This window comes from Actinoplanes sp. ATCC 53533 (assembly GCF_003947245.1).
This window is the reverse complement of the sequence record NZ_QHHV01000008.1, coordinates 1-56900: the sequence shown is the minus strand read 5'-3', so window position 1 is coordinate 56900 and position 56900 is coordinate 1. Positions and strand designations below refer to the sequence as shown.

General features: G+C 71.5%; 54 protein-coding genes, 1 tRNA gene and 3 pseudogenes (1 of these 58 running past the window's edge). 25 read left to right on the top strand and 33 right to left on the bottom strand.

Going from position 1 to position 56900, the window contains the following annotated elements:
* Positions 1-1477, bottom strand: partial view of a recombinase family protein gene (locus DMB66_RS02960; protein WP_233624258.1) — the 5' portion only. 587 nt of this gene lie to the left of the window's left edge; only the first 1477 of its 2064 coding nucleotides appear in the window; it begins with the start codon at positions 1475-1477; its stop codon lies beyond the left edge, outside the window.
* Positions 1478-1829: 352 nt separating this feature from the next.
* On the opposite strand from DMB66_RS02960, the pseudogene DMB66_RS65520 reads away from it, so the two are divergent.
* Positions 1830-2237: pseudogene (locus DMB66_RS65520) on the top strand (transposase); the annotation flags it as partial.
* Positions 2238-2245: 8 nt separating this feature from the next.
* On the opposite strand, the gene DMB66_RS02950 reads toward DMB66_RS65520, so the two are convergent.
* From DMB66_RS02950 to DMB66_RS02940, 3 genes are read right to left on the bottom strand one after another with little or no spacing between them, the layout of a single operon-like run.
* Entirely contained in the window at positions 2246-3346 is a 1101-nt protein-coding gene (locus tag DMB66_RS02950) for an XdhC family protein (RefSeq protein WP_125802429.1), read from the bottom strand.
* A complete protein-coding gene (locus tag DMB66_RS02945) occupies positions 3339-3911 on the bottom strand; it encodes an NTP transferase domain-containing protein (protein WP_125802428.1) in 573 nt (190 codons plus the stop codon). The genes DMB66_RS02950 and DMB66_RS02945 overlap by 8 nt, the downstream gene beginning before the upstream one ends.
* A 9-nt stretch (positions 3912-3920) precedes the next feature.
* Positions 3921-5336: a hypothetical protein gene (locus DMB66_RS02940; RefSeq protein WP_233624257.1), complete on the bottom strand. Its 1416-nt coding sequence runs from the start codon at positions 5334-5336 to the stop codon at positions 3921-3923.
* Positions 5337-5447: 111 nt separating this feature from the next.
* Here DMB66_RS02940 and DMB66_RS02935 point away from each other — a divergent pair, with 111 nt between their 5' ends.
* From DMB66_RS02935 to DMB66_RS02915, 5 genes are all read left to right on the top strand, one after another.
* Positions 5448-6332, top strand: a complete 885-nt coding sequence (locus DMB66_RS02935) for a hypothetical protein (protein ID WP_125802427.1) — start codon at positions 5448-5450, stop codon at positions 6330-6332.
* A gap of 31 nt (positions 6333-6363) precedes the next feature.
* Positions 6364-6792 (top strand): ABA4-like family protein, encoded by a 429-nt coding sequence (locus DMB66_RS02930; protein ID WP_125802426.1) that lies wholly within the window; start codon positions 6364-6366, stop codon positions 6790-6792.
* Positions 6793-6802: 10 nt separating this feature from the next.
* Positions 6803-7966, top strand: a complete 1164-nt coding sequence (locus DMB66_RS02925) for a sensor histidine kinase (RefSeq protein WP_125802425.1) — start codon at positions 6803-6805, stop codon at positions 7964-7966.
* Positions 7963-8589, top strand: a complete 627-nt coding sequence (locus tag DMB66_RS02920) for a response regulator transcription factor (RefSeq protein WP_125802424.1) — start codon at positions 7963-7965, stop codon at positions 8587-8589. The genes DMB66_RS02925 and DMB66_RS02920 overlap by 4 nt, the downstream gene beginning before the upstream one ends.
* Positions 8590-8683: 94 nt before the next feature.
* Complete coding sequence (locus tag DMB66_RS02915; RefSeq protein ID WP_158647128.1) at positions 8684-9886, top strand: Ig-like domain-containing protein; 1203 nt, start codon at positions 8684-8686, stop codon at positions 9884-9886.
* Positions 9887-9935: 49 nt separating this feature from the next.
* On the opposite strand, the gene DMB66_RS02910 is transcribed toward DMB66_RS02915, so the two are convergent.
* The 10 genes from DMB66_RS02910 to DMB66_RS02865 form a co-directional block, all read right to left on the bottom strand.
* Positions 9936-10772: an alpha/beta fold hydrolase gene (locus DMB66_RS02910; RefSeq protein WP_125802422.1), complete on the bottom strand. Its 837-nt coding sequence runs from the start codon at positions 10770-10772 to the stop codon at positions 9936-9938.
* 183 nt (positions 10773-10955) lie between these two features.
* Positions 10956-11594 (bottom strand): LysE family translocator, encoded by a 639-nt coding sequence (locus DMB66_RS02905; RefSeq protein WP_125802421.1) that lies wholly within the window; start codon positions 11592-11594, stop codon positions 10956-10958.
* Between the two features lie 57 nt (positions 11595-11651).
* Positions 11652-12278 (bottom strand): DUF2238 domain-containing protein, encoded by a 627-nt coding sequence (locus DMB66_RS02900; protein ID WP_233624256.1) that lies wholly within the window; start codon positions 12276-12278, stop codon positions 11652-11654.
* 45 nt (positions 12279-12323) lie between these two features.
* Positions 12324-12875: a DinB family protein gene (locus DMB66_RS02895; protein WP_199751839.1), complete on the bottom strand. Its 552-nt coding sequence runs from the start codon at positions 12873-12875 to the stop codon at positions 12324-12326.
* A gap of 66 nt (positions 12876-12941) precedes the next feature.
* The gene (locus DMB66_RS02890; protein WP_125802419.1) at positions 12942-13256 is read right to left on the bottom strand and encodes a hypothetical protein; all 315 of its coding nucleotides are present in this window, start codon (positions 13254-13256) and stop codon (positions 12942-12944) included.
* A gap of 28 nt (positions 13257-13284) precedes the next feature.
* Positions 13285-13749 carry an NADPH-dependent FMN reductase gene (locus DMB66_RS02885; RefSeq protein ID WP_125802418.1) on the bottom strand — a complete coding sequence of 155 codons (465 nt, stop codon included), beginning with the start codon at positions 13747-13749 and terminating at the stop codon, positions 13285-13287.
* Positions 13746-14807: an LLM class flavin-dependent oxidoreductase gene (locus DMB66_RS02880; RefSeq protein ID WP_125802417.1), complete on the bottom strand. Its 1062-nt coding sequence runs from the start codon at positions 14805-14807 to the stop codon at positions 13746-13748. Before DMB66_RS02880 ends, DMB66_RS02885 begins: the two co-directional genes overlap by 4 nt.
* A complete protein-coding gene (locus DMB66_RS02875) occupies positions 14808-15323 on the bottom strand; it encodes a flavin reductase family protein (protein ID WP_125802416.1) in 516 nt (171 codons plus the stop codon).
* A gap of 11 nt (positions 15324-15334) precedes the next feature.
* Positions 15335-16435, bottom strand: coding sequence for an LLM class flavin-dependent oxidoreductase (locus DMB66_RS02870; RefSeq protein WP_125802415.1), 1101 nt, complete (start codon positions 16433-16435; stop codon positions 15335-15337).
* Positions 16435-17598, bottom strand: coding sequence for an acyl-CoA dehydrogenase family protein (locus DMB66_RS02865; protein WP_125802414.1), 1164 nt, complete (start codon positions 17596-17598; stop codon positions 16435-16437). Before DMB66_RS02865 ends, DMB66_RS02870 begins: the two co-directional genes overlap by 1 nt.
* A gap of 91 nt (positions 17599-17689) precedes the next feature.
* On the opposite strand from DMB66_RS02865, the pseudogene DMB66_RS02860 reads away from it, so the two are divergent.
* The 8 genes and pseudogenes from DMB66_RS02860 (at position 17690) to DMB66_RS02825 (ending at position 25442) form a co-directional block, all read left to right on the top strand.
* Positions 17690-18559: pseudogene (locus DMB66_RS02860) on the top strand (ABC transporter permease subunit).
* Positions 18556-19515, top strand: coding sequence for an aliphatic sulfonate ABC transporter substrate-binding protein (locus DMB66_RS02855; RefSeq protein WP_125802413.1), 960 nt, complete (start codon positions 18556-18558; stop codon positions 19513-19515). The pseudogene DMB66_RS02860 and the gene DMB66_RS02855 overlap by 4 nt, the downstream one beginning before the upstream one ends.
* Positions 19512-20225, top strand: a complete 714-nt coding sequence (locus DMB66_RS02850) for an ABC transporter ATP-binding protein (protein ID WP_125802412.1) — start codon at positions 19512-19514, stop codon at positions 20223-20225. The genes DMB66_RS02855 and DMB66_RS02850 overlap by 4 nt, the downstream gene beginning before the upstream one ends.
* Positions 20222-20668, top strand: coding sequence for a cupin domain-containing protein (locus tag DMB66_RS02845; protein WP_233624255.1), 447 nt, complete (start codon positions 20222-20224; stop codon positions 20666-20668). The genes DMB66_RS02850 and DMB66_RS02845 overlap by 4 nt, the downstream gene beginning before the upstream one ends.
* 11 nt (positions 20669-20679) lie before the next feature.
* Positions 20680-21762 carry an LLM class flavin-dependent oxidoreductase gene (locus tag DMB66_RS02840; protein WP_125802411.1) on the top strand — a complete coding sequence of 361 codons (1083 nt, stop codon included), beginning with the start codon at positions 20680-20682 and terminating at the stop codon, positions 21760-21762.
* Between the two features lie 402 nt (positions 21763-22164).
* Complete coding sequence (locus DMB66_RS02835) at positions 22165-22725, top strand: winged helix-turn-helix domain-containing protein (protein ID WP_125802410.1); 561 nt, start codon at positions 22165-22167, stop codon at positions 22723-22725.
* A gap of 203 nt (positions 22726-22928) precedes the next feature.
* Positions 22929-24197 (top strand): FAD/NAD(P)-binding protein, encoded by a 1269-nt coding sequence (locus DMB66_RS02830; RefSeq protein WP_125802409.1) that lies wholly within the window; start codon positions 22929-22931, stop codon positions 24195-24197.
* Positions 24198-24404: 207 nt separating this feature from the next.
* On the top strand, positions 24405-25442 hold the full coding sequence (locus tag DMB66_RS02825; protein WP_125802408.1) for a S1 family peptidase: 1038 nt from the start codon (positions 24405-24407) through the stop codon (positions 25440-25442).
* A 448-nt stretch (positions 25443-25890) separates the two neighbouring features.
* On the opposite strand, the gene DMB66_RS02815 is transcribed toward DMB66_RS02825, so the two are convergent.
* Together DMB66_RS02815 and DMB66_RS02810 are read right to left on the bottom strand one after the other, a co-directional pair.
* Positions 25891-28689 (bottom strand): glycosyl hydrolase, encoded by a 2799-nt coding sequence (locus DMB66_RS02815; protein ID WP_158647127.1) that lies wholly within the window; start codon positions 28687-28689, stop codon positions 25891-25893.
* A 296-nt stretch (positions 28690-28985) separates the two neighbouring features.
* A complete protein-coding gene (locus DMB66_RS02810) occupies positions 28986-29870 on the bottom strand; it encodes a hypothetical protein (protein ID WP_125802407.1) in 885 nt (294 codons plus the stop codon).
* 101 nt (positions 29871-29971) lie between these two features.
* On the opposite strand from DMB66_RS02810, the gene DMB66_RS02805 reads away from it, so the two are divergent.
* A complete protein-coding gene (locus DMB66_RS02805) occupies positions 29972-30892 on the top strand; it encodes a serine hydrolase (protein ID WP_233624254.1) in 921 nt (306 codons plus the stop codon).
* 72 nt (positions 30893-30964) lie between these two features.
* Positions 30965-31333 carry a nuclear transport factor 2 family protein gene (locus DMB66_RS02800; RefSeq protein ID WP_125802406.1) on the top strand — a complete coding sequence of 123 codons (369 nt, stop codon included), beginning with the start codon at positions 30965-30967 and terminating at the stop codon, positions 31331-31333.
* Here the strand turns inward: DMB66_RS02800 and DMB66_RS02795 are convergent.
* The 5 genes from DMB66_RS02795 to DMB66_RS02775 form a co-directional block, all read right to left on the bottom strand.
* On the bottom strand, positions 31330-31863 hold the full coding sequence (locus tag DMB66_RS02795; RefSeq protein WP_125802405.1) for a pyridoxamine 5'-phosphate oxidase family protein: 534 nt from the start codon (positions 31861-31863) through the stop codon (positions 31330-31332). The genes DMB66_RS02800 and DMB66_RS02795 overlap by 4 nt on opposite strands.
* 77 nt (positions 31864-31940) lie before the next feature.
* On the bottom strand, positions 31941-32522 hold the full coding sequence (locus tag DMB66_RS02790; protein WP_233624253.1) for a DedA family protein: 582 nt from the start codon (positions 32520-32522) through the stop codon (positions 31941-31943).
* Positions 32519-33295 (bottom strand): MBL fold metallo-hydrolase, encoded by a 777-nt coding sequence (locus tag DMB66_RS02785; protein ID WP_125802404.1) that lies wholly within the window; start codon positions 33293-33295, stop codon positions 32519-32521. Before DMB66_RS02785 ends, DMB66_RS02790 begins: the two co-directional genes overlap by 4 nt.
* Positions 33296-33368: 73 nt before the next feature.
* Positions 33369-33875, bottom strand: coding sequence for a DUF1990 family protein (locus DMB66_RS02780; protein ID WP_125802403.1), 507 nt, complete (start codon positions 33873-33875; stop codon positions 33369-33371).
* Positions 33875-34708, bottom strand: a complete 834-nt coding sequence (locus DMB66_RS02775) for a YndJ family protein (RefSeq protein WP_125802430.1) — start codon at positions 34706-34708, stop codon at positions 33875-33877. The genes DMB66_RS02780 and DMB66_RS02775 overlap by 1 nt, the downstream gene beginning before the upstream one ends.
* A 109-nt stretch (positions 34709-34817) precedes the next feature.
* Between DMB66_RS02775 and DMB66_RS02770 the strand changes: the two genes are divergently transcribed.
* Genes DMB66_RS02770 through DMB66_RS02755 form a run of 4 tightly spaced genes read left to right on the top strand, consistent with a single transcriptional unit; the run spans position 34818 to position 39406 of the window.
* Positions 34818-35789 carry a diacylglycerol kinase family protein gene (locus tag DMB66_RS02770; protein ID WP_125802402.1) on the top strand — a complete coding sequence of 324 codons (972 nt, stop codon included), beginning with the start codon at positions 34818-34820 and terminating at the stop codon, positions 35787-35789.
* Positions 35786-36838: a YihY/virulence factor BrkB family protein gene (locus DMB66_RS02765; RefSeq protein ID WP_125802401.1), complete on the top strand. Its 1053-nt coding sequence runs from the start codon at positions 35786-35788 to the stop codon at positions 36836-36838. The genes DMB66_RS02770 and DMB66_RS02765 overlap by 4 nt, the downstream gene beginning before the upstream one ends.
* 52 nt (positions 36839-36890) lie before the next feature.
* Positions 36891-38399 carry a phosphatase PAP2 family protein gene (locus DMB66_RS02760; protein ID WP_125802400.1) on the top strand — a complete coding sequence of 503 codons (1509 nt, stop codon included), beginning with the start codon at positions 36891-36893 and terminating at the stop codon, positions 38397-38399.
* Entirely contained in the window at positions 38396-39406 is a 1011-nt protein-coding gene (locus DMB66_RS02755) for an endonuclease/exonuclease/phosphatase family protein (RefSeq protein WP_125802399.1), read from the top strand. Before DMB66_RS02760 ends, DMB66_RS02755 begins: the two co-directional genes overlap by 4 nt.
* A gap of 44 nt (positions 39407-39450) precedes the next feature.
* Here the strand turns inward: DMB66_RS02755 and DMB66_RS60985 are convergent, their stop codons facing one another.
* From DMB66_RS60985 to DMB66_RS62395, 3 genes are all read right to left on the bottom strand, one after another.
* On the bottom strand, positions 39451-39933 hold the full coding sequence (locus tag DMB66_RS60985) for a hypothetical protein (RefSeq protein ID WP_158647126.1): 483 nt from the start codon (positions 39931-39933) through the stop codon (positions 39451-39453).
* Between the two features lie 133 nt (positions 39934-40066).
* Positions 40067-41614, bottom strand: a complete 1548-nt coding sequence (locus DMB66_RS02740; RefSeq protein ID WP_233624252.1) for a diguanylate cyclase — start codon at positions 41612-41614, stop codon at positions 40067-40069.
* Between the two features lie 142 nt (positions 41615-41756).
* On the bottom strand, positions 41757-43616 hold the full coding sequence (locus DMB66_RS62395; RefSeq protein ID WP_199751828.1) for a fibronectin type III domain-containing protein: 1860 nt from the start codon (positions 43614-43616) through the stop codon (positions 41757-41759).
* Positions 43617-43712: 96 nt separating this feature from the next.
* Here DMB66_RS62395 and DMB66_RS02730 point away from each other — a divergent pair, with 96 nt between their 5' ends.
* The gene (locus DMB66_RS02730) at positions 43713-44636 is read left to right on the top strand and encodes a hypothetical protein (RefSeq protein WP_125802395.1); all 924 of its coding nucleotides are present in this window, start codon (positions 43713-43715) and stop codon (positions 44634-44636) included.
* Between the two features lie 15 nt (positions 44637-44651).
* Here DMB66_RS02730 and DMB66_RS02725 read toward each other — a convergent pair whose 3' ends face one another.
* The 4 genes from DMB66_RS02725 to DMB66_RS02710 all read right to left on the bottom strand — a co-directional run bounded on the left by DMB66_RS02725 (position 44652) and on the right by DMB66_RS02710 (position 47029).
* Positions 44652-44825, bottom strand: a complete 174-nt coding sequence (locus tag DMB66_RS02725) for a hypothetical protein (protein ID WP_023561122.1) — start codon at positions 44823-44825, stop codon at positions 44652-44654.
* Between the two features lie 65 nt (positions 44826-44890).
* Positions 44891-45346: an Rrf2 family transcriptional regulator gene (locus DMB66_RS02720; protein WP_125802394.1), complete on the bottom strand. Its 456-nt coding sequence runs from the start codon at positions 45344-45346 to the stop codon at positions 44891-44893.
* A gap of 72 nt (positions 45347-45418) precedes the next feature.
* Positions 45419-46351, bottom strand: a complete 933-nt coding sequence (locus DMB66_RS02715; RefSeq protein WP_125802393.1) for an AraC family transcriptional regulator — start codon at positions 46349-46351, stop codon at positions 45419-45421.
* A 246-nt stretch (positions 46352-46597) separates the two neighbouring features.
* Positions 46598-47029, bottom strand: a complete 432-nt coding sequence (locus DMB66_RS02710) for an SsgA family sporulation/cell division regulator (protein ID WP_020514863.1) — start codon at positions 47027-47029, stop codon at positions 46598-46600.
* A 317-nt stretch (positions 47030-47346) separates the two neighbouring features.
* Here DMB66_RS02710 and DMB66_RS02705 point away from each other — a divergent pair, with 317 nt between their 5' ends.
* Both DMB66_RS02705 and DMB66_RS02700 read left to right on the top strand, forming a co-directional pair.
* Positions 47347-47772, top strand: coding sequence for a TIGR02611 family protein (locus DMB66_RS02705; RefSeq protein WP_125802392.1), 426 nt, complete (start codon positions 47347-47349; stop codon positions 47770-47772).
* A 60-nt stretch (positions 47773-47832) separates the two neighbouring features.
* A tRNA-Val gene (locus DMB66_RS02700) sits at positions 47833-47904 on the top strand.
* Between the two features lie 236 nt (positions 47905-48140).
* Here the strand turns inward: DMB66_RS02700 and DMB66_RS63440 are convergent.
* The 5 genes from DMB66_RS63440 to DMB66_RS63435 form a co-directional block, all read right to left on the bottom strand.
* The gene (locus DMB66_RS63440; protein WP_233624251.1) at positions 48141-48815 is read right to left on the bottom strand and encodes an integrase core domain-containing protein; all 675 of its coding nucleotides are present in this window, start codon (positions 48813-48815) and stop codon (positions 48141-48143) included.
* On the bottom strand, positions 48812-49237 hold the full coding sequence (locus DMB66_RS62385; protein ID WP_199751825.1) for a hypothetical protein: 426 nt from the start codon (positions 49235-49237) through the stop codon (positions 48812-48814). Before DMB66_RS62385 ends, DMB66_RS63440 begins: the two co-directional genes overlap by 4 nt.
* 1491 nt (positions 49238-50728) lie before the next feature.
* Positions 50729-51001: a transposase gene (locus tag DMB66_RS02690; RefSeq protein WP_158647125.1), complete on the bottom strand. Its 273-nt coding sequence runs from the start codon at positions 50999-51001 to the stop codon at positions 50729-50731.
* 88 nt (positions 51002-51089) lie between these two features.
* A complete protein-coding gene (locus DMB66_RS02685) occupies positions 51090-51410 on the bottom strand; it encodes a hypothetical protein (protein ID WP_125802390.1) in 321 nt (106 codons plus the stop codon).
* A gap of 315 nt (positions 51411-51725) precedes the next feature.
* On the bottom strand, positions 51726-51926 hold the full coding sequence (locus DMB66_RS63435) for a hypothetical protein (protein WP_233624250.1): 201 nt from the start codon (positions 51924-51926) through the stop codon (positions 51726-51728).
* A gap of 880 nt (positions 51927-52806) precedes the next feature.
* Here DMB66_RS63435 and DMB66_RS02680 point away from each other — a divergent pair.
* Positions 52807-55368, top strand: coding sequence for a LamG domain-containing protein (locus DMB66_RS02680; RefSeq protein WP_233624249.1), 2562 nt, complete (start codon positions 52807-52809; stop codon positions 55366-55368).
* 60 nt (positions 55369-55428) lie between these two features.
* Positions 55429-56900: pseudogene (locus DMB66_RS02675) on the top strand (hypothetical protein); the annotation flags it as partial.

Sequence of the window (56900 nt, the reverse complement as noted above, 5' to 3'; positions counted from 1 at the left end):
GCAACTCCTTGCGGTCGGCGTCGGTGGTGGTCTCGGCGGCCCATAAGGCGGGCAGGTCATTGGCCAGTGCGGTGATCGCGTCGCGGTCGGCGGCGCTCAGGGTGACTGGGTGGGTGTCGCGGAAGCGTTGGTAGTCGCGGTCGAGGCGGTCGGCGTCGGCCAGGGCGGTCTCCCAGTCGCGTTCCAGTTGCCGGACCACGAGCCGGTTCTCCGGTTCGGCGAGCTGGTACTGGCGTCGGGCACGGTCGACGCCGTAACGGGCCCGTTCACAGCGTTGCCGCCAGAGCAGGTCCAGTTGGGCGCGGTCGGCCTCGGCCTGGGCGGCGGCGTGCAGCGACACCTGCAGGGCGGCCGGGGTGATCGCGGCGAGGACCTGCTCGGTGACGTAGCGATCCAGCGCCGGGGCGGAGATGTGCTGGCATGTGGTGCCCGCGCCGTAGTTCGTCTTCTCGTATGAGCACACATAGGCGGGGCCCCAGGCGTGGTATTGCACGTTCACCCGGTGTCCGCCGCAGCGTCCGCAGCGCAGCAGCCCTGCCAGCAACGCTGTTCCATTATGGACAGCGCCGGGGGTGGCCGCGGTGTTGCGGTTGGCCGCCAGTCGGGCCAGGTTCGCCTCGTAACGCTCCACGCTCAGATAGGCCGGCATCCGGCCGGGCAAGGCGACCAGCCATTCATCAGGGCTTGCAACGATACGCCCGGTGCTGGGCCGGGCCGGGATCTGACGGGTCGGATCGATCCGGGTGCGGCCGTAGGCGTAATAGCCGGCATAGATCGGGTTGTGCAGCATCACCTGCAGGGTCTCCCGCGACGCTCGCCGCCACTGCAACTCTCCCTTGTCGAGGCCACCGCGTGAGCGCACCGGCAGACGCACGTCATGCTCGGCGAGATAGCGCAGCACGGCGTTCAGGGTGCCCAGCCGGGTGAACATGTCGAAGATCAGCCGGACCACGTGTTGGGCCTGCTCGTCCGGGTCGATGATCACTTGGCCGTCACCGCGGCGGGCATAACCGATCGGCAGCGGCAGGGCCAACTCGCCGCGCTGCGCCTTGGCCAGGCGCCCGGACGCCATCCGCTGCTTGATCAGATACAGCTCAGCCTCGGACATCGTTCCTTTCAGCCCCAGCAACAGCCGATCGTTGTAGTAGCCAGGGTCGTAGACCCCGTCCGGATCGGCCAGCAACGCCCCGGACAACGAGCACAGTTCCAGCAACTGGTGCCAATCCCGGCCGGTGCGCGCCAGCCGGGACATCTCGATGCCCACCACGATGCCGACACGTCCCATGGTGACCTCCGTGACCAGCCGGGCGAAACCCGGACGCGTGCCAGCCACCGCCGCCGACCGCCCCAAATCCTCGTCGATCACCACGATCCGTGACCGCGCCCAGCCCAGCCCGGCGGCCCGCTCGACCAACGCGTACTGCAACCGGGTCGACTCACGATGTTCCAGTACCTGCTGGCGGCTCGACTGACGCACATACACCACCGCCATCCGATCCCGATGCCGCGAGGTGATCTTCGACTCCGACGCTCCCCACGGCTGCCACGCCCGCGCATTCACGACGGCCGTCCTGGCTCGTCACTGCCCGGGTCGCCCACGTCCCCAACAGCCGTATCACTATCGCCCGCCGGTCGCTGTCCAACGACTCCCACACCAGGCATCGGGGGGCTCGCCGTCACTTCGTGACATCTGCTCTGATCACCGACCTGACCCACCCGGCGCCGCAGCCGGTCAACCAAATCGACCAGCCGCAACAACGCGACTACCGTAAGTATTGGCTCAGTATGCGACGAACCGTCATCTTCAGGTGTCCCACGAGTGGGTGACTGAGCACACCTTCCGGATGCTCAAACAAACACTGGGCTGGACCAGCCCGAAACTGCGCGACCCGGCTGCCGCCGACCGCTGGACCTGGCTCCTGCTCGCCGCCTATACCCAGCTACGCCTCGCCCGGACGCTGGTCGCTGATCTACGCCGGCCCTGGGAACGCCCGGCCCCGCCACAGCGACTCACCCCAGCCCGAGTCCGGCGAGGGTTTCGGCACCTACACGCTCAAACAGGCACTCCCACCAGCGCACCGAAACCCTCCCGGCCAGGACCCGGCCGACCCACCGGCCGGCGAAACCAGCACCCTGCCACCCGCCACGACGTCCACATCGTCACCAAGGCCAAACCTCAAAACGGCACGAAATCCAAGAAGACCTCGACCACCCCACGGCCACGCCGAACGGGTTAAAACTCAAGCTAGGCGTGGATCGGCCCCGAGGTGCCGGTGAGCCGCTCCCCGGTGCCGTTCCAGCGCATGGCGACGATCTCGGCCGCGATGCTCACCGCGGTCTCCTCCGGGGTGCGCGCGCCCAGGTCGAGCCCGATCGGGGAGGCCAGCCGGGCGAGCGCGGCCGGGTCGAGGCCGGTCTCGCGCAGCCGCTTGAGGCGGTCGTCGTGGGTGCGCCGGGAGCCCATCGCGCCGACGTACGCGACCGGCAGCTCGAGCGCCACCTCCAGCACCGGCACGTCGAACTTCGGATCGTGGGTCAGCACGCACAGCACCGTGCGCGGGTCGATCCGCCCGGCCTCGGCCTCCGCGGCGAGATAGCGGTGCGGCCAGTCGACGACGACCTCGTCGGCGTCGGGGAAGCGCCGGGCGGTGGCGAAGACCGGCCGGGCGTCGCAGACCGTCACCCGGTAGCCGAGGAACGCGCCGATCCGGGCGACCGCCGCGGCATGGTCGGTCGCCCCGAACACGATCATCCGGGCGGCCGGCGCGAACGAGCTGACCAGCACGGTCAGCCCGGCGCCGCGGCGCTCGCCGGCCGGGCCGTAGTGCAGCAGCCCGGTGCGCCCGGCGGCGAGCATCCCGCGGCCGTCGTCCGTGGCCGCGTCGTCCAGCCGGTCGCCGCCGAGCGAACCGTGCCGGGTGTCGCCGGTGATGACCAAATGCCCGCCGAGCCGCTCCGGCGGGCCCTCCACGCACGTCAGCAGCGCCACCGGCCGGTCCGCGGCGACGGCCTCGGCGAGCACGGGCAGCTCGGGGAAGCCGGCCCGCTCCACGAAGAGCTCGATCGTGCCGCCACAGGGCAGCCCGACCTCGAAAGCGTCGTCGTCGCTGATGCCGTACCGAACTGTCCGCGGCTGGCCGGTGCCGGCGACCTCGCGGCACAGCTCGTAGACCGCTCCCTCGACGCAGCCGCCGGAGACGCTGCCGACCGCGGTGCCCTCGGCGCTCACCAGCATCGCCGCGCCCGGCTGCCGGGGCGCGCTCGACCAGGTGGCGGTGACGGTCGCCAGCCCGGCCGCTTCGCCGTCGCGCCACCAGCGGAGAAGATCGTCCAGGACGTCACGCATGATCGGTCACCTGCTCCGGAACGTCGAGGTCGGTGTCGTCCGCGAGATGGCCGACCGGGACGACCCGGACCCGGTCGGCATGCGCGCGCAGATATTCGCGGGCGCCGCGGTCGCCGGTGGCGCTGCGCGCGACTCCGGCCCAGTGCTCGCGGCCGAGCAGCACCGGATGCGACCGGCGCCCGTCGTAGCCGCCCATCACCAGGGCGTCCGGGGTGGCGTCGGCGGCGATGGCGCGCACCGCAGCGGGGGTGACGCCGGGCATGTCGACCAGCAGGACCACCGCCGCGCCGGCCGGGCCGGCGGCCAGTGCCGCCAGGCCGGCGCGCAGCGACGAGGCCATCCCGGTCGCCCAGTCCGGATTTTCGACAAAGGTCAATTCGGGCGCGATCGCGCGGACCCGCGCGGCCTCGGCGCCGACCACGACCACGGGCTCGGTCACGCCGGCCTCCCGCAGCGCGCCGGCCGCGCGGCGCACGAGCAGGTCGCCGCGGTGCGCCACCAGCGCCTTCGGCATCCCGTACCGGCGGCCGGCGCCCGCGGCGAGGACCAGCCCGGCGATCTCCATTGCTGGAGCCTAGCTCCGGCGCAGCGCCGCCGGCAGACCGCGGACGGCGGCCAGCCCGAGCGCGGTCCGCGACTGGTACGCGATCCGCCACAGCCCGCCGTGCGCCGCGCCGACCGCCTCGTCCGTCCACGTGCTCGGCGCCGCCGGTCGTGGCTTGCGGAGCTGGTGCACCAGCAGCACCGCCATCAGCCGGTTGCTGGTGGCCGGTTCGAAGATCTCCGCGCCGAACACGTGCGCGCCCGCGTAGGCCGCGGCGAGCAGCCGGTTGCTGGTCACCGAGCGGGTCCGGGTGGGCGGCGCGACCGAGAAGCTCACCGTCGTGCCCTCCTGCCGGGCCACCGACGCCCGCCAGCGCTGGATCCGCTTGGCCAGCGCGTAGTTCGGGCCCTGCTGCGGCACCAGGCTGTCGGCGATGCCCGGGTCGGCGCCGGGCGGGTAGTTGGGCTGCAGCAGCCGGCCGCCGGACAGGGCGGCGAGCGCCTTCGCGGCCGCCGGCCGCTCCCGGTACCGGGCCGTGGCCTGCGCGACCGCGCCGGCCGGCACCGCGAAGGCGTCCGTCGGCGTGGCGAGAAAGGCCAGGGCGGTGCCGGGTCGCTGCCGCCGCACATGCTCGGCCAGCGCGTCGACGGCGGCCGAGAGCCGGGGGTACGCCGCGCCGGGCGCGTACACGTAGTTGCCGAGCACCAGCCGGCCCTCGATGCCGAGCAGCCAGCGCGCCGCCGCCGGCAGCCCGGTCAGCAGATCCACGCCCGCACCCTCGATCGTGGCACCGGGCGCGATCAGCGTGCCCCCGCTCTGCCGGGCGGTGGCCGCCACCCGGGCCCAGACCGACGGCCGGGGCAGGTCGACGCCGACGACCGTGCCGCCCCAGGCCAGCACGGCGGGCAGCGGTCCCATCTCGGCGCCCGCGCCCAGCACCACCAGCCGCTGATCGGCGAGGTCCAGCCAGTCCGGCTCGGCGGCCACCTCGCGGACCGCCTCGGCGCACGAGGGCTCGATCGTGCCCTGCTCCACCCAGCGGTCGAGTTGCCGCAGCAGCGTGTCACCGCGCAGGAGCTCACCCCGGTACGGCACGCTGAGCTCCTGCTCGGGCTTGCCCTCGCCGTGGATCGTGACGGTCTCCAGCGGCCGGGCCCCGGCCGTGAAGACCTCGTCGAGCGCGATGTCGTCGTCGCCCCGGGTCACCCGCATCCGGCTGTGCACGGACGCGAGCCCGGCCCGCGCGATGTCGTAGCCGCCGTCCAACCCGGCCTCGACCAGGGCCCGGAAGTGCCGCAGGTAGCCCGTACGCCAGTCGCTCTCCCGCTCCGCCGCGGCGGCCGCCGCCGGATCCGCGACCCGCAACGCGTCCGCGACCACCGCCCGGCCCAGCGCCGAACCGCTGCGCCGACCGTCCTCGGACCGGGGGAACACGACCTCATTCACGCGGACAGTATGGCGACCTCCTACCCAGGGAGGAGGACGGCTCCGACCACCGGCCGCGAGACGGGCCCGCGGGCGGGCGAAACCGCCGGCCGGCGCCGAAAGCATGAGGTCATGACAAACGTGCTGCGCTGGCACCGCCCGCTGATGATCTTCGCCGCCGCGATGGCCGCCGTCGCCGTCGTCGCGGCGGTCGGGGTCTTCGCCGACCCGCGCGTCCTGACCGGCGCCCCGATCTGGCTCAAGCCGTTCAAGTTCGCGGTCTCCTTCACCCTCTACACCGCCACCCTCGCGTGGATGCTCTCCCTGCTGCCGCGGCGCAGCCGCGTCGCCGAGTGGTCCGCCACGGTCCTGGTGGCCATGTCGGTCGCCGAGATGGTCGTCATCGTGACCCAGGTCGTGCGCGGCCAGACCAGCCACTACAACGAGACCAGCCCGCTCAACGCCGCCCTCTGGCAGGTCATGAGCATCTCGATCATGGTGCTGTTCATCGCGCACTTCGTGATCGGCATCGCGGTGCTCCGGCAGCGGTTCGCCGACCGGGCGTCCTCGCACGCCGTCCGCTGGGGCCTCGGGTTGTCGCTGCTCGGGCTGGTCGCGGCCATCCCGATGGTGCAGCCGAACCAGTTCGGGCACAGCGTCGGCGTGCCCGACGGCGGCCCGGGGCTGCCGGTGGTCGGCTGGAGCACCACCGGCGGAGACCTGCGGATCGGGCACTTCATCGGCCTGCACGCGCTGCAGGCGCTGCCGCTGCTCGCCCTGCTGCTCGGCAACCGGCTCGACGAGCTGACCCGGGTCCGGCTGCTGCTGATCGGCGGCCTCGCCTATGGCACCCTCACGCTGCTGCTGACCTGGCAGGCGCTGCGTGGCCAGCCGCTGCTGCGACCCGACGCCCTGACGCTGGCAGCCTGGGCCGGCCTGGCCGCCGCGACGGCGGTCGCCACGATCGTGGTGGTCACCCGCCGCCGGCCGGCGCTTGAGCTTGAGCTTGCGGCATGATCGACCGTGTCGAGCGAACGGGGAGCAGGGCATGACCGGGGTGCTGTTCGGGCTCACGTTCGCGGTCGCCGCGCCGTTCTGGGTGCTGATGATCCTGGTGCCCGGCTGGTCCTGGACCCGGCGGATCGTCGCCTCGCCGCTGATCGTGCTGCCGGTCGTGCTGATCTACGCGCTGCTGGTCATCCCCGCCCTCGGCGAGGTGCTGCCGGCGGTCGCCTCGCCCACCCTCGGCGGCGTACGGGAACTGCTCGGCACGGCCGACGGCGCGGCAGCGGCCTGGGCCCACATGATCGCGTTCGATCTCTTCGTGGGCCGCTGGTCCTGGCTGGACAGCCGGGAGCGGGCCGTGCCCGCGCTGATCATGTCGCCGGTGCTGGTGCTGACGATCCTGCTCGGTCCCCTGGGGCTGCTGGTCTATCTGCTGGTCCGGACCCGCTACACCGCCGACCGGAGCGCCTAGGGTGGTCCTCGTGGGATGGGTGGGCCGGCTCTTCGACGCGCGTGACACGCTCGTGCGGCTGCTGCTGCTCGACCTGAGCGGCGTGAGCTATCTGTTCCTCAACCACGACGGCGTCCCACCGACCCCGATGCAGTTGCTGCTCGCCGCGGCGGCCTTCGCCTGCGCGCTGATCTTCCATCGCCGGCGCGTGCTCGGCCTGCTCGCCCAGGTCGCCCTGCTGGTGCCGGCGTTCATCCTGCTCGACGACCCGACGATCAACCAGGTGGGCACCAGCTGGCTTCTGTTCGAACTGGCCATGTGGGCGAGCCGGCCGCGCGTCCTGTGGTCCGGCGTGGCCCTGGTGGTGGCGGTCTATCTGGCCTTCACCCTGGGCCGGCCGCCGTCACCGATCGTGGCGCCGATCTCCGGGCTGCTGGTCGTGGTCGGCCTGCCGGTGCTGCTCGGCCTGGTCATCCGCACCACGCGCGAGCTGGGCGTGCAGGCGCAGCGCCGGGCGGAATCGGAGAGCCGGGCGGCCCGGGCGGACGAGCGTTCGGCGATCGCCCGCGAGCTGCACGACGTGGTCGCGCACCACGTGGCGTCGATGGTCCTGCGGGTCGGCGTGGCCCGGCACGTGCTGCCGCAGGTGGATCCGCGGGTGACCGAGGTCTTCGACGACGTGCACGGCACGGGCACGGCCGCGCTGGCGGACCTGCGCCGGCTGGTCGAGGTGCTGCGTGATCCGTCGCGGCGTACCGACGCGGCGCTCACGGCGATCGAGCCCGGCGCCCTGCCGGCGGCTCTCGAAGCGGCGGTGGAGACGGCCCAGCGGGCGGGGCTGACGGTGGCGGCGACGATCGCGCCGGAGGCCGGCACGCTGGACGTGGTCCGGAGCCTGGCGGTCCTGCGGCTGACCCAGGAGGCGCTGACCAATGTGGCCAAGCACGCCGGCCCGGCGGCCCACGCCAGCCTGCGCGTGGAGGTCCGCGACGGGGACGTCGTCTGGTCGGTGGCGGACGACGGCGGCGGGGTCGTGCCCGGGCTGCCGTCCGGCGGCGGCCACGGTCTGATCGGGATGCGCGAGCGGGTCGAGGTGCTGGGCGGCCGGCTCACGGCCGGCCCGGTGGCAGCCGGCTGGCGCGTCGAGACCGTGCTGCCGGCGACCCGGCCGCTGCCGGCGGCGGGGGCCGCGTGATCCGGCTGCTGCTGGTCGACGACCAGCCGCTGATCCGCGCCGGGCTGCGGATGCTCTGCGACGCCGAGGCCGACCTGACGGTGGTCGGCGAGGCGGAGAACGGGCGCGACGCGATCTCGCTCGCCGCCCGGCTCGTCCCCGACGTCATCGTCATGGACCTGCGCATGCCCGGGGTCGACGGCATCACGGCGACCGGGCGCATCCTCGCCGAACGCCCGGCCGCCCGGGTCGTCGTGCTGACCACCTTCGGCGACGACGACCACCTCTACCCGGCGCTCACCGCCGGGGCCTGCGGCTTCCTGCTCAAGGACGCGCCGCCGGTCGAGCTGCTGGACGGGATCCGGCGGGCCGCGGCGGGGGAGAGCCCGTTCAGCCAGGAGGTGTTGCGGCGGCTGGTCACCCGGGCGGTCGCGGCCCGGGCGGGGCAACCGCGGCAGGCGACCGGGCTGACCGCGCGCGAACGGGACGTGCTGGAGTTGGTGGCGGACGGGCTGTCCAACACCGAGATCGCCGACCGCCTGCACATCGGCGTGACGACGGTGAAGACCCACATCACCAGCCTGATGACCAAGACCGACAGCCCGAACCGGGTCCGCCTGGCGCTCTTCGCCCGCGGCGGCTGACCTCGGCACCGGCCGAACAGGACAGCGGGTGCCTCCGGTGACCTCTAGGATGCGACGTGCCTCGATATTCGCCGAGGGTCACGGGAGGACCTCGATGAATCACCCTTCGGTCCGGCGCGCGTTCGCCGGGCTAGCCGTTGTCACCGCCTCGTTCGCGCTGGCCGCACCGGCCCACGCCGTCGACCGGCCGCTGGTCGCCGGCCTGCCGGCGCTGACCGCCGCGGGCAGCACCGACACCAGTCCGCCGGCCGTCTCCGCCACCGGCCTGGTCGACGGCCAGTTGCTGCCGCTGTTCCAGCTGGTCACGCCGGTCTGGTCCGACGATGTCGGGGTCACCAAGGTGCAGGTGCTGGTGAACGGAACGGTCTACGAGACGTACGAGGGCGAGGTGCCGCAGCAGGTCTGGGTGATGCCGCCGTCCAGGCTGGACAGGCAGGAGGCACTGGTCACCATCCGAGCCTTCGACGCCGCCGGCAACAGCGGCGAGCGGAGCACCCTGGTCCGGGTCGACGGGCGCGAGCCCGAGGTGACCATCACCCCGGCGCTCGGGTCGACGGTCAGCGGCGTGGTCACGTTCCAAGCCACCAACGTGGCCGAGGACGTCGAGCGCATGGAGATCCGTGACTTCGAGGGCAGGGTCCTGGCCCGAAGCGCCGCCGCGCCGTGGACCATGACCTGGGACACCGATGGTTTCGACGGCGACCAGTCCGTGGGGATCCGGATCTCCGACCGGGCCGGCAACATCCAGTTGGCGTACGGCGGATACCGCGTGGACAACGCGGGCCCGGCCGTCCGCTCGATCACTCCCGGACACCGGGCACTGGTCCGGGGCAGCGTGCGGACCACCGTCCAGGCTTCCGACCCGAGCGGCATCCGGTCGGCGCGGGTCACCGGCGGCCGGGCCACCAGTTCGCCGATGACCTGGACCAAGGCGCTGAAGGCGCAGGGTCCGCACACCATCGAGTGGGTCGTGACAGACAAGCTGGGCCACACCACCGTCGCCCGCCGGGTCGTGGTCAACGACACCGTCGCACCCACGCTGAAGCTGACCAAGGCGCCGAAGAACGGCGCCAAGCTGAAGAAGGCCGTCAAGCTGGCCGCCTCGGCCTCCGATCGCAACGGCGTCGCGCGGGTGCAACTACTGGTCAACGGCAAGGTGGTGGCGACCGACACCAAGGCCGGCTACGCCTTCACGCTCAACCCGAAGAGGTACGGCAAGAAGTTCAGCGTGCAGCTGCGCGGCTATGACAAGGCCGGCAACGTCACGGCCACTTCCAAGCGGACCTACCGCCGCTGACCGCGGCCTCCGCGCCGGCCGGAGGCTGCACCGTCTCGTCTGGACAGACCTACAGGCCGCGGCTGGTGAGCCAGCTCTCGACTCGGGAGATGACCTTCTCGGGGGCGCGGCGGGCCCACAGGAAGTGGTCCGGGACAGCGTCGACAGTGGCCCGGTCGACGTCGGCCGGGAGCCGGGCCGCCAGGTGGTCGACGGCCGACCGGGTGATCATCCGGTCGCCCGCGATGTCGATCAGCAGCGCGGGCACGGCCAGGTTGCCCAGCGCGGTCTCGTAGTCCGTCCGGTCGCCGCGCAGCCGGTAGCGGCCGTGCCGGGCCTCGTAACCCCAGTCGGACATCAGGGTGCGGGGCTGCCGGCCGCCGAAGCCGAACCGGTGCCCCGGCCAGTAGCCCAGCGAACAGGTCACCGCGCCGACGAAGCGGACGCCGGCGGCGCGCTGGGCCCGGGCCAGCCGGCCACTGCGGGCGAACGGGGAGCTCGTGCCCGTGCCGAGGGTGACGACGGCGTCGGGGCGTACGGTGCGGGCGGCGCCCGACAGCAGCGCGAGCTGACCGCCCAGGCTGTGTCCCACCAGCACGATCCGGTCCGCCGCGGCGACGGCGGGATCCGTGAAGACCGCGGGCAGATCCTCCCGGACCAGGTGGGCGTAGCCGAACGAATCGCGTCGCAGGTCGGCGACCGGGCTCTGCGGCATGCCGCGCAGCTCCACGCCGAGGATGTGCCGCCCCGACAGCATCCAGGCGCGGAACAGTGGACGGTAGTAGGCCACCGGCACCCCGAGCGCGGGCAGGAACACCACGGACGCGGCGCGGCCGGGTGATCCGTACTCCTCGACGGTGAGGGTGACGCCGTCCGTGGAGGACACCGGATGCACGCGAGGTTCCATCGGGTCAGTGTCGGGGTCCGCGGCCGGCTTCGGGATGTGATCTAGGGCACTGCTTCGGGCTCGCGGGCGAGGGGCCGGGGACCCGTGGCGGCGGGTTCCCGGCCCGTTCGCATGTCACGTTATCGCGGGAGTCAGCCCTGGCGGCTGTTCCAACGGGGGTTCTTGCGATTGTTGCTGATGGCGTCACGCGGGGCGGGCGCGATCAGTGGCGAGGCGGACCGCGAGCGCGCCGAGCACCGTACCCATGACATAGCGCTGCATGCGCAGCCAGCCCGGCCGCCGGGCCAGAAAGACCGCGATGCCGCCCGCCGCCGACACGATCAGCAGGTTGACCGTCAGGCTCACCAGGATCTGCACGCCGCCGAGGAGGAAGCCCTGGGTGAGCGCGTGCCCGTCGTCCGGGCGCACGAACTGCGGGATCAGCGACAGATACATGATCGCGGCCTTCGGGTTCAGCAGGTTGGTCAGCAGGCCCATGGTGAACAACCGCCGGGTCGAGTCGACCGGGAGCTCGCCCGGCGCGAAGACCGAGGTGCCGCCCGGCCGCAACGTCTTGACGGCGAGCCAGCCCAGGTAGGCCGCGCCGGCCAGCTTGACCGCCGTGTACGCCTCGGGGACGTGCACGAAGATCATCGAGAGGCCGAGGTTGGCGGCGGTCAGGTAGACCAGGAAGCCGATCGCGACGCCGCCGAGCGAGACGATCCCGGCGCGCCGGCCCTGGGTGATGCTGCGCGAGACCAGGTACATCATGTTCGGGCCGGGGGTGAGCACCATGCCGAGGGCGACGGCCGTGACGCCGAGCAGGGACGCGAAGCTGATCATCGGCCCAGCCTCACAGCGGACCGGAGGCCCGGCCAGAGCCAAAATCGGGGTCGTGGCCTACCGGCGGGTCTTCCGGTATGCGACCAGGGCGGCGATCGTCACCGCGAGCACCGCCCCGCCGGTCGCCAGGGACATGTCCTTCTGGGCGTCCCACATGTCACCCTGCTGGCCGTTGTACGCCTCCGCCGCGCCCGGTGCGAGGGTCATCGCGATGCCCCACTCGAACAGCTCGTAGACCGCGCTCGTCGACAGCACCAGGTCCACCGCCACCAGCGCCGCCCAGCGGATGCTCCGGCCGCCCACCCGTAGCCGGTGGAACAGCACCGGGCCGAAGCAGAGGCCGTACGAGAGGTGCACCAGGCGGTCGAAGTTGTTGCGGTGCCAGCCGAACAGGTCGGAGAGCCGTACCCCGAACAGCTGCCGGGTCCAGTCGTCGTAGGGCACGAACGAGTAGATCCACCGGGCCGCCACCGAGTGCAGGACCAGGAAGATCACGATCAGCAGGAACGACGAGTACGGCAGCGGCCGGCGGCGCTGCACGAGCAGCAGCGCCGCCAGTCCCAGCACGGTGAGCGAGTGGTGCATGGCCTGCTCGGCCGGGTACGGCGGCCGCCACCAGGTGGCGGCCACGACGATCAGGAAGACGCCGAGTGTCCACCGATATGCGGGAGTGAGCGTGGACACAGGCGCACTCTAGGCGGCGGTGTCGAGCAGGCCGCCCCGGGACAGCTACTGGCCCACCCGGCCGTCGACGCGTTCGCGCAGCAGGTCGGCGTGCCCGCAGTGGCGGGCGTACTCCTCGATCCGGTGCACCAGCAGCTCCCGCACGGCGATGCCGTCCTGGCCCACCCGCGTGCCGAGGTCCGGATACGCCGCCAGCACGGCGTCGGTTGCCGCCTGTTCGCGAGCGAGGTCGGCGTAGGCGCTCTCGACCAGCGCCTGCTCCGCGACGGCTCCCTCGAAGTCGGCGCCACCCGCTCCGTACAGCTTCGGCGCCGGGTCCGCCGGCAGCACCCAGTTGCGCCAGTCCCGCTCCACCTCGGCGAGGTGGCGGAGCAGGCCCAGCAGCGACATGGTCGACGGCGGCACCGACCGGCGCGCCAGCCTCTCCGGATCCAGCCCCTCGCACTTCATCAGCAGGGTCAGCCGGTAGTTCCGCAGGAAGTCCTGCAGCGTCGCCAGCTCGCCGTCCGGGCTGACGCCGTCGTTGTTGCGGGGATCCTTGTCGGGATCCGCCCACATGTCGGGATAGACGCTGGCCTGGCTCCACCGCTCGGGCATGTCGCTCACCTGGCTCACGATGCTGAGCGGTGGCCCGGCACGCAAGCGAGTATTCCGGCGGCCCGGTCAGCGCCCGTGCTGGGAGGCGATCGCGTCGACCGCGTTCTTGGCCTCCAGCAGGCTCGCCCCGGTCTCCTCGCGGTAGACCTTGATCGCCGCGATCCGCTGGTCGGCGAAGATCAGCCGGAGCACCTCGGGCATCTCCCGCTCGCGGACGGTGATGCCGAGATGCGCGACCACCGCGTCCAGCTTCCGCTCGATCGCGGTGAGCCGCGCGGCCGACCGCAGCTGCTCCCGGCGGGAGTTCGCCGACGATGCCAGCCCCAGCAGGATCAGGCCGGCCAGCAGCACGACGAGGGCGACGGTCACGAGAATCTCCATAGGGATCATCGTGACAAGCCGCCGCCAATCACCGGCCGTGCGCCGCGGCGTACTTCTCCGCGAGGGCCGTCGACTCGCCCAGCTCGGCCTCCACCACCGGCAGCGCCGGCGAGACATCCGCGCCGAGCTCGCCCAGCAACTGCGCGAGCAGCGCCGCGGCGGCCGCGGCCTGGGGTGCGACGCCGGCGGTCACCACCGGTACGGCCCGCTTGCCGGCCAGCGCGGCGGCGGGCAGCTGGTCGAGCAGCACCTTGAGCACCCCGGTGTAGCTGCCCTTGTACGTGGGCGTGGCCACGACCAGCACGTCCGCCTCGCGGATCGCGGTCACCGCAGCGGCCGTGGCGGCGTCGCCCGGAGTCAGCAGACCCGGGCCGAGCGCGCCCACCTCCACCACGGCGGCGGCACCGCCCAGCGCCTCGCCCACGGCCGCGGCCAGGGTGGAGGTCCGCGATCCCGGACGCGGATTACCCGACACGACAACGATTCCACTCATGCGCTTGCTCCCAGTTTCAGTAGGGGGAGGACGCCCTCGCCGAAGCGGTAGGCCTCCTCCAGGTGTGGTTGTCCGGACAGGATGAAGTGCTCGATGCCGAGCTCGTGATATTCGGCGATCCGCTCGGCGACCTCGGCGTGGCTGCCGACCAGCGCGGTGCCCGCGCCCGGCCGGACCAGCCCGAAGCCGGCCCACAGATTCGGCGAGACCTCGAGCGAGTCGCCGCCGGCCAGCCGGGCCATCCGGCGCTGACCCTCCGATTCGGTACGGGTGAAGCGCTCCCGGGCGGCCTCGACGGCGGCCGGCGGCACCCGGTCGAGCAGGGCGCGCGTCGCCGCCCACGCCTCGTCGGCGGTGTCCCGGGTGATGACGTGCAGCCTGATCCCGTACGTCAGGGGGCGATCGGTCAGCGCGCGCACCGCGGCCAGCTTTGCCGCGACGGCGGCCGGGGGTTCACCCCAGGTCAGATACGTGTCCACGTGGGCCGCGGCCACCCGCAGCGCCGGCGGCGAGGACCCGCCGAAGAAGATCGGGGGTACGGGATCCGGCGGCTCCCGCGTCGTCGCCCCCGCGATCCGGTAGTGCTCGCCGATGAAGTCGAACGGCACGCCGGCCCAGGAGCCGCGCAGCACCTGGAGGAACTCGGCGGTCCGCGCGTACCGCTGGTCGTGGTCCAGCCAGTCGCCGAAGCGCCGCTGCTCGGTGGACTCGCCGCCGGTGACCACGTTGAGCAGCAGCCGGCCACCGGAGATCCGCTGGTAGGTGGACGCCATCTGGGCGGCCAGCGTCGGCGACACCAGCCCGGGGCGGAAGGCGACCAGGAACTTCAGCGTGGACGTCTCGGTGAGCAGGGCAGCCGTGGTGAGCCAGGCGTCCTCGCAGAAGGTGCCGGTGGGCGTGAGCACCCCGGTGAAGCCGAGCCGCTCGGCCGCCCGGGCCACCAGGGACAGGTAGCCGAGGTCCGGCGGCCGTTCGGTGACCACGGTGGCCGCGGCCTGCCCGCCGCCGGTGATGCCGTGACCGTCCCCGGCGGTGGGCAGGAACCAGTGGACCTCCATCTACGCCGACCGCTTGAGGTGCGCGTACGTGCCGTCGTGGTAGACCAGCGGGGTGACCGTCGCGTCCGCGTGGTGCTCACCCACCTCGGGGGCGGCCAGCACGATGATGTGGTCGCCGGCCTCCACCCGCTGGGTCACCCGGCACACGATCCTGGCCAGCACGCCGTCGAGCAGCGGCACCCCGTCCGGCCCGGCCCGCCAGGCGCCGTGCGCGGCGAAGCGGTCGATGCCCCGGGTCGCGAAGGTGCGGGCGATGTGCTCCTGCTCCCTGGTCAGGACGTGCACCGCGATGGTGGCCGCCGACTCCACGGCCGGCCACGCCGAGGCCGTCCTGGCCAGGCAGAACGAGACGAGCGGCGGGTCGAGGGAGACGGAGGTGAACGAGGTGGCGGTGAAGCCGGCCGGCGGCGCGCCCGGCGCGGTGATCACGACGACGGCGGCGGCGTGCCGGCGCAGCAGCGCCCGGAAGAGGTCGGCGTCCACGGCACGGTCCTGGTGGAGGGGAGTGACGGTCATGGTGAGGGCCCCTAAGCGGAAACGAGGGAACGGTGGGCGAGCTCCTGCTTGACGAGCGGAATGAGGTGCCGGCCGTAGTCGACCGCGTCGTCGACGGGGTCGTAACCGCGGATCAGGATCGTGGTGACGCCGAGGTCGACGTAGTCCAGCAGGGCCCGGGCGACGGTCTCGGGCGAGCCGACCAGGGCGGTCGAGTTGCCCTGGGCGCCGCTGGCCCGGGCGGTCGCGGTCCACAGTGCCCGGTCGTGCCGGTCGCCCTTGGCGGCGGCCGCGAGCAGGCGCTGCGAGCCGACGTTCTCGGGGTCGGGCCCGCCCAGCACCCGGGTCTGGTCGCCGGTGAACGAGCCCTTGCCGCCCCGGCTGGCCTCGATGGTGGCGAGGATCCGCTCGGCCCGGGCCCAGGCCAGCTCGTCGGTGGCGGCCAGGATCGGCCGGAACGAGACGCTGATGCCCAGCGGGCCGCGCCCGGCCGCGGCGGCCGATGCCTGGACGGAGGCGATCTGTTCGGCGGTCTCCCGTAGCGGCTCACCCCAGAGGGCGAAGACGTCGGCGACGGCCCCGCCGGCCCGGTATGCCGCCGCCGACGAGCCGCCGAAGTACAGCGGTATCCGGTGTGCGGGCTGGGCCAGCAGGGCGAAGTCCTCGAACCGGTAGAACCGGCCCTCGTGCGAGAACGGCTCCGGCGACGACCAGGCGCGGCGCAGGATGCCCAGGTACTCCTCGGTGCGGGCGTACCGGTCGTCCTTGCCCAGGTAGTCGCCGTCGCGGCGCTGCTCGGCGTCCGAACCACCGGTGATGGTGTGCACCGCGACCCGGCCGCCGGAGAGCTGGTCCAGGGTCGCGAAGGTGCGCGCGGCGGTGGTCGGGGCGACGAAGCCGGGCCGGTGCGCGACCAGCAGCCCGAGGCGCTCGGTGTGCGCGGCGGCGTACGCGGCCACCTGGGTCCCGTCCGGAGTGGACGATCCGTAGCCGATCAGCACCCGGTCGAAGCCGGCGTCCTCGTGCGCCCGGCTGAACCGCCGCACGTAGCCGGGGTCGATCGGCGGCCCGGCGGGGCTTCGGGTCTCGGACACGTCCCGGGTGCCGATCATGCCGACGAACTCGACGGTCATCAGGTGGTCCTTTCCAGGAAAGCGCGGCCGGCGGAGGTGAGGACGACGTCGTCCTGCGGGGTGTGCACGCGGCCGCAGAGCACGTCGCGCAGGTGGCGCTCCAGCGGGTTGCGGCGGCTGAGCCCGGCGTTGCCGACCAGGGCCACGGCGCGCTGCACCGCGTCGATGGCGGCAGTGGTGGCGACGGTCTTGGCGATGCCGGGCTGGGCGGAGCCGACCTGCTCGCCCCGGTCGACGGCCTGCGCGACGGCGTCGACCAGCGTCGTCGCGGTGAACAACCGGGCGGAGATCAGGCCTACTTCACTCTGGAACCGCGGCAGCGACGCCAGCGGTTGGCCGAGGCTGGTGGGCACCCGTTCCCGCAGGTAGCCGGTGAGCCAGTCGCGGGCCGCGGCGGCCACGCCGAGATAGATCGCGGCGATGCCGAGGGCGTTCCACGCGCGCAGCCCGCCGGGGTCGGCGCCGGGCGGACCGGGCTCGGCCAGGTCCAGCGTCGCGCCGAACGGCACCGGCACCCGGTCGAAGGTCACGTCGTCGCTGCGCGAGGCGCGCAGGCCGAGGTGGTCCCAGGTGCGCTCGACGGTGATGCCGGGGGAGTCGGCGCGGACCAGGAACGCTCCGGTGCGTACCGGATCCTCGTCGGTCCGGGCCCAGACCTGCATCCAGCGCAAGCCGGCCGCGCCGGTGGAGAAGATCTTGTGGCCGGTCAGCTCCCAGCCCTCGGCGGTCCGCCGGGCGGTGGTGGCCGGCAGGCCGCCCCGGGCCGGGGTGCCGAGGTCCGGCTCGACCCGCAGGGCGTTGATCAGCGTCGGCCGCCGCGCCGACTCGGCGAGCACCTGCGCGTAGAGGTCGGCGGGCCAGGCGGCGGAGCCGGCGTGGGCGAACAACGTCATCGCGCTGATCAGCGCGACCGAGGGATCGCCCTGTCCGAGGGCGGTCAGGGTGCGCACGGTGTCGGCGAGGCCGCCGCCCGGGCCGCCGTGCGCGGTGCCGACGGTGAGGGTGAGCAGGCCGGCCTCGTGCACCACGGCCAGGCCGGCGCGGGGCAGATCGGCGGTGCGGTCGTGCTGCTCGGCGTGGGCGGCCAGGGCAGCCGTCACTTCCACCAGGTGGGAAAGCCGAGGAGGCGGCAAGGTCTGGGCGTCCGCGGCGGAGGTGGGCATAGCCCAAACCTGCCCCTCTTCCTGGGTTTGTGTCAACGGTGATCCCATATCCTAGTAAACCTATGGGGTTCAGTTGACATGCAGAACTTGGATGAGCGAGAGTTCGGCCATGTCCACTCCCACCATCGCCGCCGCGGTCAGCCCGCCGGCAGCGTCCACGAGCACCCCGGCCGCTTCCGGGACGCGCCGGCGCGGGCTGCCGTACCGGGTGATCTCCTGGGTCGTTCCCCTGTTGCTGTTGCTCACGTGGGAGCTGCTGGCCCGGGCCGGAATCATCACCCCCAACGTGCTACCGGCACCGAGTTCGGTCGGGGCCACCGCGTGGCGGCTCACCGAGACCGGCGAGTTGCCCACCCACCTGTGGGAGAGCCTCAAGCGCGCCGCCATCGGCCTCGCCATCGGCGGCAGCGTCGGCCTGGTGCTCGGGGTGCTGACCGGCTTCTCCCGGCTCGCCGAGGCCATCGTGGACCGCAACATCCAGATCATCCGGGCCATCCCGTTCCTGGCGATCCTGCCGCTGGTCATGATGTGGTTCGGCGTCGGCGAGAGCGGGCGCTACTTCCTGGTGGCGCTCGGCACGCTCTTCCCGATCTACCTCAACACCGTGCTCGGCATCCGCCAGGTCGACCCGAAGCTGCTGGAGATGGGCCGGGTCATCGGCCTGCCGCGGCTGCGGCTGGTCCGCACGGTGATCCTGCCCGGCGCGCTGCCGTAGGTCCTGCTGGGCGTCCGGCTGGCGCTGACCAACGCGTGGCTGGCCCTGGTCATCGCCGAGACCGTCGGCGCGCCCGCCGGCATCGGCTTCATGGCCACCAACGCCCGCGAGTTCCTGCAGACCGACGTGATCGTCCTGGTGATCGTCCTGTACGCCCTCATCGGCCTGAGCACCGATCTCATCGCCCGCGCCCTGGAGCGACGCCTCCTGGCCTGGCACCCGAACTACTCCGGAGGTACCAAGTGACCCTGTCCCGCCGCTCACTGCTGGGAGCCGCACTCGCTCTACCCGTGCTCGCGGCCTGCGGCGACAACGCGGCGGAGGCCAACGGGCGCAAGAAGGTGCGGCTCACCTACGGCGTGATCTCGGTGCCCAAGACCCGCGGCGTCTTCGAGAAGACCCTCAAGGACCAGGGCATCGACGTCGAGTGGGTCGGCCCGTTCCCGAACCACGCGCCGACCCTGCAGGCCGTCGCCACCAACACCGCCGACTTCAGCTTCGGCGGCAGCTCCACCCCGGCCGACCAGGCGCTGCTCTCCGGCAACAAGCTCAAGTTCGTCGCCTGGTCCACTTCCAAGCCCCGGCTCTCCTCGATCCTGACGCTGCCGCGATCCGGCATCACCAAGGTCGCCGACCTGGCCGGCAAGACCGTCGCGGTGAACAAGGCCGGCCTGGGCGAGTTCCTGCTCGTCGCCGCGCTGGAGAAGTACAACGTGCCGCGCGACTCGGTCACCTTCACCTACCTCAACCCGCCGGACGCCGCACCCGCCTTCGGCAGCGGCAAGGTGGACGCGTGGAGCATCTGGTCGGGACCGCTGGAGCTCGCCGAGGTGCAGTACGGCGCGAAGCGGATCTTCACCGACGGCGACGAGCTGGACCGGCAGATCGACTTCGGGACGTACCTGGTGCGCGAGGACTACGCGAAGAAGGAGGCGGACACCATTCGCAAGGTCATCGCCGCGTACCAGGCCGAGGCCGACTGGGTGAACGCCAACCAGGCCGAGGCGCAGCGGATCGGCAACGCCGTCTCCAAATACCCGGACGCGGTGGTCGCCAAGATCGTGGCAGGCAACGTGCAGACCACCTGGAGCCTGATCAACGACGACGGCATCGCCCAGCTGCAGGCCGGCGCCGACTGGCTGAGCGAGCGCAAGGTGCTCAGCGGCAAGATCAATATCGCCGACCACGCGGTGAAGCTGTGACGACCACGGCGGTGGACGCGCCCGCGGTGCGGGCGCGCACGATCACCCGGCGGTACGGCGACCGCACCGTCCTGCGCGAGCTCGACCTCGAGATCCGGCGGGGCGAGTTCGTGGCCCTGATCGGCAAGAGCGGCTGCGGCAAGACGACGCTGCTGCGTACCCTCGCGGGCCTGGACCGGATCGACGGCGGCGACCTCGCCGTCCCGTCCTCGTCCACGGTGGTCTTCCAGGAGCACCGGCTGCTGCCCTGGGAGCGGGTGTGGCGCAACGTCGCCCTGAACCTGCCGCGGGCGACCGCGCGGGCCCGCGCCCAGTCCGCGCTGGAGGAGGTCGGCCTCGGCGACCACGCCGAGGCCTGGCCGCGCACCCTCTCCGGCGGCGAGGCCCAGCGGGTCGCCCTGGCCCGGGCGCTGGTCCGCGAGCCCGAGCTGCTGCTGCTGGACGAGCCGTTCGCGGCGCTGGACGCGCTCACCCGGATCCGGATGCACGGGCTGGTCCGGGACCTGATCGCCCGGCACCGCCCGGCGGTGCTGCTGGTGACGCACGACGTGGACGAGGCCGTGCTGCTCGCCGACCGGGTGCTGACCATGCGCGACGGCCGGATCGCCGCGGACCACCAGGTGTCGGCGCGGGCCCGCTCCCGGGGCCACGCCGAGTTCGTCAAGCTGCGCGCCGACCTGCTCGCCGAGCTGGGGGTGGTGGAGCCGTGACCGACTCCGTTCCGCGAGCCGTGACCGACGGCTTTCATCAGCGGTTGCACCACGTCGCGCCGGTCGGGCTCTCCGGTGACACCGCGCAGACCCGGGGGATGACCCGGGTGGAGGCGATCAGCGGCAAGACCGTGGGCAGCAAGGACCTGTGGATGGGCGAGACGCACGTCGCCGCGGCGACGGCCAGCGACAACCACCACCACGGCGAGTCCGAGACGGCCATCTACGTGGTGCGCGGCAACCCGGTCTTCGTCTTCTACTCCGCGGAGCTGGGCGCGGAGACGCGGATCGAGACCAAGCCCGGCGACTACATCTTCGTCCCGCCGTGGGTGCCGCACCGCGAGGAGAACCCGGACCCCGACAACCAGGCGATCGTGGTGATCGCCCGGACCACGCAGGAGGCCATCGTCGTCAACCTGCCGTCGCTCAAGCCCCCGTCCTGAACGGAGATCTCATGCCCGTCGAGTTCATCGGCCTCATCGCCACCCAGGACGGCTCCGAGAGCAGCCCGGCCACGCTGGCCTTCGTCGACCCCGGCTACGCGGCCCGGATCGCCCGCGCGCACGAGGACTCCGGCTTCGACCAGGTGCTGATCGGCTACAGCTCGGCATGCCCGGACGGTGCGCAACTGGCGGCCTACGCGGCGGCGCACACCTCGACGCTGAGCTTCCTGGTCGCGCACCGGCCCGGCTTCGTCGCGCCGACCCTGGCCGCCCGCACCTTCGCCACGCTGGACCACTTCACCGGCGGCCGGGTGACGATCAACGTCATCACCGGCGGCCACGACGTGGAGCAGCGGCGCGACGGCGACTACCTGGCCAAGGACGACCGGTACGCCCGCACCGACGAATACCTGGGCATCCTGCGCCGGGCCTGGTCGTCGTCGGAGCCGTTCTCGCACGAGGGCCGCTACTACCGCTTCGAGGACTTCGTCTCGCAGGTCAGGCCGGTCGGCGGCACGATACCGCGCTACTTCTCGGGCTCGTCGCCGGCCGCCTACGCGACCGGGGTCAAGCACGCGGACGCGTACATGTTCTGGGGTGAGCCGCTGGCGCAGACCGCCGAGCAGATCGCCGCCGTCCGGGCCGCGGCCGGTGCGGTGGGCCGGCCCGCGCCGCGGTTCTCGGTGTCCTTCCGGCCCATCCTCGGCGCCACCGAGGAGCTCGCCTGGGAACGGGCGCACGCCATCCTCGGCCGGATCGGCCCGAGCCGCTTCTTCGGTGCCGGCACCGCTCCCGCCAACGCCGGCTCGCAGCGGCTGCTCGCGGCCGCGGCGACCGGGGACCGGCACGACCGGGCACTGTGGACGGCCACCGCCAAGGCCAGCGGCGCGGCCGGCAACTCCACCGCCCTGGTCGGCACGCCGGACACCGTGGCCCGGGCCCTGCTCGACTATCACGACCTGGGGGTGACGACGTTCCTGATCCGCGGCTACGACCCACTGGACGACGCGATCGACTACGGGCGCGACCTGATCCCGGCCGTCCGAGCCGAGATCGCCCGCCGCGACGCCGCCGCGTTCGCGGTCGCCGCCTGAGTTGCCGCCTGACAGGAATGGTTGATGTGCGCGCCGTCACCTTTTTTGGTGGCGGCCGGACAGGTATTTGCTATCCGGAGAAATATACTCCCGCATGATGGATTCGTTTTGACCCTCGACTGCCGAGAGTGAAGGATTGGGGACATGCGGTTGCGCGACGTACGACTCACGTCCCGCCTCGCCATCGATCTCCTTCGGTGCGCGAGCGCCCGCTGTCGCGGCTGCTGATCCGCCGGTGAGCCCGGTGCCCCGCCGCGACCGCGCGGCGCGAGTGTTCCGGTAGCCCGAAGGAATGATCCCCGACGCCGATCTGCGTCTATAAACCTATCCCACACATGGGAAAAGTATTGTTCAGGCGCCGGCCGAGACCCGGTTGGCGGCCATACCCTCCGGAGGGGAAACATGTCCGTTCTCGCCGTCGCAGACCTCTCTCTCGCCCGCTCCGCCCCGGTCCGCCGTGGTGCCGGCCGGCCCCGCGCCGCCCGGCTGCGCCCGATCGCCGCTCCCGACTCCTCGGTCACCGTCACCATCACGCTGGGTGCCCCCGGCTCGGAGGAGAGCGACCGGGTGCTCGAGGCGCTGCGTGATCTCGTCGCCGCGGCCGGTCCCGGCGCGGACGTCGACCTGGTGTCGGCCGGTGGGCGCCCGGCCCTGGCGCCGGCGGTGGCCGGCCTGCACGTCGACACCCGGGCCCGCACCGTGACCCAGGACGGCCGCGGGCTGGACCTGAGCCGGCTCGAGTACGAACTGCTGCTCTTCCTGTCCCGGCATCCGCGCCAGGTGTTCAGTCGCAGCCAGCTCCTCGGGCACGTCTGGGGGCACACGCACACCACGGTCCGCACGGTCGACGTGCACGTGAGCCGGCTCCGGACCAAGCTCGGCGACCCGGAGATCGTGACCACGGTCTACGGCGTCGGCTACCGGTTGTCCGACGACGCGCGGATCACCGTCGCCGACGACTGAGTTGACCCGCGGCGGAAAACCCATGCGAGTTCGTCGCATGAGCCCACCCGCGGCCGGTCCAACCAGCGCGACGCATCCCTTCGGGGGTGCGCCGCGCCGGCGTTTCGCCCCGGGTCGCCCTCGTTGTCGCTGTTCACTGCGGCGCGCCGCTGGCGCCTAAACCCTGTTTTACCTATCGTGTTGATAGGAGATAGGGAGGCCTCATGGCGCGTGCGGTGGCTGTGGTCGGTGGCGGGTGTTCCGGGGTCCTGGTGGCCCGCGAGCTGCTGTGCGGCGGCGAGGACGAGGTGGAGCTGATCGAACCCGGCGAGCCCGGGGGTGGGATCGCGTACGGCCACGCCCAACCGTGGCACCTGCTGAACTCGCGGGCGGGGGCGATGAGCGCCGACCCGGACGACCCGGGCCACTTCGTGCGCTGGGCGGGCACCACCGGCGAGGCCTTCCGCCCCCGGGCGGAATACGGGCGCTATCTGAGCTCGGTGCTGGCGGAGGCGGACCGTGCCCACCCCGGGCGCCTGCGGGTGCGCCGGGCCCGGGTGGCGGCGATCGGCCCGGACGGCACCGTCGCGCTGGACGACGGCGGCGCGCTGCACGCCGACCACGTGGTGCTGGCCACCGGCGGCCCGGCCTCCGCGCACCAGCGCATCGACCACCCCGGGTATGTGGCCGACCCGTGGCGTCCCGGCGTGCTGGAGGCGCTGCCCGCCGACCGGCCGGTGCTGCTGGTCGGCACCGGGCTCACCGCCGTCGACGTGGCCCTGACGCTGACCGCCGACGGGCGCCGGACCGCACCCGTGGTCGCGGTGAGCCGGCGTGGGCTGCTGCCGCTGACGCATACCGCCGGCGCGACCGCGCCGGCCGTGCCGTCGCTCGACGACTGCGCGACGCTGCGTGACGTGGTCCGGGCCGTCCGCGCCGCCGCCGGTGAGGCGGGGGACTGGCGGCCGATCGTGGACGGGCTGCGCCCGCTGCTGGACCAGCTGTGGGGCGCCCTGACGCCGGGGGAGCAGGACGCCTTCCTGCGGCACCTGGCCCGCCCGTGGGAATGTCACCGGCACCGGATGGCGCCGGCCGTCGCGGCCCGGGTGGTGGAATTGCGCGCCGCCGGGCTGCTGGAGATCCGCGCCGGCGGGGTCGCGGCGTGGCCCGGGCTGGCGGACTATGCCGCGGTGGTCAACTGCGCCGGCCCCGGGCGGCTCCCGGGCGCGGCCGGCCCGCTGGTCGGCGGTTTGCTGGCGGCCGGGCTGGCCCGGGTCGGCCCACACGGTCTCGGCCTCGACATCGACGAGGCCGGGCGGCTGGTCGGTGCGGGCGGCCGGGCGCACGACCGGCTCTGGGTCATCGGGGCGCTGCGCCGGGGTGCGCAGTGGGAGACCACCGCCGTGCCGGAGATCCGGGCGCAGGCCCGGCGGCTGGTCGCGGATCTGCGCGCCGGAACGCGCATCGGCGCCGCTTTTCCGGCCGCCGCGTAGCTCCGGAGCGCCATTCCGGCATCCCGAAACGGACATAGCCCGATGTTATGGCACGGCTGTTTCCGCAGTTCAGGGCCGGTTTGATGAACGTCTACGTGACATTATGAAATCGTTGCCAAGCCTTGAGTCAGCATCGAAAGTTCTCAATACTCAGAGGGGCACTGGTATCCCGAATCCGGCGTACCCCCGTCCCCCTGGGAGGAAACTGTGCGTAACCCCGGCTCGAAGCTCGGCCGACCGATCGTCGGCCTGGCCGCCGTGTTGCTGGTGGGTAGTGCGTTCGCGTCACCCGCGTCCGCCGCCCCGACCACCGCCGACCCGTCCTTCGCCCCCTCCGCGCTCGCCACCAAGCTCGACACCCAGTTCGGCACGTCCGCCGCCGGCTCCTACGTCGACTCGGCCGGCAAACTCGTGGTCAACGTGACCGACGCGGCCACTGCCAAGTCGGTGCGCGCCAGCGGCGCGACCCCGCGCTACGTCAGCCACAGCGGCGCCGCCCTGGCCGCCGCCGACGCCACCCTGAAGGCCGAGCTCACGACGCCCGGCACCTCGTTCGGCCTGGACCCGGTCAGCAACAAGATCGCGGTCACCGCGGACGCCACCGTGACCGGCGCCAAGCTCGCCGCCGTCAAGGCGATCGTGGCGAAGCTCGGCGACAAGGCCACCTTCGAGTCGGTCCCCGGCACGCTGCAGCCCACCATCTCCGGCGGCGACGCGATCTACACCGGCGGCAGCCGCTGCTCGCTGGGCTTCAACGTCGTCAGCGGCAGCACCTACTACTTCCTGACCGCGGGCCACTGCACCAACATCGGCACGACCTGGTCAAGCTCGTCCGCGACGCTGGGTACCCGGTACGGCACCAGCTTCCCGGGCAACGACTACGGCATCGTGCGCTACACCAACACGAGCGTCACCAAGACGGGCGGCGTCGGCTCGCAGGACATCACCTCCGCCGGCACCCCCGCCGTCGGCGCGACGGTCTACCGCCGCGGTAGCACCACGGGCACGCACTCGGGCCGGGTCACCGCGCTGAACACCACGGTCAACTACGCCGAGGGTTCGGTCTCGGGCATGATCCGCACCACCGTCTGCGCCCAGCCGGGCGACAGCGGCGGTCCGCTCTACGCGGGCACCACCGCGCTGGGCCTGACCTCCGGCGGCAGCGGTAACTGCTCCTCCGGCGGCATCACGTACTTCCAGCCCGTGGTCGAGGCGCTGAACCGGTACGGCGTCTCGGTCTACTGAGCCATCTTTCCACCACGGAGAGGCCCCACCCGCCCGGTGGGGCCTCTTCGCCGAGGTGGGGCGGCGGGTGGCCTTCGTTCGAGGTCGCGGGCGCCCGGGAGGTGACGAACGGTCCCGCTAGCACCGTCGCGAAATCGGCGTGCGGGGCTCGGGGCGGTTTGCGTAGGGTCGGCGGGTGCCGCATCTCGGTCCCTTGCCACAACGTGTCGCCGTCGACCCGGAACAGGTCAGTCGGCTCGTCGCCGACCAGTTCCCGCAGTGGGCCGGCCTTCCGGTTCGGCCGGTGGCCAACGGTGGCTGGGACAACTGGACCTTCCACCTGGGCTCCGAGATGTCGGGCCCTCTGGAAGACCCTCGTCACCTGCGCTTCCACGTTGGACGACGCCGACGCCCGGCGAGTTCTCGCCGAGATACTCACCGATTACGAGGCCGGCAGGCGCACGCGCTCTCAGCAGGTGCCGTACACCTTGAACTCGAACAGCGAGTAGCCGTAGGGCGTGCCGCGCTCGGTGCCGTACATGCGCACGTACCGGGCCGTGCCGGAGACCGGATGCACGACCGTGCCCGCGGCCGCCGCGTCGGTCACGGTCGCTGCCGTCGTCCAGGTGGTGCCGTCGGTCGACGTCTGGATCCGGTACGCCTTGCCGTACGCCACTTCCCAGGTCAGCTCGACGCGGCCGAGTGGCTGCGCGGCACCGAGGTCGACCTGTAGCCACTGCGGGTCCGCGAACTCGCTGGACCACCGGGTCGCCGCGTCGCCGTCCACGGCCAGGTTCGGGGGATAGCCGGCCTCGACGGAGGACGAGGTGGCCGTCTTGCCCTGCGAGAGGAGCGGGGGCTCCGTGCAGGCGGGCGGGGTGGTCGGCACCGTGCCACCACCGTTGGCGTTGCCGCCGGACCAGGTGTTCGCCCCGGCCGCGACGGTCTTGCCCGCCGGCACGCTCAGGGTGCGGCCGTCCGAGTAGGTCACCGTCAGTGCGGCGTCGGTGATGTTCGACGCGACGTACGTCCTCGCGCCGCTGCTGGTGAAGACCTTGGCCAGCGGATGGTTGGCGGTCACGCCGGTGTCGACCTGGCCGAGCGCCGCGAGGTTGCGGATCCAGTGGAACGTGTGCGCCTTGCTCTCGCCCTCCTCGGGGGTATACGAGCTGCCGGCCCGGAACTTGGCCAGCGCCGCGTCCGGATCACCGAGCGCCAGGTACTGCCAGAGCATGTCGCGCCAGACGGTCGGCTCGCCGCCGTTGTTGCGGACCAGTTCCGCGTACGTGCGCCGCACCGCCTCCGGGTGGTCGCCCAGGTAGAGCTGCCCGCCGGTCATCGGCAGCATGTTGATGCCCACGACCATGGCGTGCTCGCCGGAGAACCACGTCGCGTACGCCCCGCCGGAACCCCACACGATGGCGGTGTAGTTGTGTCCCCAGGTCGCCGGGAAGTTCTCGTCGCGGACGTCGAACCAGTACTCGTTGATCGCCGCGGCCTGCGTGGTGTGCAGCCAGATCCCGGCGTCGCGCACCGCGTTGTCGCCGGTGACCTGGCCCCACTGGATGAGCGCGTTGGCGAAGTTCTGGCCCTCCGACGAGGATTCCTGGTTGTTGCCCGCGCCGAACGCGCCGTGCCCGGAGGCCCAGTCGTGCCCCGCGTAGATGTCGAAGTCCCGCAGGTAGGGGAACCTGGTGTCGGCGCGGTCGTAGTTGTTGGCGTCGCGGATCAGCAGGTCGACCATGCCGCCGTACCGGCCGGCGGCGGCCCAGGCCGGGTCGAACTTGGCCAGCGTCGCCGCCGCGGCCACGTAGTAGCCATAGTGGAAGTGGTGGTCGTTGAGGTCCTCGTCGGAGGCGTACGAGGCGGGGTAGCCGATCAGCGTGCCCCAGTTCCGGTCGTAGTAGAACAGCCGCGCGGTCTTGCCGGCCGACGCGGTGAACCAGTCGGTGAGCCGGGTCCGGATGACGTTCAGCGCCGAGTCGCGCACGGAGGTGAGACCCAGCTGGTCGGCGATCTCCGCGATCCGGGCGGCCCGGCCGAGGCCCTTGCCGGTCCAGTACGTGTCATCGCCGCGGAAGTCGGCCGGGTTGGCCAGTTCGTCGTTCAGGAAGCCGGTGATCGTGGACAGGTCCGCGCCGGCGGAGTCGCCGACCGCGGGCAGTTCCGGCAGGACGCCGGTGTACTTCATGGACGTCTGGAACGACGTACCCGTGACGATCCTCATCGCCCCGCGCGGCGAGACGTAGGTGCGCGACAACGGGGTCGCACCGGTCAGGTAGCGCCACTGGTGCGGGTAGAGCGCGATGACGGTGCCCGCGCCGCTGCCCTCCCGCGCGGTCGTGGTGAAGGCGTACGTGGTGTTCACCGTGCCGGCGGCCTGGTCGTAGGCATATGACATCCGGGTGCCGGTGACATGATTCTGGGCGAACTGACCGTACGTGTCGGCGAGCGCGATCTTGTCAGCCGCGGCGGCGTCGCTCAGCGTGGGCAGCACGGCGACCGAGAAGTAACCCCTGCCCGCCAGCGAGGAGCGGATGGTGCTGCCGCTCACCGTCCACGTCGAGCCGGCCGGGCCGTAAGCGACGTAATCGTGTCCACCGATCGAGAAGCCGATCCGGCTGCCGCTGTTCTGCCAGGCGGTCGGCGGGCCGGTGCTGGTCAGCAGCGCGTCGCCGCCGGTCACCTGGAAGTACGACAGCGGCAGGCCGTGGCCGATGGTGGCCTTCATGGTGCGGGCGCCGTCACTCCAGGACGGCGTGACCGTCCAGTCGCTCCAGCCGTCCACCAGCGCCTGCGGCGCGTTGAGCCCGGCGACGCCGACGACCACGTGCTGCGCGTACGGGTAATGGTATTCACCCAGGCCGGTCGCACTGCCGCTGATGGCGGCGTCGGTCTGGTAGGAGAGCCCGAGCCCGCTCGCCACCGGCCGGTAGGCGGCCGGCCCGGCGAACAGCGGCTGGGAGAAGGCGCACTCGTCACCCTTCTTGAACAGCAGCGACGACCACCAGTCGTTGGTCGGCACCGGCCCGGCGGGGGCGTTCGGGGTGAGGAACTGCCGCGGGTTGGTCGAGATGGAGCCGCAGCCGGAGGGGAGCTTGGCGCCGGCGGGCAGGGTCTCGGTGTAGCTGCCGGCGCCGACGGTCGCGGCCTCGGCGGAGCCGGTCACGGCCACCGCGAGGGCGCCGGAGGCGAGGGCCACGACAACGGCGGCGACGAAACCGGCGAGCCGGCGGGGGCGGGAGCGGGGGGACGCGGGGGGATGCATAGCAGGTGCCTCCGATGGGGACGGGGGTCGCCAGAGCCGCGGCGGTGGACCACGGGCGGTCGTGAGAGCGCTCTCACGGTGTCGCGAGGTTAGCTGTTATCGATGCGTTTCGTCAATGTTGCAACTGTGAATATGCGCTGGTCAGTAGGTCTGCGCCGGGTGCCGGAGCGCCCGGCCAGGATGCCGGGCGTGACGGCCACGGCTCCGGCGCTTGGCAGTGAGATGCCGAAGCGTCCTGCGGAAGTCTCTCCGAGGGCCGCTCATCGGCGCCACGGTCGCCGGGAACGACCAGCGATCTAGCGGCCGTTCGGGGCGTCGTCCTCGGCGATCCGTCCCTCGCCGCGCTTGCGCAGCCGCTTGAGCCCCGGCAGGCCGAGGATCGCCAGGTGCAGGTCGTTGGTGACCTCCAGCAGCGAGTGCAGGTCGGGCCCCACCTGATCGAGCTTGCTGAGCAGCGGCATCACGTCCTCGGCGAGGTGCTGGCGCAGCCGGGGCAGCTCGTCGATCATCCGGATCGCGGCGGTGACTTCCTCCGGTGTCAGCTCCTCGACGAAGCGGGCCGCCAGTGGGGCCGCGCGGCGCAGCGTCGGCGCATACCCGTCGAGCAGCTCGCGGGCCTCGGCCGCCGCCGCGGACGCGTGCTGGACCACCCCGGATGCCGCGTCGGTGATCCGCTCGGCGTCGGTGACGATCGCGGCCGCGCCGGTCACGGCGGCCGCGGCGCCGTCCATCGTCAGCGCGGCACCGTCCACCAGCTGGGCCGCCCGGGTCGCGACGGCGCCGGCCTCGTCCACCGCCAGGGCGGCGCGGGCCGCGACGGCTCCGGTCTCGTCCACGGCCAGTGACGCGCGGGCCGCGATGGCCGCGGCCCCGTCCACCGCCACAGCGGCGCGGGCCGCGATGGCCGAGGCCTCGTCCACCGCGAGGGCCGCCGCCGCCATGATCACCTTGGTGTCGCGCAGCGTCTCCTCGATGCCCTCCACCACGCCGTCGACCCGGCCGATGAGGCCCTCGGCGCGCTCGGCCAGCATCGTCATCCGGCTGACCAGCAGCTCGGTCTGGCCGAGCAGGCCGAGCACGCGGACGGGGACCGTGGCCACCGAGGCCGCCGTCTCCACCACCTGGCCGACCGCGTATCGGGTGATATCGACGATAATGCCGGGAGACGGGAGGAGGGCCATGAGCCCATTGTGCCCCCCGGCGCCAGTCACAAACCGTAAGGGTGATCAAGCCGTCGGTAGTAGGTTTTGGCATCCCGCGCCTGGCACGGCACTATGCATGGGTGCGACGAACCCAGCTTTGGATCTTCGCGGTGGCGGCAGTGGTGATCGTGGGCGGCGCGTCCCTGGTCATCCTGGGCATGCGGGACGGCGGCGCCGGCGGCGGCGTGCTGCCGCGCGCGCTGACCTTCGGTGGCGATCCCGCCCCGAGCCCCACGCCCACGGGTCCCACCCCGGAGCAGCTCGCTGCCCAGGAGCGCGCCCGGCGGGTCAAGGCGCTCAACGCGGCCCTGACGAAGTATGCCGCCACCAGCCCCGAGTTCTCCGTCGCGGTGCTCGACAAGAAGACCGGCCAGCGCTATTCGTATCGGGGCGCGGAGAAATACGACACCGCCAGCATCGTCAAGGTGCAGATCCTCGCCTGCGCGCTGCTGCGGGCGCAGGACGCCGACCGGGACCTGTCGCCCAGCGAGCTGGCGCTCGCCAAGCCGATGATCCGGCTCAGTGACAACAACGCCACCACCGCGCTGTTCAACAAGCTCGGCAAGGTCTCCGCGATCAGCAAGTGCAACAAGCGGCTCGGCCTGACCCAGACCAAGGTCAACAGCGCCTGGGGGCTGACCAGGACCACGGTCGACGACCAGGTGAAGCTGCTCGCCGAGCTGGTCGATACCAAGGGCCCGCTGGACTCGGGCTCGCGCAAGCAGGCGTTCACCCTGATGAACACGGTGGACGAGGCCCAGGACTGGGGCGTGCCGGCGGTCGCGAAGACCGGCGAGACCACCATCGTGAAGAACGGCTGGGACACCCGCTCGGCCGACGGCGGCCTCTGGGCGGTCAACACGGTCGGCCGGGTGACCTCGGCCGACGAGGACGTGGACGTCTCGGTGGCCGTGCTCTCGCACAACAACAAGACCATGGACGGCGGCATCACCCTGGTGCAGAAGGTCGCCAACCTGACCAGGCAATATCTGAAGTACTGACGGCGCCAGCACTGGCATCCGTGGCCGGAGCCGGGCCGTCTCCAGGGGACGCGTTCGTGAAACGATTGGCTGATGGACGCTTCCGCGATGATGAGCCGGCTGGCCAAGGTGATCGACACCCATAGCTGGGACGAGCTCCCCGGCCTGTTGCACGACGACTTCGTCTGCCGCTACGTGCACACCGGCGAGACCTTCGATCGTGCGTCCTGGGTTCGGCTGAACGCGGAGTATCCCGGTTTTGACCGCCTCGTGCTCGAAGACTGCATCGGCACCGAGGTTCGTGCGGCGGGGCGAGCGCACGTCACCGGTTTTCGTGACGGGGAGATTCAACACTTCGAGGTGGCGACGTTCATCACCTTGCGTGAAGGGCTCATCGCTGACATGACGGAGGTTTGGACCGACGTCAACGGGGTGCCGCCGGCCGGGACGCGACCCGCCTAGACGGCGGCGGGGTCCTGCGCCGTCGGCCCGGCGTTTTCCGCCGGGATCACGCGAGCCCGGTGATCTCGGGCGAGGCCGTGCAGCGGGCACGGCCGGCCTGGCTCCCGGGGGCACAAGACCCACATCTGCGAGACCAGGGCCCGATAGAGACGGTACGGGGCGGGCGCGGTGACGTCCTCGCGGGTCACCGGCGTGGCACCCCGGCCGTCGGACCGGGGATAGGACCGCAGCCCGCGATCGAGGTCGCCGCCCGACACCTCCCCAGCCTCGCCGACCGCATACACGGCGCGGCCGTGGTACGGCGCGACGGTGGAGTCGAAGACGACCATGCTCACCTGTGGACGCTCGGCGAGGTGGCGGGAGTGGCTGGCGTCGGTGCCGGAGACCCAGTAGAACTCCCGGTCGCCCGCCGGGGCGAAGTAGACCGGTGAGGTCCACGGGTGGCCGTCCGGGCCGGCCGTGCCCAGGGTGAGGTAGAGATTCGCCGCGATGATCGCCCGCGCGTGGGACGCGAGATCGTCGGATGACACGAGCGCAGGCTAGCGCTTGAGCTCGCGGCCGGGCCACCCCGTCCGCTTGGCCCGCATTGTCCGATCGGGAGGGACGCCTACGCGGTCTCGGCCTCGGCCTGGCGGGCCGCGCGGCGCTTGCTGATCAGGTTGACCACCTGGCCGATGACCAGGACCAGGATGATCGCGGCGACGACGCCCTGCCACGGCTCCGGGAAGATCGAGCCGCCGGCCACCCCGATGCCGGCGTAGACGACCGCCCAGAGCACGCACGCCGGCGCGTTGGCGACCACGAACGTGCGCCAGCTCAGCCCGAGGAACGCCGCCGCCAGCAGCACCGGAACCCGGCCGCCGGGCAGCAGCCGGGAGACCAGCAGGACCGGCATCTGGCTCTTGTGCAGCCGCTCCTTCACCGACGCCAGGCGCTCCTCGTCGCGCAGCCAGCGCAGCCGGCGGGCCAGTTGCTCGCCGCCGGCCCGGCACATCGCGTACATGACCAGGTCGCCGACGTAGGCGCCGGCCGCGCCCGCGGCGATCGTCAGCAGGATCAGCAGCGGGTTGTCGTGGAAGGCCAGCGCGGCCGCGCCGCTGACCGCCGCGCCGGTGGGCACGATCGGCACGATGGCGCCGAAGGCGACCACCAGCGACAGCCAGCCCATGGTTCCGAGCTCGGAGATCACGTGGCCGGCTCAAAACTGAGCGTCTCGCCCTGGGTGAGGACCCGGACGCGGGTGTCCGGGGCGGCGATGGCGGCACGCCGGGCGAACTCGGTGCCCGGGTCGTGGAACATGTGCGCCCGGAACCGGCCCATGCCGGCCGGCCAGAAGGTGCCGTAGTGCACCGGGACCGCCCAGGCGGCCTTCACCCGGCGCAGCGCCTCGGCGCCGTCGACCGGGTCGAGGTGGCCGTGCGAGCCGAGGGTGGGCCCCCAGCCGCCGACCGGCACCAGCGCCAGGTCCAGCGGGCCCAGCGCCGACATGCCGTCGAAGAGGCCGGTGTCGCCGCCGTACCAGGTGCGGGCCGCGCCCTCGACCACGAAGCCCATCGCCGCCGTGCGCAGTCGCGACCAGGGGCCGCGCCCGCCGTCGTGGGCGGCCGGCACCGCGCGCACGGTGACCGCGCCGACCGTGGTCTCCTCACCCGGCTCGAGCTCGACACAGCGCTGCGCCCACTCCCGGCCCAGGCTGCTGGCCACGAAGCCGGCGGCGCCCCGCGGCAGGATCAGCAGCGGCTCGCCGGGCACCGCGCGCAGCGACGGCAGGTGGAAGTGGTCGGCGTGCAGGTGCGACAGCAGCACCGCGTCCGGCGGGCCGGGCAGCTTCGGCGTCGGCCCGGCCATCCGGCGCAGGTGGATCAGCCGGTCGGTGAGCAGCGGGTCGGTGAGCAGGGAGATCCCCGAGTCGGTCAGCCACATGGTGCTGTGTCCCCACCAGGTGACGCTCGTGTCGCTCACGCCAGCACCGTCGCTGACGCTCCGGCGATGGCATTCGCCAGGCACAGAGTCGATGGTTCGCTCGCAAGCTCGCTCACGAGCCAACGGTACGGGACCGGGCACACAGTCGTCGGAGGGCTCGGCCACAGAGGCGGGCGTACAGGTGCTGGGCCAGCACCGCGACCGGACCGCCCAGCCGCATCGGCAGCCGGGCCGGGGCGCTGAAAGCGGTCACCGTGAACCAGACCCGGCCCCGCGCGTCGCGTTCGACCGTGAACGCCTCCTCGCCGCGGGCCTGGTGGCCGGGCAGCGTGCCGTACCCGAATCCGGCCAGATCGCCGCCGTCGGCGGCCCAGACGACCGCGCAGGGCACAGTCAGCGGCCCCAGCCCGACGGTGACGCCGACCCCGGGCGCGGCCCGGTCGGCCGTCGCGCGGATCCGCGCCCCGGTCGCGCGGTGCATCCGGAACGTCAGGATGGCCTCGGCGGCGGCGGCGAAGTCCGCCCGGTCCAACTCCGTGCGGTAGTGCAGGTGCCGGTAGCCCGGGGGCAACGGCTCCTCCCGGGTCGCACCGACCTCGGCGTAGCTGAACTCACTCATCACATCTCCTTCTCGAGGTGCGGACATACCCCGGTGCGGTGCCAGCCCACCATGGCGCAGACGGCGAATCCCAGGGCGTTCGCCACCCCGTGCGTCGCGGCCATCCAGGCCAGCGACGGGTGGGGCAGCCCGGTGGCCTCGCCCAGCGCCCAGCTCACCGCGAGCGCCATGGACGCCGCGAGCACGACGGCCGAGCAGCCCAGCAGCAGCGCGGTGAGCCGGTCCGGGGCGTCGGTGCGCGCGTATCGCCAGGTCAGCCAGCCCACCGTCCACATGCCCGCGGTCAGCACCAGGGCGCCGGCGAGCTCGACCGCCTCGGCGGTGAAGTAGCCGACGAGCACCAGCAGCGTGCCCGCGGGCACGGTCAGCGCGGCAGCGTCGGCCGCCGGACCGGGCGTCACCCGGCTCAGGAGCCCGGCGATGAGCGCGGCGGCGAAGCCGGCGAAGTGGAAGTGCGCCACGGTCAGCGCGAGGATCCCCAGCTTGAAGCCGAACAGCTGGTAACCGGCGCGCTCGGCGACCAGGGCGCTCGCCGCCACGGCGGGGCTGATCAAGGCGGTGAGCACGGCGGCCTCGGCGGCCCACTCGCGGCGGGGGCGGGTCGGGCGGCTGACCGCGTACGCGCACAGCACGGCCGCCGCGATCGCGTAGACCGTCGCCAGGCTGGTCGCCACCGTCCCCCGGGGCAGCCAGAGGCTCACCGCCCCGGCGACCGCGCCGACCGGCCAGCAGCGCCGGGCGAACGCCACCGCCGGATCGCTGATGAGCCGCAGCCCGGCCGGCACGACCACCAGCATGCCGACGACGACCAGCAGGTTGACGAGCACCCACATCGCCTTCACCTCGCCTCTCCGCTATTTGAACGCGTTCAAATAGCGGATTAACCATACCTCACGCCGGCCCGGGTCGCCGATGTGATGTGTCTCCTGCACACTGGCGGCCGTGACAGGACCCCGTTCAGCCGTTGTCTTCAACCCCGTCAAGGTCGGCGATCTCGACCTCCTGCGCCGCACCGTGTCCAAGGGCCTTTCGACCGTCGGCTGGCCCGAGCCGGTGTGGCTGGAGACGACCCCGGAGGATCCCGGCCGCGGCCAGGCCGCCCGGGCGGCCAAGGACGGCGCCGAGCTCGTCTTCGTCTGCGGTGGCGACGGCACCGTGATGGCCGCGGTGACCGCCCTGGCCGGCACGGACGTCGCCCTCGCGGTGCTGCCCGCCGGCACCGGCAACCTGCTCGCGGCCAACCTGGGCCTCGGCACGGACGCCGCCGCCGGGGTGCAGGTCGCCATCGAGGGCGGGCGCAAGCGCATCGACGTCGGCGCGGTCGGCGACCGGTGCTTCGCGGTGATGGCCGGCATGGGCTTCGACGCGCAGATGCTCGAGGGCACCTCGGACGCGGCCAAGAAGCACATCGGCTGGCTGGCGTACCTCGGCGGCGCGGCCAAGCACCTGCGGGACCGACCGATGCGGGTCCGGATCGTCATCGACGGCGGCGCGCCGATGCCCCGGCGCCCGCGCTCGGTCATCGTCGGCAACGTGGGCCGGCTGCAGGGCGGCGTGCGGCTGCTGCAGGAGGCCCTGCCGGACGACGGCAAGCTCGACGTCGCCGTGCTGAGCCCGCGCAGCCTCGGGCACTGGGCGCGGCTCGGCTGGGCCGTGGTGCGGCGGAGCAAGCGCGTGCCGCTGATGGAGACCTATTCGGCGCAGCGGGTCGAGATCTTCAGCAACCGGCCGCAGTCGCGCCAGCTCGACGGCGACCTGATCGAGCCCGGCAAGACCCTCAAGATCCATATTCGGCGCCGCGCGCTGCTGCTCTGCGTGCCACGGCCGGCCGGCGATCCCGACCTGGCCTACGATTCCGACGCGGCGAAGCGGGCCGCCAAGGGGGTGCGTGCCGCGGCTGAGGAGGCATCATGAGCAGCACCGAGCCGGTTCCTGAGACCAGGATGATGCCCGGTGACGAGCTGTCCGCGGACGACGCGTTCCTGGCGCTGCGCCACTACGGGCGCTGGCCGCTGCTGCGGGACGCGTTCGTCCGGTTCCGGTACGGCGACGGCTTCAGCCACTCCCGGGCCTTCGCGCTGCAGCTCTGCCTCGCGATCGTGCCGTTCCTGATCGCCCTGTCCGGTCTCGCCACCGACCTCGGCGTCGAGGAGGGTGGCCAGGTCGTGGCGGACACCGTCATCGCCATGACCCCCGGCGCCAGCGAGCCGCTGGTCACCGAGTTGCTCCAAGACGACGAGCGCACTGAGGACGCCGGCGAGCTGGCCCTGGCCCTGGGCCTGATCACCGGGCTGTTCGCGCTGACCACCGGCATGGCCCAGATCGAGCGGGGCGCCAACCGCATCTACGGCGTCGAGCGCGACCGCCCCGCGCCGCGGAAGTACGTCCGCGCGGCCGTGCTGGCGGTGGTCGCCGGCCTGCCCGCGCTCTTCGGCTTCCTGCTGCTGGTCGCCGGGAACTCGGCGGGCGACTCGATGGCCGGGCAGTTCGGCTGGGGCGACGGCGCCCGGACGGCCTGGGACCTGGTCCGCTGGCCGCTGAGCCTGATCCTGATCGTCTTCGCGGTGGGGTTGCTGTTCCGGCACTCGCCGCGGCGCCGGCAGCCGGCCCTGACCTGGCTGCTGTTCGGCGCGGCGCTGTCCACGATCCTGTGGTGGGTGGCCAGCCTGCTGCTGGCCGGCTACGTCAGGGTCAGCGACGGCTTCGGTGCCACCTACGGCCCGCTCACCGCGATCATGGCGCTGCTGCTCTGGGCCAACCTCACCGGCATCTCGCTCTTCCTCGGGCTGTCCTTCGCGGCCCAGCTCGAGGCACAGCGCGTCGGGGTGGTCCGCCCCGCTCAGCACGATCAGTGGGAGCCGGGCCCCGCCGACGACCTGGCCTCCTTCGACCCGCCGGCGCCGAAGGAGGGCGACGGGGAGATGCCGCGGCAGCGCGACCCCGGTGTGAGCTCCGAGCGATGAGGGTAAGTCCCGCGCACCCGGCGTAGGACCCCCCATCGAGCAGGAGCCCACGATGTCCACCGACGAAGGCAGGATCCACAAAGTCATCGGCTGGGCGCCGCTGCGGCACTTCACCGGGCGCAGCCTGCTGGGCCTGCTCGCGGTCGTGGCGGTCGGACTCGGCTTCGGCCTGCTCCTGCTGCTGGTCCGGCTGCGCTGGGACCCGCTGCGGAGCCTCGACCACGGCGTGGCCGACGGGCTGAACCGGCTCGTGGCGCCGCACAAACCGGTGGTCACCGTGCTGGAGGCGCTGACCGACCTCGGCGGCCGGCCGGTGCTGATGTGGCTGGTCTCCGTCGCCGTCGTGCTGCTGCTGATCCGGCGGCGCACCCGCCTCGCGGCCTACCTGGTCGTCACCGGCGTCGGCGCGCTGCTGCTCGACCCGTCGCTCAAGACCCTGGTCGGCCGGCTGCGCCCGGTGGTCGACGTGCCGGTGTCGACCGCGCCGGGCAACAGCTTCCCGAGCGGGCACGCGCTCGGCTCGTTCGTCGCCTACGGCGCGCTGCTGCTGGTCTTCCTGCCCGCCGTGGCGCCGCGCTGGCGCAAGGCCGTGATCGCGCTGGTCGCCGCGATCGTCGTGCTCGTCGGCGGCACCCGGCTCGCGCTCGGCGTGCACTTCCTCTCCGACGTGCTGGCCGGCTGGCTGCTCGGCGCGGCCTGGCTCGGCGTGACCGCGTACGCCTTCCGGTTGTGGCGCCGCGAGGTCGGCAGCCCGGTCGGCCCGTGGGAAGAGGGGCTGGAGCCGGAGGCGGGACACGACATCACCCCGGCACCGGACGAGGAGAAGCTGCTGCCGCACCCGTGGGCCGGCGCGGCCGAACTGCTGGTCGGCTGGGTCCTCACCTTCGGCACGCTGTACGTCCTGGGCTGGGCCGTCACCAACCACACGGAAGGCACCTGGATCCGGTCCGCCGACGTGGGCTTCGTCCGCTGGCTGCAGACCTTCCGCACACCGTCGCTCGACGACCTCAGCTATCTGTGGAGCAAGGCCGGCGACACCCACATGATCCTGCTGGTGTCGCTGGTCTTCTGCCCGCTGGTGCTGGCCCTGTGGCGGCGCTGGCGCCCGGTGCTCTTCGTGGTGCTGGCCATGTTCGGCGAGCTGAGCCTGTTCCTGACCGCGGCCGCCGCCGTGGGCCGGCCGCGCCCGCCGGTCGAGCAGCTCGACGGGCAGATGCCCACGTCGTCCTTCCCGTCCGGGCACATCGCCGCGACCATGTGTCTCTACGTCGCCATCGCGATCCTGGTGCTGCCGCGGGTCCGGGCCTGGTGGCGGTGGCTCTTCGTGGCCCTCGCGGTGATCATGCCGGCCGGCGTCGCGCTGTCCCGGATGTACCGCGGCATGCACCACCCGACCGACTTCCTCGGCGCGGGCGTGCTGACCGCCTGCTGGATGACCCTGCTCTGGTTCGTGCTACGCCCCAACGCCGACGTGGCCGAGGGCAACCGAGCCGACGCCGGTGAGCTCGCCGAGCGGGACGCGGACCAGGACCTGACCGGCTCCGCCGAGGCGGTACGGTGACCGTCCGGCTCCTCACCTGGAACATCCGGACCGGCGGCAGCGGCGGCCGGCTCGACGCCCTGGTCACCCTGCTGCGCCGGGAGCGGCCGGACATCCTCGCGCTGCAGGAACTGCGCGGGTTTCCGGGCCGGCGGATGCGCCAGGTGGCCGGGGCGCTGGGGATGACGCCGTTCCTCGCGCCCTCCGTCTTCGGCCAGGCCGTCGCGGTGCTGGTCCGGCCGCCGCTGCGGATCATCGACTGGTCCGGGGTCCGGTGGCGGCTGCACCACGCCGCGGCGGCCGTCCGGGTGCCGACCACCGCGGGACAGCTCACGGTGGTCAGCACCCATCTGCACCCGCTCTCGCCGTACCGGCGGCTGCGGGAGGCCCGCTTCCTCGCCGCGCGGCACCGGCCCGCCAAGGGGCCTGTGCTGCTCGCCGGCGACCTCAACGCCCTGGACCCGGGAACGGATCACACGCGGCGGCTGGCGGCGCTCAGCGGGCCGTACCGGCGCCGCCATCTTGCCGCCGACGGTACGGCGGACACCCGCGCGATCGCGGCCTTCGAGGCCGCGGGTTTCGTGGACCTGTGGCCGAAGGCCGCTTCCTATCGGGAAGCAGAGCTGGAGCCTGTTTCCTTTGGGGAAGCAGAGCTGGAGCCTGTTGCCCTTGGGGAAGCAGAGCTGGAGCCTGTTGCCCTTGGGGAAGCAGAGCTGGAGCCTGTTTCCTATCGGGAAGCAGAGCTGGAGCCGGCCGAGCCTGTTTCCTATGGGGAAGCAGAGCTGGAGCCGGCGGAGCCTGTTTCCTATCGGGAAGCAGAGCTGGAGCAGCCGGGTGCGGATGCCGGGCTCACCGTGCCGACCAGCCGGGGCGGCGGCGAGGAGTTCTCCAGCGCCGGGATGCGGCTCGACTACCTGCTGGCCAGCCCCTCGGTCGCGGCCCACGCGCAGAACATGCGGGTGTTGCGCGGCGCCGAGGCCGAATACGCCTCCGACCACTACCCGCTCGCCGTCGACCTGGATCTGTAGGTCGAGGCCGCACCGGGCGCCGCCACCGGATCGCCCCGCACCGATCAGGAGCAGCCCGGGTAGCCCGTCCCACGGAAGTGCTTCTTGACCTTCGTCGGCACGCCCTCACAATAATCGGCGCTGCCGCCGCCGACGGACTGCCACGACCCGGAGACGTAGCGGAAGGTCTCCACCTCGCTGTCGGACTGGGCGGCGGACCGGACGGCGATCGCGTAGTTCTGGTAGCACTGCACGTCGCGCACCTCATGTCCCGCGGGGAGCTTGTCGTACTTGTCCTTCAGGACCGCCAGCAGGGTGTCGGCGGTGACCGGGCAGCCCGCTGGCTGCGCCTTGGAGGTCGGCGCCTTGGACGTCGAAGCCGTGGTGGTCGGCGCCTGGACCGGCGTGTCGCTGGGCGGCGTGCTGGCGGTGTAGGCCACGGTGGGCGAGCCCGCCGTGGGCTGGTTCGCGCCGGTGCTGCCACAGGCCGCGAGGCCTGCGGCCAAGGCGCCGCCCAGGACGAGGATCGAAACGGTACGTGCTGACATCTGGTGTCTCCCCCGAACGACGTGATCTCTTGCCGGGAAAGCTATTCGGCCCCGACACACACTTGTGATCACGCCTTCGTGCCACCACGGATCGACAGACGCCGCTTGTTCCACGCGCGGCGCGGAGAGATCGTCAAAGGTCGGCGACGACGCGGTCGCGGCCCTCGCGCTTGGCCACGTAGAGGTTCCGGTCGGCCAGCGACAGCAGTGTCGAACTCGTGGCCCGGCCCTCCGGTGCGGTTGTGACGCCGATGCTCGTGGTCACCGGCGTCGTGCCGGTGATCGGCTCCCAGGTGTGCGCCCGGATCCGCAGCCGCAGCCGTTCGCAGCGCTCGGTCGCCTCCTCGGCGGCCACGCCCGGCAGCACCAGCAGGAACTCCTCGCCGCCGATCCGTGCCGCGATCATCGGCCCGGTCGCCGAGTCGGTCAGCATCCGGGACACCTCCTGCAGCACCGTGTCCCCGGTGCTGTGCGACAGCGTGTCGTTGATCCGCTTGAAGTGGTCCAGGTCCAGGATCGCCAGCGAGAGCGGGGTACGCCGGGCGACCGCCTCGCTGAGCAGGGCGGGCAGCCGCTCGTTGACGTACCGCCGGTTCCACAGGCCGGTCAGCGCGTCGCGGTGGGCCATCTCCCGGAAATGGTCGCTGGCCCGGCGCGCCTCGGTCGCCTCGAAGACCGCCTGCAGCGCCCGGGCCTGCGCCGCCCGCTGCATCGAGTGCAGGGCCGATGCCGCCGCATGGAACGCGCGGTGCTCGGCGTACGCCTCCTGGTACCGGCCGGTGGCGGCGAACAGGGCCGCCTGCTCCTCGCGGGCCTGTGCCCGTACCCGGTCGAGGCCGCGCTCCTCGGCCAGCGCGACCGCGGCGTCCAGCGCCTCCTGGGCGGATTTGTAGCGCCGGTCGAGCCGGCGCGCCTCCGCCAGGGTGAGCATGCACACGGCCGGGGCGTCACCCTCGTGGCTGAGCAGGGCGGACGTCGGGCCGTCCAGGATGATGTGCAGCGCCTGCTCGACCGCGGCGTAGTCGCCGCTCATCATCTCGATCCGGGCGATCGTGTCGAGTTCGAGGGCGCCGAACTCCAGCCCGCCGCGGACCAGGACCTCGCGCATGTGCCCGACGAGTTCGCGGGCACCGGCCTCGTTGTCGTTCTCGAAGGCCGTGTAGGCCATGTTGTTCAGGATGTTCATCGTCAGCTCGTGGTCGCCGACGGCCGAGGCGATAGTGAGCGCCTCCCGGAACCGGCGGTCGCCCTCCTCGGTCGAGCCGCTCTCGTCCAGCGCCACGGCGAGGCTCATCAGGTGCCGGGCGCGGACGTTCTGCGGCTCGTCGTCGGTGAGGTTGGCGACGCACTGCACCCCGTGGCTGAGTCCCTCGGAGAGATCGCCGATCTGCCGGTAGAAGACGGAGAGCAGCCGGTGCGCGCGGGCCAGCAGGAACGGATGGTCGTGCTGCTGGGCCCAGGCCAGCACCTGGTGCGCCCGCTGACCGCCCTGCTCGGAGCGGCCCTCGCGCACCAGCGAGTGGGCGCGCAGCAGCCGCGCCCGCATGACCAGGTCCTGTTCGCCCAGCTCGTCGGCTCGCTGCTCGACCGCGGCGGCCGGCGCCGCCACCGACCGGAACTGGGCCTGCGGGCGGCTCTCGAGTTCCACCAGGGTCGCCTCGAGCGCCGTTCGCTCAACCACGACCACGGCACCGGCCGTTTGCGCCGCCTCCGTCGTCACTCGTACTCCCGCTTTCCCCCGTGGGTCCCCGGCTGGGTCCTCGGCAACCGTTGCGATCGGAAGTCGATGGTGATTGCTGAGGTGTTGCTCGGTTGCAAGTCGGTTACTTGCGCTTGGTGCACACGGCTTCGGACTCGGCGACCTGGTCGACGGTGTAGACGACCGCCACGGAGAAGCAGTAGTTGTTCTGCCGGTTGAGCCCGTACACGACGTAGTCGGTGGTGCCGGCGGGCAGCTGCTGGAACGCCCGCTGTTCCTGCCCGGTCCGGCCGCCGGAGATCAGCACCGGGCCCTCGGAACCCTTGGGATACCGCCAGGTCAGCGAGACGCTGTCCCGGTTGTCCTGGAGCTTCACGTCGGTCGGGGCGACGGCGGCGTTGGTCGGCCGCACGGACGCCGAGGCAGCCGGCGCCGACGGGGAGGCGGGGGTGGTCGCGCCGGCACTGGGAGCGGCGGCCGGGCCGGCGCCGTCGTTTGGCCGGGTCGCGACCACGATCGCGGCCGCGGCCGCGATCCCGGCGACGAGCACGCCGGCCAGCACGAGAGCATTCCGGCCGGAGTGCCGGTCCGGCCGCTCCACCGGTACGGGCAACCGCCGGTCGACGACGGACACGGCGGACTGCTCCGCCGGCAGCCGTGGGCCGGGCGGATATTCCTCGGGCGGGTATGCGGCCGGCGGCAACGAGTCGGGCGGCCACGGCCCGGGTGGCTCCACGGCCCACGCCTGCGGCGGCACCGCCCGGACACCGGGTGCCTCCTCGACGGGCGGGGCGGAGGCGGCCATCTGTGGCGGCGGGATGGTCTCCGGCCAGGGCTGCCGGGCCTGGGCGGGCGCCGGCGGGGGAGGCTCGGACCAGGCACCCGTGGCCGGTTCGGCCCGCGCCTGGCCGGGCTCAGCCGATGGCGAGGTGGGCCAGGTCTGTTCGGGCTGCGCCGGGTTTGTTGTTTCCGGCACGGGCCAGATCTGCGACGGCGCGGCCGGCCGGTAGGCCTCCTGGGGCTCGCCCGGTCCGGTGGGGCGCGCCGCGGTGCGCTGCGGAGCGAACCCCGGCACCCGCGGTGGCGGAGTCACTGCGAGGCGTGTCGGAGCCGCCGGTGAGGTCAGGGGCAGGGGGATCGGCGGTTCGGTGCGGGCGTGCAGGCCGGTCGGGTCGCCCGGGGCGGGAGGCTCCTGGCGTACCGGATGAACCCCCGGGGCGGTCGCCGGCACCCGGGTGACGCCCGCCGCCGGGCCGCCGGCGGCCGGGCCGGACGAGCGCTGCACCCGGCCGCACACGTGCCGGCCCGAGGCCTCCGCCCCGGCCAGCCGGGCGACCTGCCGGCCCAGCGGGTGGTCCGGCGGCAGGTAGCGGGCGCACAGCTCCTGGGCCTGGCTGAAGTGCCGCAGAGCGGCGGCGCCCTGGCCGCACTCGCGCTCCATCCCGGCGAGCCGGGCCAGCATCTTGATGCCCGCCGGGGAGTCCTCGCCGTGCGCCTCGTTGTGCCGGGTCCAGGCGTCGGCCAGCCGGTCCCGGGCGGCCGTGCAGTGCCCGGCGGCGTGCTCGGCGGTGGCCAGGTCGGCCTCGGCGGCCAGGACCCGCGCCGACCGCGAGCCGTCCACTGCGGTCAGTTCGCCGACCAGGTCGTGGTAGAGCTGCGCCGCCCGGCCGTGGTTGCCCACCCGGTGCAGCACGGCCGCGTGGGTGGCCGCCGCGGCGATGGTGCGCTCGTCGTGCGGGCCGTGCAGGCGCTCCTCCGCGGCGTGCGCGAAGCCGGCCCAGGTGCGGGCCGCGTGCGGGTCGCCGAGGGCGATCAGGATCCGGGCCTGCAGCGCCGCGGCCAGCGCCAGGTCGGGGGAGGCGCGCTGCGGATCGGCGTCGGCCGGATCCAGCCCCTCGGCGAGCACGTCCCTGGCAGCGGCGAGGTCGCCCGCGGAGGTGAGAGTCTGCGCCTGGGCGGTGAGTTCGGCGAGCGGAGGTGCCACGTGTCTCATAGTGTCTGCCCGGACACCCTCGGTACAAGACCCGGCTTGCGGTGACCCGGCCCCACCTGCGCGGACGCGACGCCGTATAACTCGGATATGACAGCCGACAGCGTCTCCAACGTCAAGCGTGAGATTCTCGTCCGTCACCTCGAGGCGTGGGCGCCCGCCGCTTTGCACCGGGCCCGCCGCGCCACCTACGTCCACGGGTACGCCGATGCCGGGCCGGAGCTGGCGCAGGCCGCGCTGCGGGTCTTCGTGGAACAGTCCGACCTGGTCCGGGGGCGTGAGCTGACGATGGTCGCGCTGGGCGAGGAGGTCGCCGGGGTGGGTGCGCAGCTCGCCGCCGTTCAGCAGGAGGCCGGCGCCGCGGCGGGGCTGACTGTCCACACCATGCCCGGCGGCACGGATGCGCGGCTCGCGGTGGCGCTGCAGGCGGTCGGCGCTGGGCGCGTACCGCTGCTTGCTTTTCTGGATGCGACGGCCGCCGGCGGGCCGCCGCTGCCCGCGACCGTCGCGGCGCTGACCGCGGGCAAGCCCGCGGAGGCGGTGATCGTGGTCCCGGCCGCCGGCTTCCGGGCCGACGACTACCGCGCGGAGCTGCGTGCCGCGGGGTTCCCGCTGGTCGCCGCGGTGGAGCTGGCGGTCGGCGAGGAGCCCGGCGAGGTGCTGGTGTTCGCCACGCAGTCGGGCAAAAACCTGGAGAGTTTCAAGGACGTGCTGTGGGCGGTCGACGAGTATGCCGGGGTGCGCTACCGCGATCCCGGTGACCCCGAGCGGCACCTCATCGACATCTCGCTGAACCCGCATCCGGGGCCGCTGCGCCGTGAGCTGCTGGCGCATCTCGCCGAGGTGGGCGAGGCGACGGTGACCGAGCTGCGGACCTTCGCGCTGACCGAGACGGTCTACCGGGCCGCGGACGCGACCCGGGTGCTGCAGGCGCTGCTGACCGCCGGGTCGGTGACCCGGCGGCCGGAGCACGGTCGGCTGGGCGGCGACGTGGTCATCGCCGCGGCGGCTTGACGTTCACCGCCTGCGTCAGGACTTGTCCTGCTTCCACGACAGCGGGCCGGGCAGGTCCACGCGGTGCGCCCGGGCCTTCGAGTTCCAGGACCAGCGTCCGATCTTGATGGACCAGGACGAGAATCCCCGCTGCGTGAAGTTCAGGATCAGCGGCCCGAACTTCTTGCGACTGCGGTACATGATGCCCATCGGGGGAGTCCTTCCGTGAAGTGCCAGGGACCGGAAGATTCCCGATAGTGGATGTCGGCAAACCCTCAGCGGGGCTGCCAGGCATCGGGCCTGGTGGTGAGCTTGCGGACGTGGGCCGGCATGCGCCCGCTGATCAGCTCGGCGAGGCTCACCTCGTCGACGACCTCACGGACGGCGGAGCGGACGGCGACCCAGAGATTGGGCAGGTTTTCGGCCGCGCCGGAGTATTTCGTCTCCTCGGGGCGCAGCCCGCGGACACCCGCGAGTGGACCGTCGACGGCCCGCAGAATCTGGCCGATTGTCACGTCCCGGGGGCTTTGTGACAGCGTGTAGCCACCTTCGGCGCCGCGTTGAGCTCTGACCACCCCGGCGCGGCGCAGGTCTGCCAGCACTGCCTCGAGGAACTTCCGGGGCATGGTCTGGTCCTGGGCGATGGCCTGGGCGGACATCAGGGCCGGGTAGGCGTTGGCCAAGCTCAGCGCCGCCCGTACCGCGTAGTCGCCGCGCGCGGAGATCTGCACCCCTCCATCATGCCGCGTCGAAGCTCGCGCCCCTCGCGCACCCCGGGAATTATGGGAATTCGGGCATTACGCTTAGTCAGAATTCAGTCGCTGGGCCGGGACTCTGGCGCCGATGTCGGCCACGTCGTCGGCCACCTGGTCCGGCATCGCGGCCGCCGCGGTGGCCCGGAAGGCGCCCGGGCTCAGCCCCGCCTCGCGGTGGAAGAAGCGCCCGAAGTTGGTCGGCTCGCCGAAGCCGAGCCGGCGGCCGATCTCGGCCACCGACAACTCCGTGCAGGCCAGCAGCCGCTGGGCCTCGAGCGAGACCCGGTCGTCGACGACCTGCTTCGCGGTGCGCCCGGTGACCGCGAGGCAGGCCCGGGTCAGCGTGCGCACCGAGCAGCCGAGCCGGGCGGCGTAGTCCTCGACCCGCCGGCTGTGCGGATGGCCGTCCTCCAGATCGCGGCGAAACCGGGCGAAGGTCCGGCTCTCGGCGCTCGTCGAGACGAAGCGCCGGTTGTCCCCGGAGCCCAGCAGGGCGATCCGCAGCAGCAGCACGGCGAGCTGATGGCGGAGCAGCGCGGCGGCGACCGCGCCGGACCGGTGCCGGGTGCAGTCGACCCCGAGCTGGGCGACCTCCGTGATCACCGCGTCCTCATCCTCGCCGGCGAGCTGCCAGCGGTTCGGCCCGGGAAGATCGTCGACCGGTACGCCGGTGACGTCGGCGGCCGAGAGCAGTTCCCGGTCCCAGGAGACCAGGGTGGCGTCCAGTCCCGGCTCGATGCCGAAGCGCACCGCCTGACCGGGCCGGATCCAGAGCAGCGTGCCGGGCCGGCAGCGCTGCGGGGCGAAGTCGATCTCGACCGTGCCGTGCCCGGTGGTGGTCAGCGCCAGGAGGTGGTACGGCAGCCGGCGGGGCGTGGGATGCGGCGTCGCCAGGTCGGTCTCGGACAGCGTCCAGGTGCCCACGCCGGCCCAGTTCGGGGCGGGTGCGGACCGGCTCAGGCGCGCGGTGGAGGTGACCATCGAGCCGACCGTATCGGGCCGTGACCTGGGATGCACGTGTCAGTGCGGGTGCTGGGCCAGATCGGCGGTGGGAGCCGGAAATCAAGGGCTAAATCTGGCATAAAGACCGTTCGATGGTGCTATTCGCTTTCTGCCCCGGAATCCGCTTTAACCTGGCCTCTGTCCGTTTCTCGTCCGCCGGTAGTAAAAAAGCGACCCGCGCGGACCGGCAGTGTCCGCGCGGGTCGCCCCGGTAATTCCCTGTCGCTATCGACCGGCCAGCAGCCGGTTCACCGCCGCGTCCACGTCCAGGTGCTCGGACTCGCGGCCCCGCGGCACCACCACGTAGGTGCGCCGCAGGAACCGAACCAGGACGCTGCGCGGCACTTCGAACAGCGCGTTGCCGTCTGGCGACGACAGCGCGAGGGCGACGAAGTCGCCCCGCGGCGTGGCCCACGGCCACACCCGGACGTCCCCGATGCCCGCGGGCTCATCGAGCCCGGTCACGAGCAGTTCCCGCGCGAAGGACCAGCTAACGGCTTCCCCACCGGCTGATTCTGCGTGGAACAACACGTGGACCGCGTACGGGTCGGCTGGGTCGTACCGCAGACTGGCGCGCACGGGCAGAGCCGTGGCATCTGGCGCTACGAGCCGCAGCGAGGTTTCGACCTCGACGGTCGTTGGACGAATGGTACTCATGGACGAACTCCCCCCGGCACCGCTGCGAGGCTGGTGAACCCCGCGTTTCCCATACTCAGGTGATCCCTGTCATTACGCTCCGCCATACGCTGATCTCACCCAGTAGTGGGAAGGCGGTTCCGATAAGCTCTCCGAACGAGCCGTTAAACGGTATCTTGTCCTGTTCTGCCCATGTACTCGGTTCCGCCCGGCGTCGGGTGGTCCAGCAGTTGACTCACTCCGGTAACGTCCATTCCTCCCGGGTAGTGACGGGGACGGGGAACACTAGGGGATGAAATGACCGGGAGCCCGCGATCTTTGCCGCGAAAGTGAACGAGATGTCCCAATCGGAACCCCTGACCGAAACACCACCCGAGGATCACTCACCTCTGGGCGTGCTGGACCGGATCCGCGCCAACCCGACCGGGCGCCTGGCGCTGAAGGTCGGCATCGGCGTGCTGGGAGCCATCGTGGTGGCGGTCGGCATCGTGCTGATCCCGTTCCCCGGCCCCGGCTGGGCGATCGTGATCCTGGGCCTGGCGATCTGGGCGGTCGAGTTCCACTGGGCGCGCAGGTTGCTGCACTTCACCAAGAAACACGTCCAGTCCTGGACGCACTGGGTGCTACGGCAGTCGCTGCCGATGCGCGCCCTGATCGGCACGGCCGGCTTCATCTTCATCTCCGGGGTGGTCTGGCTCTCGGTCAAGCTGACCATGGGCGTCGACCTGGCATCGGTGATCTGGAACTTCGTCACCGGCGCCTGACTCGCTGGGACCCTGGCTCGCGTGCGCGGGCGAGGGTCCGGTAGAGTCTGACTCCGTTGAGGGCGATTAGCTCAGCGGGAGAGCGCTCCGTTCACACCGGAGAGGTCACTGGTTCGATCCCAGTATCGCCCACATAGCCTTTTAGCTGCCAAAACACCCGTCGTAGAGATCATCTGCGACGGGTGTTTTGTCATGATTTTGGGAGCGAACGGGGAGCAGCGACCCCGGTCAGTTGGTGACCTCTCCCAAAACACGATTTGTCTGCTCCCTGCGTGAGCGCCACTATGTCGCCAAGGTGGTCACCGTTTGCCGGTGTCCTCCCAGCGTTTCTGCAGGCCTGTACCTGCCGGAAATGCCATCCGGGCAGGTCAGGCGGCATGCTCGTACTCGTGAAGGATGCCGCCGAGGCGGTCACGTCGGTGGATGTTCAGGTGGGCGAGCCGATCCGGGTCGGTCATCGGTTCGGGTAACGGTGCGAGTGGGCGGGCGTTGGCGATGCCCTGATGCGGGCGGTGCCCGTTGTAGAAGACCTCGTACTCGCGCAGCGCGTGCAGCAGGTGCCGCTGGTTGAAGATCAAAGTACGGTCGAGCAGCTCGCGGCGGCAGGTCCGCACCCAGCGTTCCATCATCGCGTTCATCCGGGGCATCCGGACACCGCTGAGCACAACGTTGATGCCGGCGTCGGCAAGGACCGCATCGAACAGAGCCGGATACTTGCCGTCCCGATCCCGGATCAGGTACTTCACCCGGCATCCCGCGTCCTCCAGGTCCATCACCAGGTTACGAGCGGTCTGACTCACCCAGGCCGCGCTCGGGTGCCCGGTCGCGCCGAGGATGCGGACGTGGCGGCTGGCATGCTCGACGACCGCCAAGACGTACATCCGGGTGCCAGTCAGCGTGATCGTCTCGAAGAAGTCCGCAGCCAGCAGCGCCTCGGCCTGCGAACGCAGGAACCGCGCCCACGTGGTAGCCGCGCGGTCCGGGGCCGGATCGATCCCGGCCTCACGCAGGATCTCCCAGACCGTGGACGCGGCGACTTTCACCCCGAGGGTGAGCAGTTCCCCATGTACCCGCCGGTACCCCAGGACGGGTTCTCCCGGACCAGGCGCAGCACCAGCACGCGGATCGAACGTACGGTGCGTGGCCGTCCCCGCCGGCGGGGACGCGACGCCGTCGCGTGGCGGCGGGCATGGAGGTCACGATGCCAGCGCAGCACAGTGTCGGGCCGCACCAACAGCCGCAGGCGGTACAAGCTGGGTCTGGGCAGCGTGCTGAGCAGCGCGGCCAGCCAGGCCCGATCGGCCGGCTCGAACCGGACCCGCTGCCCGCCGAGCTGGCGGTGCAGCACCGCGAGCTGGTGCCGCAGGGTAAGGATCTCCGCGTCCTTGTCCCGGTCACTGCCCGGCAGTAGCCGCAGCAGCGCGAACGCGTTGGTGATACCCAGGTACGCCAGTCGCAGCAGCATGAGACGGCATCATCGCGTAGCCACCGACGGCGAGGCCCACCAGGACACTGAAACCCGACGAACCAAGATCGTCCTTGCCTGCCGAAACACCCCCTGACCAGCACGGACGTATTTGTCGGCAGGTACAGGGCCTGCGTATTCGCCGCAAGGCTTTTGTCTCCACAGCGGACGTCGCCCCGGGAACGGCGGCCGGGGGACGAACTGTTGTGGAACGGTTGGCGCGCTGCAGGCACGGTCCCACAGTACGGACGACAGTCACGTACATCGAGGCTTAGATGTGACGCAACGAATCCTTCGCTTTCTCCGGCGGCGGCCGGACCCGCGTGCTGAGTCTTATGTCAGAGGCCGTCACCCCCGCTCATGGGGCTGCCAGCGGCCGGTCCAACGGGAGGCCATCGATTCGATCCGGACCGGGGTCTCATCCTCTGCGGGCGCACAGACCGTCGAGGTGGCATCGCGGATCCTGCGGGCGCGCAACGGAACGCTACGCAAAATAGCCGGGGTGCCCTACCGATGGGGCAGGCGGGGCACCAACCTGCCGCGTTGGGCATGCGCACGGTCGAACATCGGTTCGCACGGGGCGCCATGCCTGCGCCAGCGTCCCGCCCTCGCGTGACGCGGGGGCACCACACCACGGACCGGGCCAACGCCCCCGTTTACCCCCCGAAATCCCCTGCCAAGTGATAACCATCAGTGACAAGTGATTACCGCAGCCCTGGGACGTTTGTGCAGCTCAGTGCGAGATGCCGACGATTGATGACAAGCCCTGGAGCGTGACGGTCGGTAAGAGGGGGTCAAGGGTTGACAACCGATGGCAAGCCTCGACAGAGGTTCGCTAATAGGAGGTCGTGGATTCAATCCCCTTGTTCGCGATGAGTAAATCGCCCCGACGCCGACGCATGGTGATGGAGATCTAGTCGAACCTTGAACGTACAGGATGGACGCGTTACCTCGCGACCACGAGGCCGCGACCATTTGGTGGTTTGCCACGCCCGAGGGATCGAGCGGCAGTGATATCAGTAGCTCGTTAGGGCTGGCTGCGCCCAAGCAGCGCAGCCGCGAGTGAGCGGCAGCGAGTTGCCCGACGAGGCGATCACGCTGGCGGCACTGCACTACACCGGCTATCGGCACGTCATCGTCACCCTATGGTCAATCGGCGACCGACGCGCCCCATAGGTCGCGGCCGACGTCTACCGCCGGCTGGTCCAGGGCGGTCGGCTGGACGTCGCACCGGCCGCCTTCGCCTTGCACGACGCCGTCCACGATCTCCGCCGGGGCAACCGCGACCGACCCGACGTCTGGACACCCCTCGGACTGTAATCTGGATCAGCGGAGCTCGCTGCTGACGAGCGGTCGGCTTACGGTCATGCCACTTGTGGTACCAGGACTCGGACAATCCGAGCGCGCGGCAGGTCGCCGCGTGCGGCACACCGTGCTCGGTCCCCTGGGAACTGATGAAGGCGGCTACAGCTACTTCATCGCCTTCTTCACTCACAGGACCACGGAACGCTTGAGGACATCGCGCTCCATTGCCAGCTCGGCGTTCTCACGCCGTAGCCGCAGCAGCTCGGCCGGTTCGGACTCCGACACGCCGCCGTTGGACGGCAGCCGCTGCTCGATGTCCTTGTTTACCCAGTTCGCCAGGGTGCCCTCGTTGATCCCGAGATCCCGGGCCACCTGCGCGACGGGCTTGTTCGTCTCCTGCACGATGCGGACCGCCCCGACCTTGAACTCGGGGTCGAACCGACGTCTTGTTTCAGCCATAACCATCTATCCATTTAGGTCTGGCCTCCACGCTGCAGGGGAAGATCAGTTCGTCATGTCGGTCGTGTCCAGGGCTGAACTCGGCGCCTCAGCTTCCGGGGCGAGGACCCGGATCTGGTGGTTGATTGAACGGGTCCTGCGGTGCGGGCGGCGGCGAGTACGGCGGCGGTTGTTGGGTGGGCGGCGGCGGGTACTGGGCCTGGGGTGGGTATGGGGGCTGTTGCTGGTAGTGGTTCTGTGGTGGGTAGCCGTAGGGCGGTGGGGCCTGACGGCGGCGAATTCTGCTGCTTCGGATCAGCAGGTAGATCAGGTACGCGGCGCCGCCGACGACGAGTAGGCAGCACAGTCCACGGATGAGCAGCGTTCCGGTTGCGTAGCCGACGTCGTATGCGGATTCTTCCGGGGTCAAGCGCCGCCTCCAAGGTAGGGGGATGAGCGGGGGCCGCCATCCGGGTTCGCCGGCGAGACGCTACCTGCTCAGCCGCTGTGACTCGGTCCCCGGGTCACCCATGACTTCGGGTGAACGCGTGCGTGTCGCGACCCCAGTTACGTTGTGTGATCACTTCGTCGCACGTGTGCCATGGCGTCCGTTTTGTGGTTGCGGTTTGTGATCTTGTTTTACAGGGCTTTGTCGATGCCTCTACAGTTCGGTCGCCGCTTCACATACACGGGGGAAATTCATGGTGAGCGTCGCTGCGTGGGGTCGTGTCCGCTCGAAGACTCTTCAACGTTCAACAACCTGGGCGGCTGCGCCGTTGCTGCTGGCATCGGTCATCGTCGGTGTGGTGCCGGCGGCTGCCTCGGCCGTGCCCGCCGCTGCTGCGCCGCTTCGGTTGCCGGCCGCGGTGACCGCGCAGGACGAGAAGTCGGCCCTGCGTTTGGCGCAGGAGTCCGGTACCAGGGTCGAGGTCATGTCCGAGCGCACGGAGCGCTCCCAGTTCTTCGCCGAGCCCGATGGGCGCCTGACCTACGAGTCGGCGGTGCTGCCGCAGCGGGTGCGGCGTGCCAGTGGTGAGTGGGCTGATGTGGATCTGACTCTGCAGCGCACCGAGGGTGGGGCGGTAACGCCGAAGGCATCGGCTGCGGACGTGCGTTTCTCGTCCGGTGGTAAGGGCCCGCTGGTGACCCTGGTGGAGGACAAGAAGACGTTGACGCTGAGCTGGTCGGGTGGAGACCTGCCCGCGCCGACGCTCTCCGGCGCCACGGCGACCTATGCGGAGGTGTTGCCGGGCGTGGATCTGGTCGTGCGTCCGACGGAGATCGGCTTCTCCCATGTGCTGGCGATCAAGTCGGCTGCCGCCGCCGCGAATCCGGAGCTGCGGGCCGTTACCTTTGACGTCGGCGGTGACGCGAGGGTGTCGCGGCTGCGTGACGGTTCGTTGCAGGCCGTCGCGGGCCGGGAGTTGGTGGCGTCTGCTCCTGCGCCGGGTATGTGGGATTCGCGGGATCGTACAACGGCGGCGAAGAGCTCCGCGAAGACCGCCGCCGCGGTCGCGGGTGCCGCAGATGACCCATCGACAGCGGTGGCGGCCGCGGACACGGCGCGGACGGCTGTAGTGCAGACCGAGGTGACCGCGGCCGGGGATCTCGTACTCAAGCCGGATGCGGCGATGTTGGCCGGGGCGGCGACGTTCCCGCTGTTCATCGACCCGGACTGGAGCGTCGGGAAGAAGCGCTGGGCTTACTCGACGAACAACAACACGAACAACTCCGATGTGTCGCGTGCCCGGGTGGGCATGGATCCGGACGGGCGGATCTACCGGTCGTACTTCGAGTTCTCCACTGCGGCGATCAAGGACAAGCACGTGGAGTCGGCGAAGGTGAAGATGGTGTTGGACCACTCGTGGTCGTGCACGAACACCTGGACCAGCATCTTCAGCGCGAACCCGATCTCCGGCACGCCGCGTACGGCGTGGAAGTCGTCGAAACCGTTCCTGAAGCACTTGGGGGCGGAGGACTCACATGCCAATGAGGGGTCGGGTTGTTCGGATTCGCCGCAGCTGGACATGACGATTGACTTCGACGGTGCGGGGGTGACCAGCTGGCTGAACGGCATCACCCACAACGGTGCGGCCACGGGGACTGTCGCGTTCAGCGCCGGCAACGCGACGCTGGGATATGAGAACGCCAAGGATAGGTGGAAGAAGTTCTTTCCCCTTAAGGCGAAGCTGATCGCTGACGTCGACGCCCGGCCAGCCAAGCCGACCCAGTTGCAGGTCAACAAGGTCGCCTGCAAGGCCGGCACGACGGCCATCGGGATCGGCATCACCAACCCGTACTTCGGGGCGTTCATGACTGACTCCGATCGGAGCCAGGCGCTGAAGAGCACCTGGGAGTGGTCCAAGGTCACCGGCGCCACGATGTCGCCGATGACGGCGCCGGGCGTCACGTCCACGCCCGCGCATGCACTGGACTTCAGCGCGCGGGTCGCGGGGGCTGTCACGGACAACACGTACGCCTTCCGTGTCAGGGCCACGGACCCTGCTCCGTACGGGCTCATCGGTGCTTGGTCGGACTGGTGTTACTTCCGGGTGGACACCTCCGATCCGCCGGTTATCGGCGAGGAACTGGTCAAGCCGGAAGGGCCGGGTAAGCCGGGCACCTATCGGATCACGTCCACGGCGCTCGACGTGGTGAAGTTCCGCTACGGCTGGAACGGCGCGGGTAGAGAGGTAGCTGCGGCCTCCTGGACCAACGACAGCGGCAAGCTGGTGAAGGCGGCCACGGTCGAATTGACGGTGCTGAAGTACGGCCAGAGCAACCTGGAACTGCAGGCGGTCGACAGCACGAACAACGTGGGGGACGGCTCGATCCCGATCTCTGTGGACTCGCCGGCGTCTCCGGTGGCGCACTGGGGTCTGGAGACCGACCCGAGCAGGGGCGTCGATGCGGCTCTGGCGGACCGGTCCGAGTCGGTGGGTAGGACGCCGCTGGCAGGCGCCGGTGTCGGCTGGACTGACGGGCAGCGCCTCGTCGGTGGGGAAGCGGCCACCTTCAGCGGTGTCGGCGCTCTTGCCACCACCGGGCCGGTGGTCGACACCACCGGAACCTACGCCGTGGCCGCTTGGGTACGGGTGGGTCAGACGACCGTTTCGCAGACCATCGCGTCGCAGGACGACGGCGATGACGCCAGCTTCGTGCTGCAGTTCCGCAGCGACGACCGAAGCGGTGACGGCACCCCCGACAAGTCGTTCTGTTTCGGCATGCTGAGCGCGGCCGGTAGCACCCCGGCGGCGATGTCGACGGTCTGCGCGGTCAACGCGGCGGTGGCGGGTCGATGGACCCACGTCGCCGGAGGCTATGACGCCACCGAGAAGAAGATGCGTTTGTGGATCAACGGCGTCAACGTCCCCGAGGTCGCGGCTCCCGCGGCGTGGAAAGCGGTCGGACCGCTACGTGTCGGCGAGCGCAAGAGTGCCGGGGTGTCGAGCGACAAGCTGTACGGTCACGTCGCCGACGTGCAGGTTTTCGACCGGATGCTGGTCGACGAGGATTTCACCGGAAAGCCGGCCCTGCCCAGCTCGAACATGGTCGACGAGCCCGGCATCCTCACCCCGATCAACGTGGGGCTGTGGGACTTCCAGAACGCGAGTGCTTGTGCTGACCCTGCCAACCCGGACGGTTGTGACGCGCCTGACGGTGCCGCATGGCACCGTACGCTGCGACTGACCCAGGGCACGGATATCCCTGACGGTGGCGGCTTCGCCATCTTCGACAACGAGCAGCTGGACTGGGTCATGCCGGGCGAGCCCGGCTACGGCATCACAACCCGCGAGTACGGCTTATCACAACGCAACACCGCGTTGGAGGGCGAGCCGGCGCAGTGGCAGGACGTCCCTGTGCTTCGCACCGATCAGTCGTTCACCGTCTCGGCACGTGTATACGTGGACTCGACGGCGGCGACGATGACGGCCATCGCCCCGAAGGGCGGCAAACAGTCGGCGTTCTACCTGGGCACGCGACCATCCACGGTCAACGGGGTGACTGCTCACTACTTCGAGGCGATGGTGCCGTCGTCCGATCAGAATCTCGGTGAGACATACACCCGGATCACCGCAGCCAAGCCGCTGACCGATGCCGACGAAGGCTTATGGACTCAGCTGACACTGGTCTATGACGCGGGCGCCGGCACGATGACGCTTTATGTCAGCGGCCAGGAAAAGCCGGCGATCAAACCCGTCGGCGCGCTGTGGAACGCTGCCGGACCGCTGGCTGTCGGTGGCGGCTGGTACACCCCGGACAATGCCGCGGGCGCCTGGACCGAGAACTGGTTCGGCGGTATCGACGACGTTCACGTCTACCAGGGCGCGATGAACGCCGCTCAGGTCAGAAAGATCACGGAATCGCCGACCGAGGACGAGTCATAGCGGTTCACGCTCATCGCCCCGTACCTTGCCGCGACTCGCGCCTGTTCAGGAGAGCCCGTCATGAGCCGTACCCCTCGCCGTCCCTACGTGATCGGCCGGATCGCCCGCGCCGTCCGGCCGCGCCTGCTCTGTGCCGGTGTCGTGACCGGTGCCCTGGTCGCCTCGACGCTGGCCGCCACGCCGGCGCAGGCCGAGCCCGTCAAGCCCGGGCATCTCACCGCCCAGGTCGAGAAGCTCGACAAGCACGGCGGTGAGGTCACCGGCATCGGTTGGAAACCCGCACCCCGTCCGGCAGCTAACCTTCCGGCACCGCAGTGGCCCGCCGCAGGCACGAAGATCAACTCTTCGGCTGTGGGCGCCAACCGTAAGACTGCCGCAGCCGCGGCAACACCGTCGCAGATCAGCGCGACGGTGCTCGACCGTGCGGCGTTGCCCCAACGCTGGCGGGCCGGCGTCGTCGCGAAGGTGTCGGCGCAGTCCACTGGCACAGCATCGTTCGCGATGAACTACGCGAAGTTCCGGCACGCCTACGGCGGCGACTGGGCATCCAGGCTCCGGCTCTGGCGGCTTCCCGAGTGCGCCCTGACCACCCCCGACAAACCGGGCTGCTCCGCCGCACTGCTGCCCTCGCGCAATGACGGCGCGACCACAACAGTCACCGCGGACCTCACCGTGTCAACCGCCCCCCAGAAACAGTCGGCCTCCGGCACGGCGAGCGCGGCGGGTTCCGTCGCGGCGGCGAGCACCTTGGTGGCGTTGGCTGCCGCACCGTCGGGTCCCTCGGGTGACTTCACCGCGACGCCGCTGTCGGCGACATCGAGCTGGTCGGCCGGCGGTTCGACGGGATCGTTCACCTGGTCGTATCCGATGCGTACGGTCCCGTCGATCGGTGGTAAGTCGCCGGGCGTTTCCCTGTCCTACTCGTCTTCCAGCGTCGACGGTCGCTCGTCGGCGACCAACAGCCAGCCCTCCTGGGTCGGCGAGGGCTTCGAATACGCGCCGGGATTCATCGAGCGCCGGTACGTGTCCTGCTCCGAGGACAAGGCCGGCGATGACAACAACCCCACCTCCACCGGCGACCTGTGCTGGCGCTCGAACAACGCGACACTGTCGTTGGCCGGCAACAGCACCGAGCTGGTCTATGAGAGTGGGAAGGGATGGCACTCCCGCACTGAGGACGGCTCGAAGATCGTGCGGCTGACCGGTGCCGACAACGGCGACCAGGACGGTGAGCACTGGAAGGTCACCACGACCGACGGCACCCAGTACTTCTTCGGTCGTAACAAGTTGCCGGGTGAGACTTCCGAGACCAACTCGGCGTGGACCGTGCCCGTCTACGGCAACCACGCCGGCGAGCCCGGACACGCCACGACGTTCTCCGACTCGCGCGAGACCCAGGCCTGGCGGTGGAACCTCGACTACGCCATCGACACACACGGCGAAACCACCTCGTTCTGGTACAACAAGGAAGTCAACCAGTACGCGGCCGAGGCAACCGAAAGTAAGAACGTCTCCTACGTGCGCGGCGGCAC

Bases quoted from the DNA above. Each gene is read 5' to 3' on its own strand.
- DMB66_RS02950 (WP_125802429.1), bottom strand. From the start codon at position 3,346: ATGCGTGACGTCCTGGACGATCTTCTCCGCTGGTGGCGCGACGGCGAA.
- DMB66_RS02945 (WP_125802428.1), bottom strand. From the start codon at position 3,911: ATGGAGATCGCCGGGCTGGTCCTCGCCGCGGGCGCCGGCCGCCGGTAC.
- DMB66_RS02935 (WP_125802427.1), top strand. From the start codon at position 5,448: ATGACAAACGTGCTGCGCTGGCACCGCCCGCTGATGATCTTCGCCGCC.
- DMB66_RS02930 (WP_125802426.1), top strand. From the start codon at position 6,364: ATGACCGGGGTGCTGTTCGGGCTCACGTTCGCGGTCGCCGCGCCGTTC.
- DMB66_RS02915 (WP_158647128.1), top strand. From the start codon at position 8,684: ATGAATCACCCTTCGGTCCGGCGCGCGTTCGCCGGGCTAGCCGTTGTC.
- DMB66_RS02910 (WP_125802422.1), bottom strand. From the start codon at position 10,772: ATGGAACCTCGCGTGCATCCGGTGTCCTCCACGGACGGCGTCACCCTC.
- DMB66_RS02905 (WP_125802421.1), bottom strand. From the start codon at position 11,594: ATGATCAGCTTCGCGTCCCTGCTCGGCGTCACGGCCGTCGCCCTCGGC.
- DMB66_RS02895 (WP_199751839.1), bottom strand. From the start codon at position 12,875: ATGCCCGAGCGGTGGAGCCAGGCCAGCGTCTATCCCGACATGTGGGCG.
- DMB66_RS02890 (WP_125802419.1), bottom strand. From the start codon at position 13,256: ATGGAGATTCTCGTGACCGTCGCCCTCGTCGTGCTGCTGGCCGGCCTG.
- DMB66_RS02885 (WP_125802418.1), bottom strand. From the start codon at position 13,749: ATGAGTGGAATCGTTGTCGTGTCGGGTAATCCGCGTCCGGGATCGCGG.
- DMB66_RS02880 (WP_125802417.1), bottom strand. From the start codon at position 14,807: ATGGAGGTCCACTGGTTCCTGCCCACCGCCGGGGACGGTCACGGCATC.
- DMB66_RS02875 (WP_125802416.1), bottom strand. From the start codon at position 15,323: ATGACCGTCACTCCCCTCCACCAGGACCGTGCCGTGGACGCCGACCTC.
- DMB66_RS02870 (WP_125802415.1), bottom strand. From the start codon at position 16,435: ATGACCGTCGAGTTCGTCGGCATGATCGGCACCCGGGACGTGTCCGAG.
- DMB66_RS02865 (WP_125802414.1), bottom strand. From the start codon at position 17,598: ATGCCCACCTCCGCCGCGGACGCCCAGACCTTGCCGCCTCCTCGGCTT.
- DMB66_RS02840 (WP_125802411.1), top strand. From the start codon at position 20,680: ATGCCCGTCGAGTTCATCGGCCTCATCGCCACCCAGGACGGCTCCGAG.
- DMB66_RS02835 (WP_125802410.1), top strand. From the start codon at position 22,165: ATGTCCGTTCTCGCCGTCGCAGACCTCTCTCTCGCCCGCTCCGCCCCG.
- DMB66_RS02830 (WP_125802409.1), top strand. From the start codon at position 22,929: ATGGCGCGTGCGGTGGCTGTGGTCGGTGGCGGGTGTTCCGGGGTCCTG.
- DMB66_RS02815 (WP_158647127.1), bottom strand. From the start codon at position 28,689: ATGCATCCCCCCGCGTCCCCCCGCTCCCGCCCCCGCCGGCTCGCCGGT.
- DMB66_RS02810 (WP_125802407.1), bottom strand. From the start codon at position 29,870: ATGGCCCTCCTCCCGTCTCCCGGCATTATCGTCGATATCACCCGATAC.
- DMB66_RS02800 (WP_125802406.1), top strand. From the start codon at position 30,965: ATGGACGCTTCCGCGATGATGAGCCGGCTGGCCAAGGTGATCGACACC.
- DMB66_RS02780 (WP_125802403.1), bottom strand. From the start codon at position 33,875: ATGAGTGAGTTCAGCTACGCCGAGGTCGGTGCGACCCGGGAGGAGCCG.
- DMB66_RS02775 (WP_125802430.1), bottom strand. From the start codon at position 34,708: ATGTGGGTGCTCGTCAACCTGCTGGTCGTCGTCGGCATGCTGGTGGTC.
- DMB66_RS02765 (WP_125802401.1), top strand. From the start codon at position 35,786: ATGAGCAGCACCGAGCCGGTTCCTGAGACCAGGATGATGCCCGGTGAC.
- DMB66_RS02760 (WP_125802400.1), top strand. From the start codon at position 36,891: ATGTCCACCGACGAAGGCAGGATCCACAAAGTCATCGGCTGGGCGCCG.
- DMB66_RS60985 (WP_158647126.1), bottom strand. From the start codon at position 39,933: ATGTCAGCACGTACCGTTTCGATCCTCGTCCTGGGCGGCGCCTTGGCC.
- DMB66_RS02730 (WP_125802395.1), top strand. From the start codon at position 43,713: ATGACAGCCGACAGCGTCTCCAACGTCAAGCGTGAGATTCTCGTCCGT.
- DMB66_RS02725 (WP_023561122.1), bottom strand. From the start codon at position 44,825: ATGGGCATCATGTACCGCAGTCGCAAGAAGTTCGGGCCGCTGATCCTG.
- DMB66_RS02715 (WP_125802393.1), bottom strand. From the start codon at position 46,351: ATGGTCACCTCCACCGCGCGCCTGAGCCGGTCCGCACCCGCCCCGAAC.
- DMB66_RS02710 (WP_020514863.1), bottom strand. From the start codon at position 47,029: ATGAGTACCATTCGTCCAACGACCGTCGAGGTCGAAACCTCGCTGCGG.
- DMB66_RS02705 (WP_125802392.1), top strand. From the start codon at position 47,347: ATGTCCCAATCGGAACCCCTGACCGAAACACCACCCGAGGATCACTCA.
- DMB66_RS62385 (WP_199751825.1), bottom strand. From the start codon at position 49,237: ATGCTGCTGCGACTGGCGTACCTGGGTATCACCAACGCGTTCGCGCTG.
- DMB66_RS02690 (WP_158647125.1), bottom strand. From the start codon at position 51,001: ATGGCTGAAACAAGACGTCGGTTCGACCCCGAGTTCAAGGTCGGGGCG.